General features: G+C 71.4%; 50 protein-coding genes (1 of these 50 running past the window's edge). 28 read left to right on the top strand and 22 right to left on the bottom strand.

The window, feature by feature from the left end; genetic code table 11:
* From ACIQMX_RS14745 to ACIQMX_RS14735, 3 genes are all read right to left on the bottom strand, one after another.
* Window positions 1–59, bottom strand: partial view of a 2-phosphosulfolactate phosphatase gene (locus ACIQMX_RS14745; protein WP_402477925.1) — the 5' portion only. It extends 643 nt beyond the left edge of the window; 59 of the gene's 702 nt are visible here — the first part of the coding sequence; its start codon is at window positions 57–59; its stop codon lies off the left edge, out of view.
* A gap of 95 nt (window positions 60–154) precedes the next feature.
* Window positions 155–1198: a serine hydrolase domain-containing protein gene (locus ACIQMX_RS14740; protein ID WP_402477922.1), complete on the bottom strand. Its 1044-nt coding sequence runs from the start codon at window positions 1196–1198 to the stop codon at window positions 155–157.
* Window positions 1195–2118, bottom strand: a complete 924-nt coding sequence (locus ACIQMX_RS14735) for an IclR family transcriptional regulator (RefSeq protein ID WP_402477919.1) — start codon at window positions 2116–2118, stop codon at window positions 1195–1197. The genes ACIQMX_RS14740 and ACIQMX_RS14735 overlap by 4 nt, the downstream gene beginning before the upstream one ends.
* Before the next feature lie 54 nt (window positions 2119–2172).
* On the opposite strand from ACIQMX_RS14735, the gene ACIQMX_RS14730 reads away from it, so the two are divergent.
* Genes ACIQMX_RS14730 through ACIQMX_RS14710 form a run of 5 tightly spaced genes read left to right on the top strand, consistent with a single transcriptional unit; the run spans window position 2173 to window position 7274 of the window.
* On the top strand, window positions 2173–3747 hold the full coding sequence (locus ACIQMX_RS14730) for an ABC transporter substrate-binding protein (RefSeq protein ID WP_402477916.1): 1575 nt from the start codon (window positions 2173–2175) through the stop codon (window positions 3745–3747).
* The gene (locus ACIQMX_RS14725; protein ID WP_402477913.1) at window positions 3747–4727 is read left to right on the top strand and encodes an ABC transporter permease; all 981 of its coding nucleotides are present in this window, start codon (window positions 3747–3749) and stop codon (window positions 4725–4727) included. The genes ACIQMX_RS14730 and ACIQMX_RS14725 overlap by 1 nt, the downstream gene beginning before the upstream one ends.
* Window positions 4724–5635 (top strand): ABC transporter permease, encoded by a 912-nt coding sequence (locus ACIQMX_RS14720; RefSeq protein WP_402477910.1) that lies wholly within the window; start codon window positions 4724–4726, stop codon window positions 5633–5635. The genes ACIQMX_RS14725 and ACIQMX_RS14720 overlap by 4 nt, the downstream gene beginning before the upstream one ends.
* Window positions 5632–6459 (top strand): ABC transporter ATP-binding protein, encoded by an 828-nt coding sequence (locus tag ACIQMX_RS14715; RefSeq protein WP_363065341.1) that lies wholly within the window; start codon window positions 5632–5634, stop codon window positions 6457–6459. Before ACIQMX_RS14720 ends, ACIQMX_RS14715 begins: the two co-directional genes overlap by 4 nt.
* Window positions 6456–7274 carry an ATP-binding cassette domain-containing protein gene (locus tag ACIQMX_RS14710; RefSeq protein WP_363065339.1) on the top strand — a complete coding sequence of 273 codons (819 nt, stop codon included), beginning with the start codon at window positions 6456–6458 and terminating at the stop codon, window positions 7272–7274. The genes ACIQMX_RS14715 and ACIQMX_RS14710 overlap by 4 nt, the downstream gene beginning before the upstream one ends.
* Before the next feature lie 38 nt (window positions 7275–7312).
* Here the strand turns inward: ACIQMX_RS14710 and ACIQMX_RS14705 are convergent, their stop codons facing one another.
* Window positions 7313–8275 carry an ROK family protein gene (locus tag ACIQMX_RS14705; protein ID WP_363065338.1) on the bottom strand — a complete coding sequence of 321 codons (963 nt, stop codon included), beginning with the start codon at window positions 8273–8275 and terminating at the stop codon, window positions 7313–7315.
* Between the two features lie 41 nt (window positions 8276–8316).
* Between ACIQMX_RS14705 and ACIQMX_RS14700 the strand changes: the two genes are divergently transcribed.
* The 3 genes from ACIQMX_RS14700 to ACIQMX_RS14690 are packed head-to-tail and all read left to right on the top strand — an operon-like array spanning window position 8317 to window position 10686.
* Entirely contained in the window at window positions 8317–9126 is an 810-nt protein-coding gene (locus ACIQMX_RS14700; RefSeq protein ID WP_402477906.1) for a creatininase family protein, read from the top strand.
* Window positions 9127–9157: 31 nt separating this feature from the next.
* On the top strand, window positions 9158–10285 hold the full coding sequence (locus ACIQMX_RS14695; RefSeq protein WP_402477904.1) for a mandelate racemase/muconate lactonizing enzyme family protein: 1128 nt from the start codon (window positions 9158–9160) through the stop codon (window positions 10283–10285).
* Window positions 10282–10686: a Rid family hydrolase gene (locus ACIQMX_RS14690; RefSeq protein ID WP_363065334.1), complete on the top strand. Its 405-nt coding sequence runs from the start codon at window positions 10282–10284 to the stop codon at window positions 10684–10686. Before ACIQMX_RS14695 ends, ACIQMX_RS14690 begins: the two co-directional genes overlap by 4 nt.
* 54 nt (window positions 10687–10740) lie before the next feature.
* On the opposite strand, the gene ACIQMX_RS14685 is transcribed toward ACIQMX_RS14690, so the two are convergent.
* Together ACIQMX_RS14685 and ACIQMX_RS14680 are read right to left on the bottom strand one after the other, a co-directional pair.
* Window positions 10741–11289 (bottom strand): LURP-one-related/scramblase family protein, encoded by a 549-nt coding sequence (locus ACIQMX_RS14685; protein WP_402477901.1) that lies wholly within the window; start codon window positions 11287–11289, stop codon window positions 10741–10743.
* Window positions 11290–11413: 124 nt separating this feature from the next.
* Window positions 11414–12940: an alpha/beta fold hydrolase gene (locus tag ACIQMX_RS14680; RefSeq protein WP_402477899.1), complete on the bottom strand. Its 1527-nt coding sequence runs from the start codon at window positions 12938–12940 to the stop codon at window positions 11414–11416.
* A gap of 94 nt (window positions 12941–13034) precedes the next feature.
* On the opposite strand from ACIQMX_RS14680, the gene ACIQMX_RS14675 reads away from it, so the two are divergent.
* Window positions 13035–13982: a MerR family transcriptional regulator gene (locus tag ACIQMX_RS14675; RefSeq protein WP_363065328.1), complete on the top strand. Its 948-nt coding sequence runs from the start codon at window positions 13035–13037 to the stop codon at window positions 13980–13982.
* A gap of 32 nt (window positions 13983–14014) precedes the next feature.
* On the opposite strand, the gene ACIQMX_RS14670 is transcribed toward ACIQMX_RS14675, so the two are convergent.
* From ACIQMX_RS14670 to ACIQMX_RS14630, 9 genes are all read right to left on the bottom strand, one after another.
* Window positions 14015–14563: a GNAT family protein gene (locus ACIQMX_RS14670; RefSeq protein WP_363065326.1), complete on the bottom strand. Its 549-nt coding sequence runs from the start codon at window positions 14561–14563 to the stop codon at window positions 14015–14017.
* 149 nt (window positions 14564–14712) lie between these two features.
* A complete protein-coding gene (locus ACIQMX_RS14665; RefSeq protein WP_363074772.1) occupies window positions 14713–14952 on the bottom strand; it encodes a LapA family protein in 240 nt (79 codons plus the stop codon).
* 124 nt (window positions 14953–15076) lie between these two features.
* Entirely contained in the window at window positions 15077–16843 is a 1767-nt protein-coding gene (locus ACIQMX_RS14660) for a CocE/NonD family hydrolase (protein ID WP_402478470.1), read from the bottom strand.
* A gap of 265 nt (window positions 16844–17108) precedes the next feature.
* Entirely contained in the window at window positions 17109–18068 is a 960-nt protein-coding gene (locus ACIQMX_RS14655) for an LD-carboxypeptidase (protein WP_402477895.1), read from the bottom strand.
* A complete protein-coding gene (locus tag ACIQMX_RS14650) occupies window positions 18065–20053 on the bottom strand; it encodes a prolyl oligopeptidase family serine peptidase (RefSeq protein WP_402477892.1) in 1989 nt (662 codons plus the stop codon). The genes ACIQMX_RS14655 and ACIQMX_RS14650 overlap by 4 nt, the downstream gene beginning before the upstream one ends.
* A gap of 20 nt (window positions 20054–20073) precedes the next feature.
* On the bottom strand, window positions 20074–21417 hold the full coding sequence (locus ACIQMX_RS14645) for a M20/M25/M40 family metallo-hydrolase (protein WP_402477890.1): 1344 nt from the start codon (window positions 21415–21417) through the stop codon (window positions 20074–20076).
* The gene (locus ACIQMX_RS14640) at window positions 21410–22243 is read right to left on the bottom strand and encodes a M55 family metallopeptidase (protein WP_363074780.1); all 834 of its coding nucleotides are present in this window, start codon (window positions 22241–22243) and stop codon (window positions 21410–21412) included. Before ACIQMX_RS14640 ends, ACIQMX_RS14645 begins: the two co-directional genes overlap by 8 nt.
* A 107-nt stretch (window positions 22244–22350) precedes the next feature.
* Window positions 22351–23277, bottom strand: coding sequence for a ketopantoate reductase family protein (locus ACIQMX_RS14635; RefSeq protein WP_402477886.1), 927 nt, complete (start codon window positions 23275–23277; stop codon window positions 22351–22353).
* 52 nt (window positions 23278–23329) lie between these two features.
* Window positions 23330–24307: a zinc-binding dehydrogenase gene (locus ACIQMX_RS14630; protein WP_363074784.1), complete on the bottom strand. Its 978-nt coding sequence runs from the start codon at window positions 24305–24307 to the stop codon at window positions 23330–23332.
* A 105-nt stretch (window positions 24308–24412) separates the two neighbouring features.
* Here ACIQMX_RS14630 and ACIQMX_RS14625 point away from each other — a divergent pair, with 105 nt between their 5' ends.
* Window positions 24413–24754: an ArsR/SmtB family transcription factor gene (locus ACIQMX_RS14625; protein WP_402477883.1), complete on the top strand. Its 342-nt coding sequence runs from the start codon at window positions 24413–24415 to the stop codon at window positions 24752–24754.
* A 91-nt stretch (window positions 24755–24845) separates the two neighbouring features.
* Here the strand turns inward: ACIQMX_RS14625 and ACIQMX_RS14620 are convergent, their stop codons facing one another.
* Entirely contained in the window at window positions 24846–25847 is a 1002-nt protein-coding gene (locus ACIQMX_RS14620; RefSeq protein WP_402477880.1) for an aldo/keto reductase, read from the bottom strand.
* Between the two features lie 128 nt (window positions 25848–25975).
* Here ACIQMX_RS14620 and ACIQMX_RS14615 point away from each other — a divergent pair, with 128 nt between their 5' ends.
* Window positions 25976–26866 (top strand): LysR family transcriptional regulator, encoded by an 891-nt coding sequence (locus ACIQMX_RS14615; RefSeq protein WP_363074790.1) that lies wholly within the window; start codon window positions 25976–25978, stop codon window positions 26864–26866.
* Between the two features lie 10 nt (window positions 26867–26876).
* Here the strand turns inward: ACIQMX_RS14615 and ACIQMX_RS14610 are convergent, their stop codons facing one another.
* Window positions 26877–27890 (bottom strand): chitinase, encoded by a 1014-nt coding sequence (locus ACIQMX_RS14610; protein WP_402477877.1) that lies wholly within the window; start codon window positions 27888–27890, stop codon window positions 26877–26879.
* Window positions 27891–28299: 409 nt separating this feature from the next.
* Between ACIQMX_RS14610 and ACIQMX_RS14605 the strand changes: the two genes are divergently transcribed.
* From ACIQMX_RS14605 to ACIQMX_RS14595, 3 genes are read left to right on the top strand one after another with little or no spacing between them, the layout of a single operon-like run.
* Window positions 28300–28533: a hypothetical protein gene (locus tag ACIQMX_RS14605; protein ID WP_363074794.1), complete on the top strand. Its 234-nt coding sequence runs from the start codon at window positions 28300–28302 to the stop codon at window positions 28531–28533.
* Window positions 28530–30743, top strand: coding sequence for a bifunctional polysaccharide deacetylase/glycosyltransferase family 2 protein (locus ACIQMX_RS14600; RefSeq protein WP_402477874.1), 2214 nt, complete (start codon window positions 28530–28532; stop codon window positions 30741–30743). The genes ACIQMX_RS14605 and ACIQMX_RS14600 overlap by 4 nt, the downstream gene beginning before the upstream one ends.
* Complete coding sequence (locus ACIQMX_RS14595) at window positions 30743–31822, top strand: acyltransferase (protein WP_402477872.1); 1080 nt, start codon at window positions 30743–30745, stop codon at window positions 31820–31822. Before ACIQMX_RS14600 ends, ACIQMX_RS14595 begins: the two co-directional genes overlap by 1 nt.
* A 53-nt stretch (window positions 31823–31875) precedes the next feature.
* Here the strand turns inward: ACIQMX_RS14595 and ACIQMX_RS14590 are convergent, their stop codons facing one another.
* The 3 genes from ACIQMX_RS14590 to ACIQMX_RS14580 form a co-directional block, all read right to left on the bottom strand.
* Window positions 31876–32595: a class I SAM-dependent methyltransferase gene (locus tag ACIQMX_RS14590; protein WP_363074800.1), complete on the bottom strand. Its 720-nt coding sequence runs from the start codon at window positions 32593–32595 to the stop codon at window positions 31876–31878.
* 190 nt (window positions 32596–32785) lie between these two features.
* Window positions 32786–35233: an MFS transporter gene (locus tag ACIQMX_RS14585; RefSeq protein ID WP_402477869.1), complete on the bottom strand. Its 2448-nt coding sequence runs from the start codon at window positions 35231–35233 to the stop codon at window positions 32786–32788.
* Window positions 35234–35421: 188 nt separating this feature from the next.
* Window positions 35422–35865 carry an SRPBCC family protein gene (locus ACIQMX_RS14580; protein ID WP_363074805.1) on the bottom strand — a complete coding sequence of 148 codons (444 nt, stop codon included), beginning with the start codon at window positions 35863–35865 and terminating at the stop codon, window positions 35422–35424.
* A gap of 149 nt (window positions 35866–36014) precedes the next feature.
* Here ACIQMX_RS14580 and ACIQMX_RS14575 point away from each other — a divergent pair, with 149 nt between their 5' ends.
* The 3 genes from ACIQMX_RS14575 (at window position 36015) to ACIQMX_RS14565 (ending at window position 39389) form a co-directional block, all read left to right on the top strand.
* Window positions 36015–37064, top strand: coding sequence for an Rv2578c family radical SAM protein (locus tag ACIQMX_RS14575; protein ID WP_402477866.1), 1050 nt, complete (start codon window positions 36015–36017; stop codon window positions 37062–37064).
* A 128-nt stretch (window positions 37065–37192) separates the two neighbouring features.
* Complete coding sequence (locus tag ACIQMX_RS14570; RefSeq protein ID WP_402477863.1) at window positions 37193–38779, top strand: alpha/beta hydrolase; 1587 nt, start codon at window positions 37193–37195, stop codon at window positions 38777–38779.
* Between the two features lie 46 nt (window positions 38780–38825).
* Window positions 38826–39389 (top strand): GNAT family N-acetyltransferase, encoded by a 564-nt coding sequence (locus tag ACIQMX_RS14565; protein ID WP_402477860.1) that lies wholly within the window; start codon window positions 38826–38828, stop codon window positions 39387–39389.
* On the opposite strand, the gene ACIQMX_RS14560 is transcribed toward ACIQMX_RS14565, so the two are convergent.
* On the bottom strand, window positions 39367–39939 hold the full coding sequence (locus ACIQMX_RS14560) for an adenylosuccinate lyase (RefSeq protein ID WP_402477858.1): 573 nt from the start codon (window positions 39937–39939) through the stop codon (window positions 39367–39369). The two genes, ACIQMX_RS14565 and ACIQMX_RS14560, sit on opposite strands and share 23 nt — an antisense overlap.
* Window positions 39940–40313: 374 nt before the next feature.
* Between ACIQMX_RS14560 and ACIQMX_RS14555 the strand changes: the two genes are divergently transcribed.
* From ACIQMX_RS14555 to pssA, 10 genes are all read left to right on the top strand, one after another.
* Entirely contained in the window at window positions 40314–42095 is a 1782-nt protein-coding gene (locus ACIQMX_RS14555; protein ID WP_402477855.1) for a 3-hydroxyacyl-CoA dehydrogenase family protein, read from the top strand.
* 130 nt (window positions 42096–42225) lie between these two features.
* Window positions 42226–43041: a TetR family transcriptional regulator gene (locus tag ACIQMX_RS14550; RefSeq protein WP_402477852.1), complete on the top strand. Its 816-nt coding sequence runs from the start codon at window positions 42226–42228 to the stop codon at window positions 43039–43041.
* Between the two features lie 55 nt (window positions 43042–43096).
* On the top strand, window positions 43097–43906 hold the full coding sequence (locus tag ACIQMX_RS14545) for a GNAT family N-acetyltransferase (RefSeq protein ID WP_402477850.1): 810 nt from the start codon (window positions 43097–43099) through the stop codon (window positions 43904–43906).
* Window positions 43907–44262: 356 nt separating this feature from the next.
* Complete coding sequence (gene ccrA, locus ACIQMX_RS14540) at window positions 44263–45600, top strand: crotonyl-CoA carboxylase/reductase (protein WP_363074820.1); 1338 nt, start codon at window positions 44263–44265, stop codon at window positions 45598–45600.
* Between the two features lies 1 nt (window position 45601).
* On the top strand, window positions 45602–47614 hold the full coding sequence (locus ACIQMX_RS14535) for a protein meaA (protein WP_363074822.1): 2013 nt from the start codon (window positions 45602–45604) through the stop codon (window positions 47612–47614).
* Window positions 47611–48585: a CoA ester lyase gene (locus ACIQMX_RS14530; RefSeq protein ID WP_363074824.1), complete on the top strand. Its 975-nt coding sequence runs from the start codon at window positions 47611–47613 to the stop codon at window positions 48583–48585. Before ACIQMX_RS14535 ends, ACIQMX_RS14530 begins: the two co-directional genes overlap by 4 nt.
* Window positions 48586–48587: 2 nt before the next feature.
* Window positions 48588–49121 (top strand): MaoC family dehydratase, encoded by a 534-nt coding sequence (locus tag ACIQMX_RS14525; RefSeq protein WP_363074826.1) that lies wholly within the window; start codon window positions 48588–48590, stop codon window positions 49119–49121.
* A gap of 2 nt (window positions 49122–49123) precedes the next feature.
* Window positions 49124–50329 carry an acyl-CoA dehydrogenase family protein gene (locus ACIQMX_RS14520; RefSeq protein ID WP_363074828.1) on the top strand — a complete coding sequence of 402 codons (1206 nt, stop codon included), beginning with the start codon at window positions 49124–49126 and terminating at the stop codon, window positions 50327–50329.
* A 180-nt stretch (window positions 50330–50509) separates the two neighbouring features.
* The gene (locus ACIQMX_RS14515) at window positions 50510–51157 is read left to right on the top strand and encodes a phosphatidylserine decarboxylase (protein ID WP_363074830.1); all 648 of its coding nucleotides are present in this window, start codon (window positions 50510–50512) and stop codon (window positions 51155–51157) included.
* Between the two features lie 22 nt (window positions 51158–51179).
* Window positions 51180–51998 (top strand): CDP-diacylglycerol--serine O-phosphatidyltransferase, encoded by an 819-nt coding sequence (gene pssA / locus ACIQMX_RS14510; RefSeq protein WP_187285435.1) that lies wholly within the window; start codon window positions 51180–51182, stop codon window positions 51996–51998.
* Window positions 51999–52088: 90 nt separating this feature from the next.
* Here pssA and ACIQMX_RS14505 read toward each other — a convergent pair whose 3' ends face one another.
* The gene (locus ACIQMX_RS14505) at window positions 52089–53495 is read right to left on the bottom strand and encodes a glycoside hydrolase family 5 protein (RefSeq protein ID WP_363074832.1); all 1407 of its coding nucleotides are present in this window, start codon (window positions 53493–53495) and stop codon (window positions 52089–52091) included.
* Between the two features lie 370 nt (window positions 53496–53865).
* Here ACIQMX_RS14505 and ACIQMX_RS14500 point away from each other — a divergent pair, with 370 nt between their 5' ends.
* Window positions 53866–56241 carry a discoidin domain-containing protein gene (locus ACIQMX_RS14500; RefSeq protein WP_402477844.1) on the top strand — a complete coding sequence of 792 codons (2376 nt, stop codon included), beginning with the start codon at window positions 53866–53868 and terminating at the stop codon, window positions 56239–56241.
* Window positions 56242–56395 lie beyond the last annotated feature (154 nt).

Below are 56395 nucleotides of genomic sequence, written 5' to 3'. Positions count from 1 at the left end.
ACGACTGCCACCGTGGGGACTTCGGTCAGGTCGGCGATGCCGAGGAATTGAGTCTTCATCCACGTCATGATCACGCATGCCGGATCCGCGGCCCCCGGAGAGTGCCGCGGATCACAGCAATCGTCTCGGCATGCGACATCGCGGGCCGCGCCGCTCACGCCCCGATCGTGTGGAACTCCCGCCGCAGCTGCGGGAATCCGCGTTCCTCACGGCTGGGATGCACGCGGTTCGTGAGCAGAATCGCGTAGCGGCGGGCCTCGGGGTCGATCCACAGGCTCGTGCCGGTGAATCCCGTGTGCCCGTACGACGCCGGACCGAAGCTGTCCCCCACCGGCGAGCCGGCCGGGTCCTGTCCTTGCCAGGCCAGTGCGCGGCGCAGGTTGAGGTGGTCCGTGCGCGGGGCGGTCATGACGGTCAGGGTGTCCGGCTTCAGAAGCGGCTCGCCGCCGCCGAGCAGACAGCGCGCGAGCCGTTCCAGGTCCGTGAGGGTGGCGAAGAGGCCCGCGTGCCCGGCGACACCTCCGAGCACCACCGCGTTCTCGTCGTGCACCTCTCCGACGACGGTCCGGCCGCGCCAGGGGCAGGCTTCGGTGGCCACCGCGCGGGCGCGTCCTGCGGGGCCCGGCCGGAAACCGGTGCCGGTCAGGCCGAGGGGGGCGCTGAGGAGGTCGGTCATCAGGTCGTCCAGGCCCCGGCCCGCGGCCTGTTCGGCGATGAGGCCGAGCAGGATGAAGCCCTGGGAGGAGTAGGTGACCCGGGTTCCGGGCTCGGCATTGCGCGGCAGCGGACCGAGCGCCGTGAGCAGCGATTCGCGGGTGGGGTGGTCGCGGTAGAGAGGGACGCCACCGGGCAGGCCCGCCGTGTGGTCGAGGAGTTGGGCGACGGTGCGGGCGGCGTGCGGGCTGTCGGAGTAGCGGGCGAGGTGCTGCCCGACCGTGTCGTCGAGGCTCAGGACGCCCCGGTCGACGAGGGCCATGACGACCAGACCCACGATCGGCTTGGTCACCGATGCGAGGTCCCAGAGGTCCTGGCCGTCCAGCGCCGGTCCGTCGAGCGCGCGGGTGCCGGTCCAGCCTCGGTCGTACGGGCCCGCGGCGTCGCCCAGCGACCAGGCGGCGCCCGAGTAGAGGCCCCGCGCCCGGCCGTCGTCCAGGAGTTCCCGGCGGGCAGCGGCGTGGCGTGCGTCGTCGGCACTCATCGGGTCTCCTCCGCCTCTTCGCGCCCGTTCGCGGGCGTCCTGGTGTCCTTGACGCCGCCTGCGGTTCGCGCCGGGACCAGTCCCAGCCGGGCACCGGGCTGCGCGGCCAGGCTCGTCGACACCGCGGCCGCGGCGGAGGCCACCATCGGCCCGTACAGTCGCGCGGCGGCTTCGTCGAGCGTGAAGGCGAGTCCGGTCAGCACCAGGGCGCCGACCGCGTGGCCCGCCGCGTCGCGCACCGGGGCGGCGAGCGCCCGCCGGTCGGCCCAGGCGTCGCTGCCGTCGAAGGCGTAGCCGTCCCTGGCTGCCGCGGTCAGTGCCTCGCGGGTCGTTTCATCGGCCGGCGCGCCGTCGGGACCGGCCGACAGGAGCGCGCGCTCCTCGGCGGGCAGAGCGGCCAGCAGGGCGAGGCCCGCCGCTCCCGCGGTCACGTGCTCGCGGGTGCCGGGGCTCAGATCGAGGCCGAGTCCTTGTGCGGGCGCCGCCACGTCGAGATGGATGACGGTGCGGTCGTCACGCACCGCGTAGGAGGCGAACAGGCCTGTGCGTACGCGGAGTTCGTCCAGGACCGGGCCGACGCGGCGCAGCGCCGCGTCGTCGGCGAGCGCGCCCGCCGCGAGCCCGAGGAGTCGGGGGCCCGGCCGGTAGCTGCCGCCGGCGGCCGCTTCGGCGTAGCCCGACGCGGCGAGGGCGCGCAGCAGGCGGTGCACGGTGGGTTTGGCGAGTCCCGTCCGGCGGGCGAGGTCCGCGAGGCGGTGCGGCGCGCCCGGGCCCGCGAGGGCTGCCAGCACCTCCATCGCTTTGTCGACCGGCCCGGGCGCGGGCGGAGCGGCGGCGTCCGCATCCGGGCCTTCTGACACGGCGGCTGACACGGCGGCGGGAGGCCGCTGCTGCGGACGACTGTTGACCGGTTTCCCCATGTGGCCTACCTTACCCGAACTGCATTCCATTCACCGGAACGAGCGTGTTGTCCAATGGAACGAATATGTGAAGGGGGAGGCGGCCCGCGCGTCGGGTACTCCCGCCGGTCGGCGCTGCGCCTGAGCGGTCTCGCGGTACCCGCCCTCGTCGCCCCGGCTCTGCTGACCGGATGCGGAGCGCCGTCGGCGGCCTCCGCCGGCAATGTGCTGCGGGTCTCCCAGACCGGGGACCCCAAGACGATGGATCCGCACAAACAGGGCGACATGACGTCGATGAACGCCCTGATCAACATGTTCGACACGCTCACCACGCGGGGCCGCGACAACTCCCTCCAGCCACGGATCGCCGTGTCCTGGAAGGCCGTCGGGCCGAAGGTGTGGCGGTTCGAGCTGCGTCGCGGCGTCACTTTCCACAACGGTGAGCCGTGCGACGCCGAGGCGGTCCGGTTCAGCATCGAGCGGCTGCTCGACCCGGCCACGAAGTCGCCCATCGTGGAGCTGCGTTACGTCGAGCGCGTCACCGTGGCCGACCGGTACACGGTGGACGTGCACACCTCGGTGCACGATCCGATCCTGCCCGCCAAGCTCTCGCTGTTCGGCGGCGTCGTGGTTCCCCCGCGCTACCTGGCGGAGGTCGGCGACGAGGGCTTCGCCGCACACCCGGTGGGTACCGGCCCGTTCACCTTCCGGCGCTGGCAGCGCGACCACGAACTGCGCCTCGCCGCCTACGACCACCACTGGCAGGGCCGCCCGCACGTCGACGAGCTCGTCTTCGTTCCGGCCCCCAACTCGTCGTCCGCGCTGGCCGCCCTGCAGAGCGGCGGCGTCGACATCGTGGCCGGCATGACCCCGGACGCCGCCCAGCAGCTGGCCGGATACCCGGGCGTGCGGATCGACCATCACACCGGCATCCGCACCTCGTACCTGTCGCTCGACACCCTGACCGAGGGGCCGTTGCGCGACCGGCGCGTACGGCAGGCGCTCAACCACGCCGTCGACGTACCGCTGCTCATCAAGGCGGTGCTCGGCGGCAACGCCACCGAGGTCCCGGCGATGATCCCGCGCGGAGCGTTCGGCTTCGACAAGTCCGTGAAGCCGTATACGCGTTCGCTCGCCAGGGCCCGTGCGCTGCTGGCCGCGGCCGGGCACCCCGACGGCATCAGCACGTCGATCACCGCCTCCAATCTGGACGCGAACGTCGCCGAGGCCATCTCGGGCCTGCTGGCCCGCGCCGGCATCCGCGCCAAGGTGAACCTGCTCGACCCCGGCACGTACTCCCAGCGGCTGACCTCCAGCAACCACGGCGCCCTCGGCCCCATGTACCTGGCCGCGTCCACCGTCTGGACCATGGACGGCGAGAGCATGCTCCAGTCGAACGTGCGCAGCGACCGGCGGCAGAGCCGCTGGCACGACAAGCGCGCCGACCGGCTCGTGGACCGCGAGGAGCTGTCCGTGGATCCGGCCGTGCGCCGCCGTGCCTTCTCCGAACTGCAGCAACTGATCAAGGACGAGGCGCCGTTCGTGCCCCTGTACCAGATCGACAACATCTATGTGCACAACACCCGGCCCAGCTGGACGCCCGGCGCCGCAGGGGTACTGGACATGGCGAGCGCGAAGGTGGCCGTGTGATGAGCCAGACCCTGACCGCGCCCGGCGCGCAGGTCGCCGGACCCAGCCGCGCGTGGACCTTGCTGCGGCCCGCCGCCGCCCGCCTGGGCACCGCGCTGCTGGTGCTGCTGTGCACCGCGACCGTCGCGTTCTTCCTGGTCCGCCTTTCCGGCGACCCGGTGAAGGTGATGCTGCCGCCCGACGCCACCGCCCAGCAGGAAAACGTGCTCCGGCACAGCCTCGGCCTGGACCGGCCGCTCGTCACGCAGTACCTGGATTACCTCTGGGGCCTGCCGCGCTTCGACTTCGGCAATTCCCTCTTCTACAACCAGCCGGTCCGCTCGGTCCTCGCCGACCGCATCCCGGCCACCCTGCTCCTCGCGGCAGGCGCCCTCGTGGTGACCCTGGTGATCGCCCTGCCCGCCGGCACGATCGCGGCGATGCGCCGCGGCAAGGCCGCCGACCGCGGCGTCATCACGGCCGTCCTGATCGGCCAGTCGACACCCGCGTTCTGGGTGGGCATCCTGCTCATCCTCGTGTTCGCCGTCGGCCTGCACGCGCTGCCCGCCTCCGGGTACGGCACGTTCGCGCATCTGGTCCTGCCGTCGATCACGCTGGCCGTCTACTCGGTCGCCGTCGTCGCGCGGCTGCTGCGCTCCTCGCTGATCGACGTGCTCGGCTCCGACCACATCCGTACGGCCCGCGCCCGCGGCCTCGGCCCGGTGCGCACGGTGCTGCGGCACGGGCTGCGCAACGCGTCGCTGCCCGTGGTGACGGTCGTCGGCCTGGAGGTCGGCAGCCTGCTCGGCGGCGCCATCCTCACCGAGCAGGTCTTCTCCTGGCCGGGCGTCGGTCAGCTGACCGTGCAGGCCATCGCCAACCGCGACTTCCCCCTGGTACAGGGCACCGTGCTGCTGTTCGCCGCCACGTTCGTCGTGGTGAACCTGCTGGTGGACCTGTCCTACGGCCTCCTCGACCCGAGGGTGAGGAACTCCCGATGACCACGACCACCACCGCCCCCGCGGCCACCGCCGCCGCTCCCGCCCCCGCCTCTGCCCCGCCGTCCGTGCTGCGCTCGCTGCTGCGCAACCGGCTCGCCGCCGTAGCGCTCCTCTTCCTCCTCCTGATCGTCGTGTGCGCCCTGTTCGCACCCCTGATCGCCCCCGCCGACCCGGGCGCCCAGAACCTCCTCGGCCGGCTCCGGCCCCCCGCCTGGCAGTCCGGCGGCAGCGCGGACCATCTCCTCGGCACCGACCAGCTCGGGCGCGACCTGCTCTCGCGGGTCATCTACGGCACCCGGGTCTCCCTCCTCGTGGGCGCCGGAGCGGCCCTGCTGGCCGGGGTCATCGGCACCGTCGCGGGCCTCGCCTCCGGCTACCTCGGCGGCTGGACGGACCGCGTCGTCATGCGCGTCGCCGACGTCCAGCTGGCCTTCCCCGCCATCCTGCTGGCACTCGCCGTCGTCGGCTTCGTCGGCTCGGGCCTCGGCTACGTCATCCTCGTGATCGGCATCACCGGCTGGGTGTCGTACGCCCGCGTCGTGCGCTCCGAGGTGCTGTCGCTGCGCACCCGCGACTTCGTCACCGAGGCCCGCGCGATCGGTGTCGGTGACAGGACGATCATGCGCCGGCACCTGCTGCCCAACGTCATGGCCCCGCTGGCCACGATCGGCACCCTGCACATCGCTTCGGCCATCGTCGCCGAGGCCTCGCTGAGCTACCTGGGCCTCGGCGTTCCCAAGGAGACGGTGACCTGGGGCGGGATGCTCTCGGACGGGCAGCTCTACCTCGGCACGTCCTGGTGGATCGCCGTCTTCCCCGGTGTCGCGCTCATGCTCACCTCGCTGTCCATCAACATCCTGGGCGACGCGCTGCGCGACGTCGCGGACCCGAAGGCGTACCGCCGATGACCGACTCCGCACAGACCCCGCCGTCCGCGCCCGTCCTCGAGTTCCGGGACCTGCGCGTCGACTTCGCGCTCGCCTCCTCGACCGTGCACGCGGTGCGCGGGGTGAGCTTCGCGGTGAACGCCGGTGAGACCCTCGCCGTCGTCGGCGAGTCCGGCAGCGGCAAGTCCGCCACCGCGCTGTCCGCGCTGCGCCTCAACCCCGAACCGCCCTGCGTGTACGCCGGAGGGCAGGTGCTGCTCGACGGCAAGGACGTACTCGCCCTGCGCGAGAAGGAGTTGCGCAAGGTCCGCGGGGCCCGCATCTCCATGGTCTTCCAGGACCCGATGACCAGCCTCGACCCCTTGCAGCGGGTGGGCGACCAGGTGTCCGAGGTACTGCGTCTGCACGGCGACCACACCCGCGCCGAGGCGCGCCGGGCGGCGCTGACCGCACTGGACGAGGTCGGCATCCCCGACCCGGAACGGCGCTACGGCCAGTACCCGCACGAGCTCTCCGGCGGCCTGCGCCAGCGCGTCATGATCGCCTCCGCGCTCGTGGCCCGCCCCAGCGTCCTCATCGCCGACGAGCCCACCACGGCGCTCGACGTGACCGTGCAGCGCCAGATCCTGGAGCTCCTCGTGGGCCTCCAGCGACGCCACGGCATGGCCGTCCTGCTGATCACCCACGACCTGGGCGTCGTCGCCGAGACCGCGGACCGGGTCGTCGTCATGCGGCACGGCGAGGTCGTCGAGACCGGCGGCGTGCAGCAGGTGTTCACCCGCCCCACCGCCGCGTACACCCGCGATCTCCTGGCCGCCACTCCCCGACTGGAGCCCGTCGCATGAGCACGAACCCGCTGCTGGAAATCGACGGACTGCGCAAGGAGTTCCCCGGCCGGCCGCCGAGCGTCGCCGTCGACGACGTCTCCCTCACCGTCCGGGAGGGCGAGACCTTCGCCCTGGTCGGCGAGTCCGGCTGCGGCAAGACCACACTGACCCGGCTGCTGCTGAGACTGCTCGAACCCACCGCGGGCAGCGTACGGTTCGACGGCACGGACCTGCTGGCGCTGAACGGCGCCGCGCTGCGGCCGCTGCGCCGGCAGATGCAGGTCGTGCTCCAGGACCCGTACTCCAGCATGAATCCGCGGCTGCGGATCGCCGACATCGTCGGGGAACCGCTCGTCACCCACGAGGAGTGGGCACGCGGGCGGCGCGGCCGGGCCAGGGTGCGCGACCGGGCCGGTGAGCTCCTGGACTCCGTCGGCCTGGACGCGAGCATCCTGGACCGGTACCCGCACGAGTTCTCGGGCGGTCAGCGCCAGCGCATCTCCATCGCACGGGCCCTGGCCCTGGAGCCGCGCCTGGTCGTGCTCGACGAGCCGACGAGCGCCCTGGACGTGTCCGTGCAGGCCCGCGTCCTCGACCTGCTCGCCGAGCTCCAGGACCGCCTCGGGCTGACCTACTTCTTCATCTCGCACAACCTGGCCGTCGTCCGTCAGATCGCCGACCGGGTGGCCGTGATGCGCCAGGGCCGCATCGTCGAGTCCGGGACCGCCGACCAGGTGTTCACCGCGCCCGAGGACGCCTACACCCGGCGGCTCCTGGACGCGGTACCGGTACCCGACCCCGGCCGCCGGATCCTGGGGAGCGTCCCGGCATGAGGCGCGTACCGGAGCCCGCCGGCCCGGCAGGGTCCTCCCTAGAACCGGGGCCCCGACAGGACCAGGCCCGCCGCCCCGAGCAGGGCGCCGGTGTCCGCGGCCTCGCCGAGCACCACGGTGGGGACCTCGCCCCCGCCGAGGACGTCGGCGCGCAGCCGGGACTCGACCAGGGCCCGGAACGGCTCACCGCCGTCGAGGGCCTCTCCGTGCAGGACGAAGAGTCCGCACGCGAAGAGCTGCTGGACGGTGGCCAGGCCGAGCACCAGGTTCTCCGCGTACCGCGCGACGAGACCGGCGGCGTCCGGGGTGCCGGAGGCCGTCAGGGCCGCCAGGGTGGCCGCCTCGGGAGCGAGACCGTGCTCGGCGGCGCGCTCACGCAGCCAGCGGGTCGTCGCCACGGTCTTCCAGCAGCCACGCCGTCCGCAGGTGCAGAGCTCGCCGCTCGCGGTGACCGTCATATGGGCGCCGCTGCGGCCGCCCGCCGGGGCCAGCACCTCGCCCTCGTACAGGATGCCGACACCCAGGACCTCGCCCGTCGCGACGGAGGCGAACGAGCGCCGGCCGCGCCCCGCGCCGAACCAGCGGTCGCCGAGCACCTGGACCCGCGCCCGGTGCTCGATCCGCACCGGGACTCCGGTCAGCTCCGCGAGCCGGCCCGCCACCGGGTAGCCGCGCAGCGCCGGGGCGTCGTTCACCTCGATGATCCGGCCCGCCGCCGGGTCCACCACACCGGCGGCGGCCACGCCGACGCCGAGCAGGTCCTGCCCGGCGAACACGGCGGCCGCCTCCCGCAGCGCCGCGTCGACGACGGCCGGGTCGGCGCTGCCCGCGTCGAAGCGGGCCTGCGCCCGCTCTCGGACGGCTCCGGAGCGGGTGAGCAGCGCGGCGCGCACGAGCCCGGGCAGTACTTCGGCAGCGCCCAGCACACCGACGTCCCGACCGGCCGGCTCCTCCGGCTGCGGATCGGGTACCAACCGCAAAGGAATACGTTCATGCGCCATGCGCCGACTCTGTCATGCCCCCGGACCGGGGAGACAGCGGCATGACCCACCGCAATCTGACCGAGGCCACCTGGCGCGAGACACGGGCGGCGGCGGCCGGCTCGATCGCCGTCCTGCCGATCGGTTCGCAGGAGCAGCACGCCGAGCACCTGCCGATGGGCACGGACACGATGCTCGCCGACGCCGTCGTCTCCCGGGCCCTGGCCCTGCTGGACGAGCGGGCCGCCGCGGGAGAGGACGTGCCGGATCTCGTACGCCTGCCGACGCTGCCGTACGGGCACAGCCCGCACCATCTTTTCGCGGCGGCGCTGACCCTGTCCGCACCGGTGCTCGGCCTGGTCCTGGACGAGCTCCTCGACTCGCTGGCCGCCTGCGGCTACCGCCGGGTGCTCGTCGTCAACGGACACGGCGGCAACGACGAGATCATGCGCCTGGCGGTCAAGCGTTTCGCGCTGCGCGCCGAGGTGACGGCGGCTGCCTGCTCGTACTGGACGCTGACGGACACCGGCGAGCCCGAGGCGGACGCGGACGGCCCGGACGAGGGCCACGCCGAGCTGGTGCCCGGGCACGCGGGCTGGTTCGAGACGTCGCTGATGCTGGCCGCACAGCCGTCGCTGGTACGGACCGAGCGGGCCCGGCACGCGCCGGTCGAGCCGCCGCCCCTGTTCGACAAGCCGCCCTACCCCGGGCTGACCGTGGAGCGGCACGGCGAGTGGGAACGGGTGGGCGGCGCCACCGACGACGCGGCCGGCGCCGACGCCTCGCACGGTGAGCGACTGCTCGACCGGCGCGCCCGCGGCCTGGCCCGCGCGGTGCTCGCCTTCGACGCCGCGTCGCGTCCCCTCGCCTGACCCTTTTCCCCTCACACGTAAGGAACCGTTCATGAAGATCACCGAGGTCGACGTCCACGTCGTCAATCTGCCGCTGGTCAACCCGTTCACCAGCTCGTTCGAGACGAAGACCGGGGAGACGCGCACCGTCGTGCGGATCAGGACGGACACGGGCGTGGAGGGCTGGGGCGAGACGATGTGGGGCCGCCCGGTCGCCGCGATCGTCCGCGATCTCGCCGAGGACCTGATCGGCACCAGCCCGTTCGCCCTGGAGTCGTTCCACCGCCGCCACCACATGGTGCCGTTCTTCTACGGCTACCTGGGATACGCCGCGCTGGCCGCGATCGACGTGGCCTGCTGGGATGCCATGGGCAAGGCCACCGGGCAGTCGGTGACCGATCTGCTGGGCGGGCCGGTCCGCGACGAGGTGCCGCTGACCGCGCTGATCACCCGGGCCGACGCGCCCGGCGCCGCCGCGGGCGACCTGCCGCGGGCACTGGCCGAGCACACCGAGCGGGTGGTGGCCGAGGGCGGGTTCACCGCGGTGAAGCTCAAGGGCACCAAGGACGTCCAGGGCGATGTCGCGATCCTGCGGGCGGTGCGGGCCGCGCTGCCCGAGGTGAACCTGCGCGTCGACCCGAACGCCGCCTGGTCGGTGCCCGACTCGATCCGGGCCGGCATCGCGCTGGAGGAGCTGGACCTGGAGTACCTGGAGGACCCGTGCGTCGGGATCGAGGGAATGAGCCAGGTCCGACAGAAGGTCCGTATCCCGCTGTGCACCAACATGTGTGTGGTCCGCTTCGAGGACTTCGCGCCCGCGATGCGCCTCAACGCGGTCGACGTGATCCACGGTGACGTCTACAAGTGGGGCGGCATCGCTCCGACGAAGGCGCTGGCCGCGCACTGCGAGACGTTCGGTCTCGGCATGAACCTGCACAGCGGCGGTGAGCTGGGCATCGCGACGGCCGCGCATCTCGCGGTCGTCGCCAGCACCCCGGTGCTGTCGCGCGCCATCGACTCCATGTACTACCTGCACGCGGACGACATCATCGAGCCGCTCACGCTGGAGAACGGCAGCCTGCGGGTACCGGACGGTCCGGGGCTCGGCGTCACCGTCGACGAGGAGAAGCTCCGCCACTACGCCGAGGTCAACGCACGCGAGGGAGACCTGACCAAGTGACGACCGACAGCCTCCGCACCGGCCGTCGCGCCGTCACCACCGCCGGTGCGCCCGCGCCGATCGGCGGATACAGCCAGGGCATCGCGGCGGGCCCGTACCTGTTCACCTCCGGGTTCGGCCCGCAGGACCCGGTCACGGGCGCGCTGGGCGACACCATCGAGGAACAGACCCGCCAGGTCCTCGCGAACGTGAGCGCACTCCTCGCCACGGACGGGCTGACGCTCGACGACGTGGTGAAGGCGACGGTCCATCTCCAGGACGTGCACCGTGACTTCGCGGGCTTCGACCGGGTCTACCGGGAGCATTTCGGCGACCCGCGTCCGGTCCGCACCACGGTCGGCTCGGAACTGATGGGCATCCTCGTGGAGATCGACGTGGTGGCGCTGCGCCGCACGCCCTGAACCTGGCACGCGCACGCGGGCCGGCCGTCGTCGACGGCCGGCCCGCGGCGCCCGTCAGTCCCCGGGGTGGGCCATCGCGTCGATGGCGACCGCCGCCGCCAGGACGGTGGCGGGGTCCGCGCCCGGGCCGACGTCGAGGCCGTAGGTGTCCCTGAGGCGGAACCACTTCTTCGACACCTCGGCCACTTTGTAGCCGTCCCGCTCGATCGTGTACTCGTGGTCGAGGATGTTGCCGACCACGCGCAGGTCCTCGCCGTCCTCCTGCTTGATCCGCCACCGGTCGCGCAGGGGTCCGATGACGGCCTTCTTGACGATGGCCACGCGCTGCCCGTCGGCGTCCTCGATCGCCATCGAGTCCTTGATCCGCAGCGGCCGGCTCTGCACCGTGGCGACGCGCCGGCCGTCGCGGTCCTCGATGTGGTAGGTCCGCCGCGCCCGCAGGGCCTTGCCGTTGACCTTGTACCGATGGTCGCCGGACTCGTCGTCGATCCAGTAGTCGTCGCCGATGGAGATCATCTTCTGCCGCATCCGAAAGCGGGTCACGCCCTCGCCGTGGTCGAACGCGCGATTGGCGTGACGGCGGTCCTTGCGCTCCTGGAACATCGCGTGTCCTTCCCGCCGTCGGTCGAGGGCATCGGACCGGATTCCGTGACGGCAGTCCCACCTTTCCTATCCCGCTCGCGGCGGACCCGCACCTTTTGCCAGGCGCCCCGGACGGACGGGCGCCTCAGGCGAAGAGGTGTCCCCGCACCGATCGCATCGCGTGGTGCACGGCCTCGCGCGACTCCTCCGTCCGGTCGAGGGCGTCGAAGGTGTGGCGGCCGTTCGGTACGTCGATCACCTCGGTGTCCGCACCGTGCTTCGTGGCCGCGGTCAGGAACTCCTCGACCGTGGCGGCGATCCCGGGCATCTCGCGCCCCACCCGGGTGATCACGAGGGGCAGGGTGCCCGCTCCCGCCACCGCGTCGGCCGGGCGGAACCCGGTGTCCACCGGTCCCCAGGCGGGAATCGGGACCAGGACCGGGTAGGAGGCCGCGAGGCAGCGCAGCCAGGCCGGGGGCCGGCTCAGCCAGGGCGCCGAGAGCAGGCCGCCGCCCGAGAAGAACCAGAGCGCGATCCGGTCCGCGTCCACCCGTGGATCGGCCCGGACCAGCTCCACCGCTGCAGCCACGTCCGCGGCGGCGCGTGGGTAGCCGGACATGGCGTGCAGCCGGTGGTCGAGTGTCGCACCGGCCATCCCCTCCGCCGCCGCGTACCGGGCGTACCCCTGAAGGAGCGGCCAGTCGCGCGGGGTCGGCTCGAATCCGGCGGGCACCGGCCCGCCGTGCACGAACACCACCGCGGGCCGGGGGCCCTCGGCGTCCGGCAGGTACAGATCCACGTTTCCGGTCCGCTCGCGCGGGCATTCCGGCACGTCCACCACGAACGGCCGCAGGTGGGCGGGGCGTTCCCCGGAAGCGGGCGGCACGAGATGGTGTCCCCCGCCCGCGGCGGACCGCAGCAGCACGTCGGCCAGCTCGGCCGGCATCGACAGCATCGGCCAGTGCCCGGTGGGAAGTTCGAAGAACGACACGTGCGGCCCGGCCAGCGGCAGGAGCGCCGGGTCGCCGAAGTCGACCCGCTGCTGGACCATCGCGATACTCGAACCGTTCGCGTCGCACAGCACGCCGGTGACGGGCAGTGCGCCGACCGCCCCGGTCAGCCGCAGCGGCTGGAGCAGCGTGGCCAGGGGCTGCGGCGAGGCCAGGCCGGTGAGCCGGTCCAGCGCCGCTTCGGGGATTCCGGCGGTGCTGCCCCAGCGCTGCCACGCCTCGCGGTCCGGAGGAGCCAGGTCCTCGCCGGTCCCTTCCCCGGCGGCCCGCCCTGCCAGGTCCTCGCGCAGCGCCGCGTCCGGCACGGTGGCCAGGGCCGGCACCCCGTTCTGCCCCGGCCCCGTGTCCAGGAAGACGATCCGGCCGATGCGCTCCGCGCGCCGGTCGGCGGCGCCCAGCGCCGGGTAGGTTCCGTAGCCGTGGGCCACCAGGACGATCCCGTCCTCCGGGCGGGTTGTGGCGGCGACCGCGTCGATCACCGCGAGCACGTCCGCGATGTGCGTCTCCAGGTCGATGGGCCCCGACGCGTCGCCGCGTGAGCCGCCGAGCCCGGCCAGGTTCACCGTGTGCGCACCGGCGCCCGCCGAGACCAGGTGTGCGGCGGTCTCCTGCCACACGTGCGCGCCGGTGAACATGCCGGGCACCAGGATGAATTCGGTCATGGTCCGCTCCTCGGTGATCGTCGTCGGCGGACCGGTCCCCTTCGCCCGGCCGCCCTCGCCGGTACCGTAGAAGCTCCCTCAGAGGGAGGTTCAAGTGTCCACCTCGCACGACGGCCTGTGCGGCATCGGCGAACTGGCCGAGCGCGCGGGCGTCACCGTCAAGGCCGTCCGCTTCTACTCCGACAACGGCCTGCTGCCGGAGGCCTCCCGCAGCCCGGGCGGACATCGCCGCTACGGTCCCGACGCGCTGGACCGGCTGCGCCTGCTCCGCTCCCTGCGCGCCCTCGGGCTGCCCGTGCGCGAGGTGCGGCGCGTCCTCGACGAGGAGGGCGACCGGGCGGACGGTGTACTGGAGGACGCGGTCGCCGGGCAGCTGCGCGCACTCGGCTCCCAGCTCACCGCCCTGCGCTGGCGGGAGGCGGGGATGCGGCTGGTGCTGGAGTGCCCGCCCGGGGAACGGGCCGACCGGCTGCGCCTGATCGGGGCGGTGGCCACGCCGCCGAGCACGGCGTCGCTGGTCCGGTTCTGGCGTGCCTGGCTGCCGCCGCGGATGCCGGCCCGGGCGAGGGCCGCGTTCCTGGAGGTGGCGGTGGTCCAGCCGCCCGACGACCCCGAGCCGGCCCAGGTCCTCGCCTTCGCCCGGCTGCACGCCCTCGTGACGCGTCCGTGTCCGGGCGCCGAACAGCCCCAGCCCGAGGCCCACAAGGCCGGGGGTTCCCGTGCTCCCGCCGTCCTGTACGCGGGTCTCGCGCAGGCCTACGAGCTGGCCGGCACCCAGTTGCGCCGGGGTGCGGGGCCCCGCCCCGGGCAGGAGCTCGACAGCTTCGTGGACGCCTACGCGAGCGCGTACGGCTGCCGGGACACCCCTGCCTTCCGCCGTCTGCTCACCGGTCAGCTCGCCGCCGACCCACGGATCGACCGCTACTGGGAACTGACGGCCGGCGTGATCACCGCGCCCGGCGGTCCGCCCGAGCCGACCCCGGGGACGGCGCACGACTGGCTGTTCGCCGCACTGGACGCGCAGACCGCGGCGGCGGGCTGAGGCGCGCGGCGCCCACGGCTGCCGCGCCGGCGTCAGCGCGTCTGCGCCGTGATCGCCCACCGCTCATGGTCGCGCCAGGCCCCGTCGATGAAAAGGAAGTCGGGCGAGAAGCCCTCCAGGCGGAATCCCGCCTTGCGCACCAGCGCGATCGAAGCCGTGTTGCCGGGCTGGATGTTGGCCTCCAGGCGGTGCAGGCCGAGCGGTCCGAAGGCGTGCCCGAGGACCAGGCCGAGCCCCTCGCTCATCAGGCCGCGGCCGGTCGCATGGGCGAAGCCGCCGTAGCCGAGGGCGCCGCAGCGGAATCCGCCCATGACGATGTTGTTGATGTTGATGAACCCCGCGATCGCGCCGTCGTCCGCGCTCCCGTCGCGCTCGCACACCAGGAACCCTGCCTTCGCCGGGTCCTCGATGAGCACTCCCGCGTAGGCCGCGTACGTGTCGGCAGAGGCCGGCGGGAACAGCCAGGGGTGGTGCAGTTCCCGGCTCTCCCGGGCCCGGGCGGTGAACTCGTCCGCATCGGCGTGGGTGAAGGGGCGGATCGCCGTGCGCGGCCCCTGGGCCAGGAAGGTGGTGTCGGACATCGGGCCAGCCTAATGGCTGTCCCGTACAGCGAAACCCGTCCCCGGGCGCGGGTTCCGCCGGGCCGGGCCTCCCTGGTCCGAACGGCAGAATCCGCCCCGCCCTGTGCCGCCCGGCGGGGCCGGGCGGCACAGGGCGGGGCGGGGCGGTGCTACTTGGTGCGCCTGCGGAAGACGTACGCCCCGCAGGCCATGCCGGCCAGGAACATCACGATCAGCCACACGTACAGCGGCATGGTCACCAGCGGGACGATGAGGCGGACCTCGACGTCCTCGGTGTTCTCCGCGATGAACACGATGGACAGGACCGCGATGATGATGACGAGAATGCGAGCGGGTGTGAACGCACCCGTGCTGCTCTTGCTGCCGCTCGACACATCCTTCGGGCTCATGAAGCGGCCCCTTCCCTGGGTCTGCTGCGTCACCGCCCCCGGAGCACCAGGATGACGCCGTCCGGGTGCCCGGGGGCGGTGCTGTACGGCCATTCGGGTGACGGCCGTGCCCCGTGCCCCCGCGTCATTTCCCCGTACCGCCCACCACCGGCAGCTCCAGCACTCCGGTGTCCCCGGGCGCGCTGACGACCGTGACGGGCTTGATGCCCCGGTTGCCGAAGTACGCGCTGTCGCTGGCGGCGATCGCGAACTCCAGCCGGTGCCCCGCCTCGTACCGGTGCACGATGCCGGGCAGCTGGACGGTGAAGGGGCGGGTCACGTCCGGCACCCGGACCGGTGAGACGAGCCGGTTCACCAGCGTCCTGCTGCCGTCCGGCGCGACGTCGTACACCTTGGCGAACAGGACGAGCCTGTCGGCGGCGTCACCGCTGTTCTGCACGCGCTCCGTCCTCGGCGAGACGACCTTCAGCGTGGCCTTCGGGGCTCCGACGACATCGACCGGCGAGGCGAGCGGGGCGCTGGTCCAGCCGAGGTAGGTGCCCTTGGTGTCGTACGGCTTCGGGTCGGGCAGCCCGATGAGACCGGCGAGCGAGCTCTCCGAGTGGCTGGTGGGGATCAGCCAGTTGGTGTACTGGCGGCTGCCGCGTGCGACCTCGGAGCGGTGGTCGACGAGTGCGCCGTCGCCGGACAGGTACATCGTCCGCGTCAGGCCGGGGACGGCGTCCGCGGTGCCGTAGCCGCTCTGCCAGTCGCGGTAGTAGGCGAACTCCGGTCCGGTGTCGGTCGCCGTCCCGTGGCGGAGGTAGCGGTCGAACCAGGCGAGGATCCGCCCGCCTACGTAGCTGCTCTCCAGATTGCCCCGGCCCAGGTCGAGTTCACCCTCCACCTGGCCGCCGCTGTGACCCCAGGCCTGCCAGATCATCTTGGCCGTGGTGCCCTGCTCCTTGAGCGTCCGGTACGTGGCGGTGGCCTCGTTCAGGTTGAACAGACTGTCGGCCTGTCCCTGGATCAGCAGAGTGGGCGCCTTGACGCGGTTCAGGTAGGAGACGGGTGAGACGCCGCGCGCGTAGGCGAGCATCGCCGCGGTCCTGTCGTCCGGGTAGCGGCCGGAGTTGAGCAGCCGGATCGTGTCGCAGGCCTGCGCGGCGAAGTGGAGGCAGTCCAGGCTGCCGAAGCGGGACGGGTCGAGGCTGGGCGCGAGGACCGTCTGCCCCTCCCCCATCAGGTAGAAGCCGTTGGTCCACTGCCACTTGAAGACACCCGCGGTGCCGGAGGAGACGCCCCGGGCCGCGCCGGTGTTGTTGGGGGCGAGCGCGTAGCCGAGGTCGTTCCAGGTGATGAGCGGGACGAGGGCGTCGACACGGGGGTCGACGGCCGCGGTGGCCATCTGGATGGCTCCGCCGTACGAGCCGCCGATCATGCCGACCGTGGGGTCTCCGGGGCCGTCCTGGCTGATGAAGTCGGCCTGGGTGCCGTCGTCGGCGGCGCGCGTCCCGCCGAGGAAGTCGACGAGGGCCGATGCCGCCCTGCCGTCCGTCTCCGGGTCGTCGAGCGTGATGAGGCAGCCGGACTTGCCGAAGCCCAGACCGGAGTAGACGAGCCCGGCGTAGCCGCGCGAGGCGAACGCCTTGCCGATGCCGTCGGTCGAGCCGTCCGACTTGCTGCCGCCGAAGCCGTTGGTGGCGAGGACGGCGGGCACCGGGTGCAGCGCGTCGGCTCCGGCGGGACGGTAGAGGTCGGCGTCCACGGTGCAGTAACGGCCACCGGCGGGCACGGTGAACTTCAGCGGGGTGACGGTGTACGCGGCCGTGGCCGCCTGGGCGGTGCCGGCGAGCGCGAGGGGTACGGCGAGCGCGGCTCCGGCCAGGAGCGCGAGTGGTTTGCGGGACAGCGGCTTCGACGACTTCGACCGGGACCGGAAGCGGGAACCGGAGACAGCACGCGACACGAGGACCTCCACACCGAGGACACCTTACCGACCGGTAAGTATTGGGCCGCGCTCATGCTGTGACACAGGTCATAGCCGTGTCAACGCCCAGGACAGCGTTTCTGAAGGTTGTTCAGCTTCTCCGCATCGCGTCCCGCCCACGCCCACGCAGGCCGCACACGGCGAAGGCCCCGGCATCACGCCGGGGCCTTCGCCGTGTACCGCCCGATCAGGTCAGCGCCGAGACCTCGACCGTGAGGGTGGCCCGGCCGCCGTCCGCCGGAGCGTCCAGCACGGCGGGCACGCCGAGCGGAATCGTCAGCCCGGTGGGCCCGTGCCCGAATCCGAGCTCCTCGACGACGGGCACGCCCAGGGGGCCGAGCCGGTCGGCGAGCACCGCGCGGACCCGCTCGTAGGGTCCGCAGCCCGCCCAGGAACCGCAGACCACCCCGGCCACACCGTCGAGCGCGCCGGCCCGCAGCAGCTGGGTGAGGATGCGGTCGATGCTGTACGGATCCTCGGTGGTGTCCTCGATGACGAGCAGTCCGCCACGGGCCGAGGTACGGCCGTGCGGGGTGGCGAGGTCGGCGGCGAGCAGGCTGACACAGCCGCCGTAGGTGATGCCCCGGGCCCGTCCCGGCACCAGGGCCCTCGCCTCGTCCAGCCCCAGCGTCATGACCGTCTCTGGTTCGAACAGGGTGGCGCGCAGCGAGTCCTGGGTCCGCGGGTCCTTCAGGAAGGTCTCGGTGCCCACCATCGGGCCGTGCAGCGTGGCGAGCCCGGTCCGCAGGGCGAACGCCTCGTGGAGCACGGTGATGTCGCTGTAGCCGACGAAGACCTTCGGTCCTGCGGCCCGCATCGCCGCCCAGTCCACCAGATCCACCATGCGGTGGACCCCGTACCCGCCGCGGGCGCAGATCACCGCGTCCACGGACGGATCGCACCAGGCGTTCTGGAGGTCCCGGGCCCGCGCCTCGTCCGCGCCGGCGAGGTACTCCAGCTCACGGTGCACGTCGAGCACATGCGGCATCACGAGCGGGTCGAGCCCCCAGCCCCGCAGGAGGTCGAGGCCCGCCTCCAGCCGGTCGGCGGGCACCGGCCCGCTCGGGGACACGACGGCGACCCGGGCGCCCGCGCGGAGCCGGGCGGGACGGGTCAGGGGCGCCAGGGCCGCGCCGTCGGTGGTCACTTCCTCAGCTCCAGCCGCGGCACGTCGGTACGGTCGATGCCGAACGTCTGGGCGTACAGGGAGAGTTCGGCCTCCAGCGCGCTGATCATGGTCTCCGCGCGCCGGAATCCGTGCCCCTCGCCCGGGTAGGTGAGGTAGGCGTGCGGGATGCCGCTTCCCTCGACCTCGGCCAGGAACCGCTCGCACTGCACGGGCGGGCAGATCGGGTCGTCCTCCCCCTGAAGGATCAGGAAGGGGGTGGTGAGCCTGTCGGTCCGGTTGATCGGGGACCTGTCCCGGTAGCGGTCGGGAACCTCGGCGAGCGGGCCGACCAGCGACTCCAGGTACTGCGACTCGAAGTCGTGGGTCTCGTCCGTGCCCCAGCCGGTCAGGTCCAGGATGGGGTAGATGATCGTGCCGCAGGCGTAGACGTCCGTCCCGGTCAGCGAGGCGGCGCTGGTCCAGCCCCCGGCGCTGCCTCCGCGGACGGCGAGCCTGCGCGGGTCGGCAGCGCCCTCGGCGGCCAGCGCCCCGGCGACGGCGGCGCAGTCCTCGACGTCGACGATGCCCCACTGTCCGCGCAGCCGGTTGCGGTAGGCGCGGCCGTAACCGGTGGAGCCGCCGTAGTTGACCTCGGCGACACCGATGCCGCGCGAGGTGAAGTAGGCGATCTCCAGGTCGAGCACGAGCGCGGCATGACCGGTCGGACCACCGTGGGCCCACACCACGTAGGGCGGGAGCTCGCCGTCCGGACCGGTCCGGTCGGGGCTGTGCGGCGGGTACACCTGGGCGTGGATCTCCCGGCCGCCGGGGCCGGTGAACGTACGGACGACGGGCTCCGGGTAGTACGACGGGTCGACCGCGTCCTCGTGCGGTGCGCCGATGATCCGGGTGTGCCCGGTCGCGGTGTCCAGTTCCACGATCTCGTACGCGCTGCGCGGGCTCGCCGCGATGCCGATGACGCGGCTGCCCTGCACGGCGAGCGTCTCGGCCCATTCGGTCCAGGGTCCGGCGATGTCGACGATCTCGCCCGTCTCCGGGTCGAGGATGCCGAGGGTGGTGGATCCGCTGCCGTGGAGTGCGGCGATCATCCCGTTGTCCAGCGGGCAGAACCAGTTGAGCCCGATCTTCCACAACGGGCCCGCGAACTCCTCGTCGCGGACGCAGAGTCCGCCGACGGTGCCGCGGTCCGGATCGGCGCGGTAGAGGTTCCACCATCCGCTGCGGTCACTGGCGAACAGCAGCTGTCCGTCGGGGGTCCAGCGGACCTGCGGTACGGATTCCTCCGGACCGCCCGTGAAGCTGCGCGCGTTGTGGAAGGTGCCGTCCTCGCCGATGTCGGCGAGCATCACCTCGGTGCCGTCCCACGGCATCCGCGGGTGGTCCCAGGCGATCCAGGCCGCGCGCCGCCCGTCGGGCGAGACCTCGGCGCCCGTGACGAACCGGTGCCGGTCGTCGGAGAGTTCGCGTACCGCGGACCGGTCACCGGCCGCCGATCCGTCCAGCGGCACGGCGGCGATCACCCGGCGCAGGTCGGTGGGTGCCTCGCCGGTGAACTCCTCCAGGACGCACCAGACCTCGCCGGCCGCTCCCCGGTCCGGGTGCAGCCTCGGGTCGGCCCAGCGCAGTCCGCCGCCGGTCGCGGAGACGGGCGTCAGCGGCCAGGGCTCACGGGGGCCGTCGGGGGCGTAGGCGTACAGCCGCTGGTCGTCGAAGTGGACGAAGACGATCAGCGGGCCGCCCTCGGCGCGCACGGTCCCGGCCCACGGCCGTCCGCCGTACTCGATGACGCGGCTGCGGGCGTTCCACGGCGCGGGCAGCTCCGTGGAGGTGCCGTCCGCCGAGTGGCGGACCAGGGCGCGCCGGCCGGCCTCGGCCGGGCGCGGCTCCGTCCACCACAACTCGTCGCCGACCGCTCCGACGTACTCGGGCCGGCCGTCGCGGGAGGCGGCCAGCGCGGCGTCGATCGGTGACGGCCAGCTTCCGTAGGCCTCAGTGGATTTCATGATCGGTTCCCCCGAGTGGTTCAGGCGGTGCGCAGGTAGTGGTCCAGGACCCGGACGCCGAAGTGCAGCGCGTCGACGGGGACACGTTCGTCCACGCCGTGGAAGAGGGCCTGGTAGTCGAAGCCGACGGGCAGCTTCAGCGGCGAGAAGCCGTAGCCGGTGATGCCGAGCCGGGAGAACTGCTTGGCGTCGGTGCCGCCGGACATGCAGTACGGCACGACGTGGCCGTCGGGGTCGAACCGTTCGACGGCGGCGCGGAGCTTGGCGAACGTGGGTGAGTCGACCGGTGCCTGGAGCGGCACCTCCCGGTGGTGGAACTCCCAGTCGACCGAGGGGCCGGTCAACCGGTCCAGCGTGGCGTGGAACTCGTCCTCGCCGCCGGGGACCATCCTGCCGTCGATGTAGGCGGTGGCGTGGCCCGGAATCACGTTGACCTTGTAACCGGCGTCCAGCATCGTCGGGTTGGAGCTGTTGCGGACGGTGGGCGCGACGAGATCGGCGGCGGGTCCGAGCTTGCCGAGGAGCTCGTCCACGTCGAAGCCGGGGGCGTCGAGGTCGGGGTGGATGCCGTGCAGGGCCGCGATCTCGGTGAGGGCGGCGCGGACCGTGGGGGTCAGGCGCACCGGCCACTTGTGCTCACCGATCCGCGCGACGGCCGCGGCGAGCGCGCTGACCGCGTTCGCGCGGTTGACCTTGGAGCCGTGCCCCGCCTTGCCGTGGGCGGTGAGCTTGAGCCATCCGGTGCCCCGTTCGCCCGCGGCGATGGGGTAGAGCGGCATGTCCGGTCCGGCGTGGAAGGTGAAGGCGCCCGACTCGCTGATGCCTTCCGTGCACCCTTCGAAGAGGGCGGCGTGCTGATCGGCGAGGAAGCCGGAGCCGTCATCGGCACTGGCCTCCTCGTCCGCCGTGTACGCGATCACGATGTCGCGGCGCGGGCGGATGCCGGCCCTGGCCCAGTACCGGACGACGGACAGGATCATCGCGTCCATGTTCTTCATGTCGATGGCGCCGCGCCCCCAGACGACCCCGTCGCGCACTTCGCCGGAGAAGGGGTGCACGGTCCAGTCGTCGGCCTCGGCCGGCACGACGTCCAGGTGGCCGTGGACCAGGAGCGCTTCGGCCGACGGGTCGGTGCCCGGGATCCGGGCGACGACGTTGGTGCGGCCGGGGGTGCGCTCCAGCATCGCCGGTTCGAGTCCGGCGGCGGCCAGCCGCTCGGCGACGTACTCGGCGGCCGGGCGTTCGCGGCAGTCGCCGCCGCCCCTGTTGGTGGTGTCGATCCGGATCAGTTCCGAGGTGAACGTCACCGATTCGTCGAGCGCGAGCGCGTCGACGCTGTCCTGGGGGATGTTCGCCTCAGCCATACTGTTCCTCCACGGCGGAGGACACGATGGTCGTCACCGCCTTGAACGTGCGGATACCTTCGTACATCGTCGCGCTGGTGTAGGCGACACGCCTCTCGCCGGAGGGGGCCACGCCGGGCACGACCGTGGCCGCCGCGGCCAGGTGCTCGGCGTCGAACTCCAGCTCCACGGTGAACGGACCGCCGTCCACCGGTGTGTACCGCCCGGCGAGCCCGGCCGCTTCCCTGGCCGCCGCACGGATGTCGGCGGCGGTACGGGTGGGGGTGCGGCAGACCGCGGCGTACCGCGACACGTAGTCCTTGACGGCGACCGTCTGCGCGTCGGGGGCGTAGCCCTTGGCGTCCACGCAGGTCAGGTCGTCGCCGGTGACGAGGACGACGGGGACTCCGTACTCCGCGGCCACATGGGCGTTCAGGAGGCCTTCGCTGGCCCTGACCCCGTTGACCCACACACCGGTGATGGAATTGGCCAGAAACGTGTGGGCCAGGACGCCCTCGGTACCGGCGCCCGTGTGGTAGCCGATGAAGGCCACGGCGTCGACGTCTCCGTGCTGGATGCCCTCCACCATGCTGAGCGACTTGTGCCTGCCGGTGATCATCTGAACCCGGTCGTCCAACTGCTCGAGCAGCAGGTTGCGCATGGTCCAGTGAGCCTCGTTGACGAGCACCTCGTCGGCGCCCCCGTCGTAGAAGCCGAGGGCGGCCGCGTTGACGTCGGAGGTGAACAGGGAGCGGCACCGCTCCCACTGGGGTGTACCGGGCAGCACATCGGCCGGCCAGGTCACACCGGTGGCGCCTTCCATGTCGGCGCTGACGAGGATCTTCATGCTGCCACACGGTACGCGCCACAGAACGTGCAGGCCAGAGCGGCCCTACTCTCCAGAGGTCCACACCATTGATGCCCGCGCGCCCCGGTACGCGGGCCCTGGTTCCCTCAGGCCGCGGAGCGGGTGCGGAGCTCGTGGACGCGCAGGTTCAGCGTGATGAGGTCGAGCAGCGGCGTGTCGACGGACAGCCGCCGGGCCCGGTCCACGAGGTCCCCGAAAACCTGCTCCGCCTCGGTCGGGGCGCCCAGGGTCACGTCGCGGTACAGCGAGGCGGTGAGCGGCGACCCTTCCGTGGTGAGCATCGCGGTCACGGCGTCGAGTTCCGCCTCCCGCACGGGGTGCCCCGCGGCGGCCGCGACAGCGGCGGATTCGGCCAGGAGGGTGGTGACGAATCCGGGCCCGCCGGGTACGGCCCGGACGTCGCCGACGGTGCCGCGCATCAGGCAGGTCAGCCCTGCCAGGGTGCTGATGAACACCCACTTGCCCCACATCGCCCCGACGACGTCCCTGGACCGGTGCGTATCGATGCCCGTGACGTCGAGGACCTCGGCGATCGCCTCGACCCGCTCCGACGTGCCGCCCTGCTGCTCGCCGATCGTCAGGGCGGCGACCGGGGCGAGCCGCACGATGTCGCCGTCGGCGTTCAGCGTGGTGATGACCCGGGCGACCCCGCCGAGCACCGCCTTGTCGCCGAACCGGTCGCCCAGCCGCGCCAGGTGCGCCATGCCGTTGAGCAGCGGCACGATCGCGGTGCCCGGTCCGACCGCGGGCGCGATGTCGTCGAGGGCCCGGTCCAGGGCGGTGGCCTTCACCGAGAGCAGCACCAGGTCGTAGGGGCCGGAGAGCCGGTCCGCGGTGACGAGCCGGGGCGTGAGCGTCTCCTCCTCCCCCAGCCCGGTGATGCGCAGGCCCCGCTCACGGAGGGCCGCGGCGCGACGCGGACGGACCAGGAAGGTGACGTCCCTGCCCGCCCGGGCGAGCCGGGCTCCGAAGTAGCCACCGGTGGCTCCTGCTCCTACGACCAGAATCTTCATCCGCGTGCACCTTCCGGGTCCGTGATCAGGGGCGGGTCAGGAACGGAATCGCTCAGCCGCCGATGCGCAGGACCAGCTTGCCGGTCGATGTGCGGCCCTCCATCAGCAGGTGCGCTCCGGCCGCCTCCGCCAGGCCGAACTCGGCCGTCACGGGAAGGTCGACGTGCCCGTCGGTCACGGCACGGAAGGCACGCTCCGCGACGGTCCGCAGGGTGGCGGGGTCGTTCGCGGCCAGCTCCAGGATCGAGAAGCCGGATACCGACCTGCTGCCCGGGTAGAGCTCGGCCTGCCCGGCGCTCCAGGGCTGGGCGCCGCTCGCGTTGCCGAAGGAGACCAGGCGCCCGAAGACGGCGAGCGCGTCGACGCCGCGGCGCAGCGTGTCCCCGCCGACCGGGTCGAGCACCAGGTCGACGCCCCGGCCTCCGGTGGCGCGGCGGACCTCGTCCGGGAAGGTGTCGCCGAGGAACACCTCGTCGTAGCCGTGGTCGAGGGCGTAGGCGGCCTTCGCGGCGGAGGACACCACGCCGTACACGGCTCCGGCCCCCGCGGCTGCGGCCAGTTGTCCGGCCACCGTGCCGACCCCGCCGGCCGCACCCTGCACCAGCACGCTCTCGCCGGCCCGCAGCCGCCCGACCTCGTGCAGCAGGGCGTGCGCGGTCGGCAGCACGGTGGGCAGGGTGGCCCCCGTGCGCAGGTCCACACCGGCGGGGAGCGGGAAGACGGTGGCGGCGGGCGCCGCCACCACGTCCGCGTATCCGCCGCCGTCGAGGAACGCCGCCACCTCCTGGCCGGGGCTCAGGCCCTCGACCCCGTCGCCGACCGCCCGCACCCGTCCCGAGACCTCCAGGCCCGGGACGAAGGGCAGTCCGGGAACCCGGTAGCCGTCGGACCTGGCCTTGAGATCGGCGAAGTTGACGCCCGCGTAGGCGACGTCGATGGTGACCTGGCCGGGGGCGGGCTCGGGTGCGACCGTCTCGACGAGGGTCAGCACCTCGGGGCCGCCGTACTCCTTGAACTCGATGGCACGCATGACAGAACCGCCCCCTGCGAAGATGTGTTCAACGAAAAGCGAACACTCGAAGTGTAAGATATTCATCGAACACTCGGCAAGGGTCACGGACGCAAGGAGCGGAACATGCCCAACCAGCCCGCGGGCAGCGGACATCGTGCGGCTCCGGTGCACACGGACCCCGCGGAGGTCTCCGTCCTCGAGGCCCTGTCCGCGGTGGCCGATCCGGTCCGTCTCCAACTGGTCCGGGAACTGGCCGGATCCGGGGACTGGACACGCAGTTGCGGCAGCTTCGACGTGCCGGTCGGCAAGGCCGCGCTCAGCCACCACTTCTCGGTGCTGCGCGCGGCGGGCCTGGTGGAGCAGCGCGACATGGGCGCCAAGCGGGTCAACCGCCTGCGCCGCGAGGAGTTCGAGGCCCGCTTCCCGGGCCTCCTGCACCTGCTGCTCCGGCCGGAAGACGCCTGATCCGGACGACGCCCGATCCGGCAGCACGCACCACGGCAGCACGAGGAAGGGCCGGCACCCCGCAAGCGGGGGTGCCGGCCCTTCCTTCGGTTCAGCGGCGCTTCGCGCCCTTCAACAGCTTCTGGATCCTGGCGAGTTCCTTGTCACTGAACTCCAGGTTGCGGATCGCCTCGACGCTGTTCTCCAGCTGAGCGACGCTGCTCGCGCCGACCACGGCCGAGGTGACCCGGCCACCGCGCAGCACCCAGGCCAGTGCCATCTGGGCCAGCGACTGGCCGCGCGCGGAGGCCAGTTGGTCCAGCTCGCGAAGGCGGCCGACCAGGTCGGGCGTGACCGCGTCGGCCGACAGGAACGGGCTGCTGCCCGCCGCCCGCGAGCCCTCCGGGATGCCGCGGAGGTAGCGGTCCGAGAGGATGCCCTGCTCCAGCGGCGAGTAGGCGATGGAGCCGACACCCAACTCGTCCAGGGCCGTGAGCAGGCCGTCCTCGACCCAGCGGTCCAGCATCGAGTAGCGCGGCTGGTGGATGAGCAGCGGGGTGCCGAGGTCCTTCAGGATCCGGGCGGCCTCCCGCGTCTGCTCGGCCGAGTAGTTGGAGACACCCACGTAGAGCGCCTTGCCCTGCTGCACGGCCGAGTGGAGCGCCCCCATCGTCTCCTCGAGCGGGGTCTCGGGGTCGGGCCGGTGGGAGTAGAAGATGTCGACGTAGTCGAGGCCGAGGCGGCCGAGGCTCTGGTCCAGGGAGGAGAGCAGGTTCTTGCGCGATCCCCACTCCCCGTACGGGCCGTCCCACATCAGATAGCCGGCCTTCGTGGACACGATGATCTCGTCCCGGTGCCGCGCGAAGTCCGTCGCCAGCGAGCGGCCCATCGCGGTCTCGGCGGAGCCGGGCGGCGGGCCGTAGTTGTTGGCCAGGTCGAAGTGGGTGATGCCGAGGTCGAACGCCCGGCGGAGGATCCGGCCCTGCGACTCCGGCGTCCGGTCACCGCCGAAGTTGTGCCACAGACCGAGCGAGAGGGCAGGCAGCTTCAGACCGCTGCGCCCGGTGCGCCGGTACGGCATGTCCTGGTAGCGGCCGGCGGACGGGATGTACATGCGGGGCTCCACGGGAGTTCGTTCCGGTTCACGACGGGGGTACGGCGTGCGGGGTCCAGGCTCGCTCACATCGATCCAGCAGTCCAACAGGAGATTCCGCTGGGATTCAGCACCTATATTTCTCAATCATGGAGTTGCGCCAGCTGGAACATTTCGTCGCCGTCGCCCAGGAACAGCATTTCACCCGGGCCGCCGAGCGCGTCGCCGTGTCGCAGTCCGGCCTGTCCGCCTCCGTCCGGGCCCTGGAGCAGGAGCTGCGGACGCCGCTGTTCAGCCGGACGACCCGCAGCGTGCGGCTGACCGAGGCCGGGCGGGCCCTGCTGGTGGAGGCCGAGCGCACCCTGGCGGGCGCGCGGGCGGCGAAGGACGCCGTCGACGCCGTACGGGGACTCCTGCGCGGGACCCTGTCGGTGGGCGTGGAGCAGTGCGTGGCCGGGCTGAACCTGCCGCGGCTGCTCGCCGCCTTCCACCGCGAGCACCCGCACATGGAGATCCGGCTCCGCCAGGAGGGCACGACGAACCTGGTCGACGGGGTGGCCGGCGGCCGGCTCGACATCGCCTTCGCCGCCACGGTCTCGCCCGTGGAGTGGCGTGGCGAGCTGGTCCCGCTGGCACGTGAGCCCATGGTCCTGCTGTGCGCGCCAGGTCACCGGCTGGCCTCGGCGGACCGGGCCGGGTGGGACGAGCTGGCCGGCGAGGCGTTCATCGACTTCCATCCGGACTTCGGGCCGCGTCGTGCGGCGGACGAGGCGTTCACGGCCGCGCGGGTGCGCCGCACGGTGGCGCTTGAGGTCAACGACGTACACACCCTGCTGGAGCTGGTGCGCGAAGGGCTCGGCATCGCGGTGGTTCCGCACCACTTCTCGCGCAAGCCCGAGGCCGGCAGCCTGGTGGCGGTGGCACTCGACGGGGCGGACCAGCCGTACTACGAGAGCGTCGTGGTGCTTCCGGCCGCGCAGGCGCTGAGTCCGGGGGCGCGGGCCCTGATGGCGCTCGTACGGGAGGGAACCGGGCACTGAGACACGTCGGTCAGCCGCTCAGTGCCTCGGCGAACGCCCCGTCCTGCTGTGCGACACCGCTGCAGCTGTCGCTCGCCTTCGACGAGTCCCCACCGGTGCAGGCCCGGTCACGGAACGTCGCCCAGAACGAGAGCGCGCCGACGCCCCGGCTCCGGGCGAAGGAGCCCAGGGACGCCGCGTCGGCCAGGGTGAAGGTCTCCCCGGCCACGTCGTTGACGCCGATCATCACGGTGATGTGCAGCGCCCGCCAGGCCTCGGCGTCCGACAGCCCGAGGACGCCCGCGATCCGGTCATGGGCGGCGGAGGCCGCCTGCTCCGCGTAGTCGCTCATGTCGCCGTCGTGGGAGGAGCTGTAGTTCATCGCCATGATGTTCACCGCCGAGACGTCGACGTCCTCGGCCACGGCGTTCTCCAGGACGGCCGTGCCGCTCGCCTCCAGACCGTCGGGCATGACCGGCAGGGTGTACGTGACGTCGAGGTCCCGCTCCCGCTGGAGCAGGCGCAGGGCCTCGTTGCGGCGGGTGACGGACGGCGTGTCGGTGAGCGCGTCGGCCTCGATGTCGAAGTCCGCCTTGGTGGCGCCGACCGCGTCGAGCACCTCTGCGTACGCATCGGCGAGTTCCTGCGCGCTGTCGCAGGCGAGCGCCGCCTCGGTGCCCGCGGCCCCGCCGAAGGAGACCCGGACGTCCGCGCCGGAGGCCGTGAGCGCCGCGACGCGCGCGACCACCGCGCTGTCGGTGGCCGCCGCGCTGCCGCCCCAGAGCGGGGTGCAGTCGTCGCCGTCGGCGACCACGAAGGCGAGGTTGTACGTGTCGGGAGATCCCGCGGCGTCCGTGGCGGCGGCGGTCGTGGCGCTGACGTAGGGGGTGTACGCGGTGGCTGCCGGGGCCGTTGTGCCGGTGGCCGGGCGGGGGGCCGACGCGGCACCCTGGTCCGCCGCGGTGCCGGTCGCGCAGGCGGAGCAGGCGAGGAGGAGCGCGGCAAGGCCGGCGCCGGCCGCCGCCCGGGAGGATGACACACGCATGGTGTTTGCACCTGCTTTCGGCAAAGAGTGCCCCGCGGCTGCGGCGCAGGGGGACCGGAACACTCGAAACCTCTCACATCTGCCCGGCGCCTCTCCTCACAGCCACCTCATAGCCGGACGGCACGCCTCTCCACGACCGACGCGTCAACCACCGCTGCCACCCTGGCCGTTGCCATGTGGTCCGCCCGTCCACACCGCGCCCCACCGCCCGCGGATTCTCAGCCGACCGACAGGTGACTGCCCGATCCACAGCGTCCGGCCAGCAAAGCACCAGACTTCGCACATGGCCGTTGGTCAACATACGCAAATGCCTTCCGATATCCCCGTCGATACAGATCCGGCCGTGCGTGGCCGACACCGCAAACACGGGCGCGCCTCCCTGCCCCCTGCGCAGGAAGGACCCGTCTTCGTGGACAGCTCCGGCCGGCGCGCCCGGCTGCTGCGCCGGGCCGGCGCCGTACTGGGTGTCATGTGTGCCGGGTACACCGCCGTTCTGGCCCTTTCGTTCATGGGCGGGATCTCCCTCTCCCCCTCGACACTGCTCCCGTTCGACGGCACCTCCGACGCCCGGGGCGGCCCCGGCGGCGGACCGCCCGGTGACGGCAGCGCGTACGCCCCGCCGAGCACCGGCACGGACCGATGAGCCGCGGCCGCCCGTCGGCGATACCGGGCCCCCGGGTGGTCATCGCCCTGCTGCTGCTCCTGGGCCTTGTCTCCGTGATGCTGCTGGACGGCTATCTGCGGGCCGAGGTCGGCAACGACCAGCGGGTCCGCTCCGGCGCGAGTTCGAGCGAGGTGCCCGACAGCGTCCTGAACGGCGGCCCCCTGCTCAGCTTCCCCGGCGGCACGGCCCGCACGCAGTCGGTGCCCGACAGGACGATCGTGCTGACCTTCGACGACGGTCCCGACCCGGAGTGGACCGGCAAGGTGCTCGACGTCCTGGACGACAACGACGTCCCGGGCACGTTCTTCCTCGTGGGCTCCATGATCTCGCGCTATCCGGGCATCGTGCGCGACATGGTCGACGGCGGCAACGAGGTCGGCGTCCACACCTTCACGCACGTCGACCTCTCGTACCGGAGCGCCGCCCGCGTCACGCGTGAGATCGCCCAGACGCAACTGGCCCTGGCCGGGGCCGCCGGCATCACCACGACGCTGTTCCGCGCGCCGTACTCGTCGACGAACGACGCCGTGGACAACTACAGCTGGCCCGTCTACCAGAAGCTCGGCGCCCTCGGTTACACCAGCGTGTTCATCGACACCGACAGCGAGGACTGGCAGCAGCCGGGTGTCGACGAGATCATCGACCTGGCCACTCCGAAGAGCGGCGAGGGCGCCTCCGTGCTCTTCCACGACTCGGGCGGCGACCGGGAGCAGACCCTTGAGGCGCTGCCCCGGTACATCAAGAAGATGAAGGCGCAGGGCTACACCTTCACCACGGTCAGCGGCGCCCAGCAGCAGGACGGGCAGGCGCAGTCACCGTCCGGACAGGACAGCGCGGCCCCGGCCGGACAGACAGCCACACCGCCGGCCGGGGCCTTGGCTCCCGAGCAGGCCGCGCACCGCAAGGCCGGCACCGCCACCCTCTGGGAGGGCCGGGCGCTGCTCGCCGCCGTCGCGGTCGCCGAGTGGACGATGCCCGGGCTCGCCGCTGCACTGACCGTCGTCGGAGTCGCCGTGCTGGGACGGTTCGCACTGATGCTCGTCCTTGCCCGGAGCCACTACCGACGGCGCAACAGACGCCGGTTCACCTGGGGGCCGGCGGTGACCGGCCCGGTGAGCGTGATCGTGCCCGCGTACAACGAGAAGGAGTGCATCGCCCACACGCTCGGCTCACTGGCGTCCAGCACCCATCCGATCGAGATCATCCTCGTCGACGACGGGTCGACCGACGGGACCCCGGAGATCGCCGAGTCCCTGGGACTGCCCAACCTCAGGGTCGTACGGCAGGAGAACGCCGGCAAGTCGGCCGCTCTCAACAACGGTGTGCGGCAGGCCCGTTACGACATCGTGGTGATGATGGACGGCGACACCGTCTTCGAACCCGACACCGTGCACCGGCTCGTGCAGCCCTTCGGCGACCCGGCCGTCGGCGCGGTCGCCGGCAACGCCAAGGTCGGCAACCGCAACACGCTCATCGGTGCCTGGCAGCACATCGAGTACGTGATGGGCTTCAACCTCGACCGCAGGATGTACGACCTGCTGCGCTGCATGCCCACCATCCCCGGTGCGATCGGGGCGTTCCGCCGCGGAGCGGTGCTGGCCGTCGGCGGCATGAGCGAGGACACGCTCGCCGAGGACACCGACATCACGATCGCCCTGCACCGGGCCGGCTGGCGCGTCGTCTACGCCGAGCACGCACGCGCGTGGACCGAGGCACCCGCCTCCCTGGGTCAGCTGTGGCGGCAGCGCTACCGCTGGAGCTACGGCACCATGCAGGCCCTGTGGAAGCACCGGAGGTCCTTGACGGACCGGGGCCCGTCGGGCCGCTTCGGCCGGGTCGGGATGCCGCTGGTGGTCCTCTTCCAGATCGTCACACCCCTCTTCGCCCCGTTGATCGACGTGTTCACGCTCTACGCGATGCTGTTCGTCGACTTCAAGGCGTCGCTGCTGGCCTGGCTTGCGATCCTGCTGGTGCAACTGGCGTGCGCGGCCTATGCGTTCCGCCTCGACCGGGAGAAGTACCGGTATCTGCTCATGATGCCGCTCCAGCAACTCGCCTACCGGCAGCTGATGTATCTGGTGCTCATCCACTCGTGCGTCACCGCGGCGACCGGCGGACGGCTGCGCTGGCAGAAACTCAAGCGCACCGGTGCGGTCGGCTCACCCGCGCCGGGGACGGAGAGCCGCTGATGGGCGGTGCGCACCGGCGGGCGGCGTCCGTGGCGGCCGTCCGCGCGGAACCCGGCCCCGCAGGCGGCCGTGACCGCTGGTTCGACCTGCTGCGGGCCTTCGCGCTGGTCCGCGTCGTCACCTACCACACCTTCGCATGGCCGTGGCTGGGGTTCGTGTTCCCTTCGATGGGCGTGATGTTCGCGCTCGCCGGCTCACTCATGGCGCGGTCGCTGGAGCGGCCCGCCCCGCGGGTGGTCCGGGGACGGCTGCGCAGGCTGCTGATCCCGCTGTGGGTGTTCGGTCTGCTCCTCGGCGCGGCGATGCTGCGGCACGGCTGGGCGCCGGGCGCCGACGTCCTGTTCTGGGTGCTGCCGGTCGGCGATCCGCCGGGCGACGCGTGGGGCGAGCAGGCCTGGGCGGTGCTGTGGTACCTGCGGACCTACCTCTGGTTCGTCCTGCTGTCACCGGCCTTGCTGCGGCTCTTCCGGTCGGCCCCGCTGCCGGTACCGGCCCTGTCCCTCGTCCCGGTCCTGGTGCTCACCGGACTGGGCGGGGGGCCGGGCGGGCGGCTCGGCAGCGCGCTCGGTGATGTGTCGGTCTTCCTGTTCTGCTGGCTGCTGGGATTCGCGCACCGCGACGGGGTGCTCGACCGGATGCGTCCCGGCCGGGTCGTCGCGGTGGCTACGGTCCTGCTCGCGGCCGGGGGCTGGTGGGCGCTGAACCACCGGGTGGACGGGTCGTACGACCTCGACGACATCCCGCTCGCCCAGGCCCTGTGGTCCGCGGGCTTCGTCCTGCTGCTCCTCCGGTTCCGGCCGGTCTGCGCCCGGCTCGACCGCCACCCCGTGGCGGCCCGGGTGGTGCGGGTCTTCAACGCCCGGGCCGTGACCGTCTATCTGTGGCACGAGGTCGCGCTGATGGCGAGTGTGCCGCTGATCGACCTGATGTGGAACGTTCCCGCATTCGAACGGCGTCTGCCGCTCGACAGCGCATGGTTCCAGTTCGCTGTCGCCTGGGTCCTCGTCGGCGCGGCGGTGGTGCTCCTCGGCTGGGTCGAGGACGTCGCGGCGAAACGGCAGCCCCGGCTGCTGCCGTGAACGACGCCCCGGCCCCGGACGGTCTCCTCGCCCGGGGCCTGGGCATGCCCGGATCAGCGGGCGGCCAGCACGAACCACCGCGCGGGCAGGTCGATCCGGCTTCCGTCGGGCAGGTGCTCGGTCTGCGGCAGCGCCGTGTCCCCGCTGTCCAGAGTGATCAGCCCGGCCGCCCGCAGAACCTGCGGCACCTCTTCCTCGGTGGCGCTCGCCGGTTTCAGCCCGTGGTCGAAGACCCGCCGCAGCTTCTTGGGCGGACCGTCGGGGCCCTGTGCCGCCTGCCGCAGCACGCCCTGGGAGGCCGGGGTCAGTTCGGCGACGAACGCCCGGCCCCGGTTCCCCAGCAGCGTCGCCACGGCCGCCGCGACCGCGGGCCTGGCCTCGGGTTCGCTCTGGTGGATGACCGCTCGCATGTACACGTTCGTGTCGCCGATCCGCTCGTGCAGGGCCCGCACCGCGTCACCGTCGACGAGGTCGAGCTGGAGGAACTCGGCGACGCCTTCGGGGTCCGCCCGACGGGCGTGGCCGATCGCCGCGTGCGCGAGGTCCACGCCGATCGCACGGGCGAACCGGGTGGCGAGATAACGGGTCTGGGTGCCGTTCCCGCAGCCGAGGTCGACCACGGGCAGCGCGGCATCGGCGTACGGCAGGAGCAGTTCACTGTGCGGTGCGGCGCTCAGCGAGGGGTCGGCGTCCCAGATCGCCTCGCCGGGTGCGTCCGAGGTGGCGGCCCAGAACCCTTCCCAAGATTCACGGTATCGCTGTGACACATCCATGCGCACTCCCGAGTCCGGCCGTGTCCGGCCCATTTCACTCAGCACCGGATTACCGTCCCACGCCGTCCGGGGCAAGGCGGCGCACTGGATCGCCGGCCCCGGTGAAGACGTCCTTCACCGGGCCTGCGAACGGGGCGCGCCGGGACGGCCGTGCCGCGTGCCGTGCTGCTCTCGCCCCGTTCACCGTGCTTCAGTCCTCGTGGCCCAGCTGGAGGTCCCGTTCGGTGCGGCCCCCGCCCGCGACCTGGAGCACGGTGGCGACCGGCGGATAGCCGGCGGCGATCACGGTGTACTCGCCCGTGGACAGGTCCACGAAGCGGAACGAGCCGTCCGGGCCGGTGGTCAGGGTGTCGACGACGTTGCCCGCCGCGTCCAGCAGGGTCACCCGGGCGTCCTCGACGGGCCGCCCGCCACTGGCCCTGACGATCCCGCGCAGCACGGCGCCACCGGCCAGTTCGATGTCCTGCCGGGTCTCCCGGGCCGCCTGCACACTGACCGGCAGCGCGGCGGGCCGGAAGGCGGGCGCGGAGGCGGCAAGGGTGTACTCGCCCGCGACCAGCTCCCCGATCACGTACCCGCCCTCGCGCCCACTGCGGGTGGAGGCGACGACCTCGCCGCGTACGTCGGTCAGGGTGACGGCCGCGTCGCGTACGGGGACACCGTCCGCGGTCACGACGGTCCCGGCCAGCCGTCCGGCGCCGCCGAGCACCACGTCCAGTTCCACCGGCCGTTCGCCGACCGTGACGCTGACGGCCTGGGGCTGGTGGCCGCCCGCGGCGGCGATGAGCACGTACGAACCGGCCCCGGGCACGCTCAGCGCGTACCGTCCCTCGTCCCCGCTGGCGCCCCTGCCGACCTGTTGTCCCTGGACGTCGATGAGCGTGAGGGCGGCGCGCGGGACCTTCGTGCCGTCGGAGTGCTGGACGCTGCCGCAGACGGGCACTCCGGAGAGGTAGCCGGAGGAGGGCGCGGCGGGGTCGGTGCGGGCTGAGGGGATGGTGGCGGGCTCGGCTGCGGTTTCGGGGGTGTGGTGGGACACCAGCGGTTTCTCCTTGAGGAAGAAGGCGAAGAACAGGCCGAGCACGAGGACCGGCACGAGGTAGAGGAAGATCCGGGGCATCGCGTCGGCGTACGCCTGGATGTAGGCGTCGCGCAGCGCGGGCTCCATCGCGTGGACCAGCTGCGGCGTGATCGACTCCGGGTCGGGCAGTCCGGCCCCGGAGGGCAGCCGCACGGCGAGCGCGTCGGCCAGCCGTCCGGCGAAGAGCGTGCCGAACACGGCGGCTCCCACGCTGCCGCCGATCTGCCGGAAGTAGTTGTTGGCGCTGGTGGCCGTACCGAGGTCGGCGGGGCGTACCGAGTTCTGCACGGCCAGCACCAGCACCGGCATGATCAGCCCGATCCCGAGGCCGAGCACCGCCTGCGCGATGCTGTATTCGAGGCGCGGGGTGTCGGTTTCGAGCCGGGACAGCAGCCACATGCCGACCGCCGAGACGGCACTGCCCGCGATCGGGTAGACGCGGTAGCGGCCGGTACGCGAGATCAGCTGGCCGGAGACGACGGAGGCGCCGACGATGCCTCCCATCATCGGGAGCATGAGCAGCCCGGACTCCGTGGCGGTGGCCCCGTCGACCATCTGGAGGAAGGTCGGCAGATAGCTGGCGGCGCCGAACAGCGCCACTCCGACGACCGCGCCGACCAGCGCGGTGACGTTGAAGATCGAGTCACGGAACAGCCGCAGCGGGATGATCGGTTCGGGCGCCCGGTGCTCGACGGCGAGGAACAGCAGAGTCGTTCCGGCAGCACCGGCGGCCAGCCCCAGAATGGTGCGCGACCCCCAGGCGTACTCCGTGCCGCCCCAGCTGGTGAGCAGGACGAGACAGGTGGACGCGGCGGCCAGCAGCACGGCGCCGAGGATGTCGAGCCGGGGCCGGACGGTGGGCTTGGGCAGCTTCAGCACGAGGGTGATGACGACGAACGTCACGAGGCCGAACGGCACGTTGATGTAGAAGCACCAGCGCCAGGAGGCGTGGTCGGTGAAGAAGCCGCCGAGCAACGGCCCGGCCACGGACGCGAGTCCGAAGGCGGCGCCGATCAGCCCCATGAACCGGCCGCGCTCCCGTGGCGGTACGACGTCGGCGATGATCGCCTGGACGCCGATCATCAACCCGCCGCCGCCGACGCCCTGGAGGGCACGGAAGGCGATCAGTTCGTCCATGGTGCGTGACCAGCCGGCCAGCGCGGAGCCGATGACGAAGACGACGATCGCGAACTGGAAGACGCTCTTGCGGCCGAAGAGGTCGCCGAGCTTGCCGTAGATCGGGAGACCGATGGTCGAGGCGAGCAGATAGGCGGTGACGGCCCAGGACATCTTCTCCAGGCCGTGCAGCTCACCGACGATCTTCGGGAGCGCCGTCGCCACGATCATCTGATCGAGCGCCGCGAGCAGGAGCGTGAGCATCAGCCCGATGAAGACGAGCCGGATGCGCCGGGGGTCCGTGGCCCCGTCACCGGCCGGGACCTGGGCGGCGGATTCCGTCGCGGCGGGCGGCAAAGGGGGCGGGGCGACCACGGGCAACACCTCGGTGTCGCCCGTACCGTCCGGCTCGTCCTTCACCAGCGTGATCCCACCCACCACGTGCCGCTCCCCTCGTCGCACTGCCGCCGCCCATTTCTCGCATTGCGCGATAAGTGAGGGCAAACGCGACGAGGGGGCGCTGACGGCGCACTCAGGGGGCTTATCCCCCGGTGGGAGCCACTACGGCGCACAACCAAAGCGCCGAAAAAACCACCCGAACCGGTGAGGCCGGGCGGCTCCGCCGAAGACTACTTCTCGACCTCGGCCGCGAGGTTCTGCAGCAGCTCGTCGTAGATGCGGCCAAGTCCCTTGGGGGCGAAGGTCTTCTCGAAGAATCCGCCGATCCCTCCGGCGCCGTTCCACACGGTGGAGACGACGGCCTTGGACCGGCCCTCACCGGCCGGGGTGACGGTCCAGGTCGTGACCATCGAGGAGTTGCGGTCCTTCTCCACGAGCTGCCCGTCGATGGGCTCGCTGACCTCCAGCAGGCAGTCGCGCACCCGCTTGCTGGTGGCCTGGAGCTTCCAGTGGACGAGGGTGCCCTCGCCGTCGCCGCCCTCCCGGACCTCGTACTCGCTGAACTGGCCCGGCAGCACCTTGCCGCGGACGTCCTTGTAGTCGGCCAGCGCGTCGAACACCGCTTCCGCGTCCGCCGCGATGATCCGCTCTGTCGTGGCCTCGACCTGCGCCATGGCTGTTCCTCCAGCACTCGGTTGTTCGGGGGTGTGCTGAGCCAACCACCTCGGCAGCCCCGCTCAAAATCCGGTCCGGGACGAAGGGGAGAAAACGATCAAGGGAACAAGTGTTCTATTCTCGGGGCAGTGCTACCGAGGAGGCCTCCATGCGCTGGGACCATCTGGCCGACAACCCCGCCGAAACCACCACAGCCCGTACCGGCGCGCTCTTCGCCGCGGACGCGGTGACGACCCGCACCTTCGACACCCCCGAGTTCCGGGGCATCACCTTCCACGAGATACGGGCCCGCTCGATCGTGAACCGGGTACCCGGCGCGTCCCGGATGCCGTTCGAGTGGACCGTCAATCCCTACCGGGGCTGTACGCACGCCTGCGTCTACTGCTTCGCCCGCAAGACCCACAGCTATCTGGACCTCGACACCGGCCTGGGCTTCGACTCGCAGATCGTGGTCAAGGTCAACGCCCCGGAGCTGGTGGGCCGCGAGCTGGCCTCGCCCCGCTGGCACGGCGCGCACATCGCGATGGGCACCAACGTCGACTGCTACCAGCGGGCCGAGGGGCGCTACCGGCTGATGCCCGGCATCCTCACCGCGCTGCGCGACCACGCGAACCCCTTCTCCATCCTCACCAAGGGCACGCTGATCCTGCGCGACCTGGAGCTGCTGCGGCAGGCGGCCGAAGTCACCGAGGTCGGCGTCTCGGTCTCCGTCGGCTTCACCGACCCCGAGCTGTGGCGGACCGTGGAGCCCGGCACCCCCTCCCCCGAACGGCGCCTCGACGTCGTCCGCACCCTCAGCGAGCACGGCATCGGCTGCGGGGTCCTGATGGCGCCCGTCATCCCGTACCTCGGCGACCGGCCGGACCAGCTGCGGGCGACGGTCCGCGCGATCGCCGCCGCCGGCGCGACGTCGGTGACCCCGCTCGTCCTCCATCTGCGCCCGGGCGCCCGGGAGTGGTTCATGGAGTGGCTCGGCCACCACCATCCCCATCTGGTGCGGCGCTACGAGCGGCTGTACGCGGACGGCGCGTACGCACCCACGTGGTACCAGCGCCGCATCACCCGGTCCGTGCACGAGCTGGCGACGGAGTACGGCATCGGCCCCTCGCACCCCGGGACGCCCCGCGGCCTCCGTGGGCGCGATGAGCGGCGGACAGCGCCGCCCGCCTCCGAGCCCACCCAGCTGACCCTGCTCTGACCCGGGCCGCGCCCACGGGGCAAACGGGTCATCTCTCACCGGATCAGGTCCTTCCGGCTCCGAATGCGGGGAGCATGCGGCGGGGGCTGCGCCACGCGCAGCCGTGTTCCCCCACCACGGGAGGCCATATGACGAACCGTCCAGGAATTCTGTTCGCCGTCGGGGCGACGGTCGCCGGTCTGGTGACCGCCGCGCCGTCTCCGGCGAGCGCCGACAGCGGCGCGCAGCGCGCCGCCCCGGTCAAGTGGACCGACTGCGCCACCCAGTCGTCCCCGACGCTCCAGTGCGCGACCGTGCGCTCCCCGCTCGACCATGACGAGCCGTCGGGCCGCACGGTCACCCTCGCCCTGACCCGGGTCCCGCACACGGCGAAGAGCTTCCAGGGGCCGCTGCTGGTCAATCCGGGCGGCCCGGGCGGCAGCGGTCTGTCCATGGCAGGCTTCGTCGCCGCCTCACTGCCGAAGGCGGTGGCCGCCCAGTACGACGTGATCGGGTTCGACCCGCGCGGCGTCGGCAGGAGCCGGCCGGCTCTGGACTGCGTACCGAAGTACTTCGATCCGGTACGGCCCGACCCGGTACCGCGGTCCTTCCGGGACGAGCAGGCCAACCGCAACCGCGCCCGCGGCTTCGCGGCGGCCTGCGGGAAGAAGTACCCGGACCTGCTCCCGTTCATGGACACGGTCAGCGCGGCCAAGGACCTCGACGTGATCCGGAGTGCGACCGGATCCCGGCAGCTCAACTACCTCGGGTACTCCTACGGCACCTACCTCGGGTCGGTGTACGCCAAGCTGTTCCCGGAGCGCGTCCGGCGACTGGTCCTCGACTCGAACGTCGACCCGGACGGAGTCTGGTACGACGACAACCTCAGCCAGGACTACGCGTTCGACACCCGCCACAAGGCGTTCGCCGCCTGGGTGGCGAAGCACGACGCCGCGTACGGGCTCGGCAGCGACCCGGCGGAGGTCGAGGCGGCCTGGTACCGGATGCGGGACGCGGTGAGGAAGCACCCGGCGGGCAAGAGGGTCGGCGCCGGCGAGCTGGACGACACCTACCTGCCGGGCGGCTACTACAACGGCTACTGGCCCGCCCTGGCCGAGGCCTTCGCCGCCTACGTCCACGACAAGGACGAGCAGGCCCTGGTCAAGGCGTACGAGCGCTTCGCCGCGGTCGACGCGGAGGGCGACAACGGGTACTCGGTGTACTCGGCCGTTCAGTGCCGGGACGCGCAGTGGCCGAAGGACTGGAACGTCTGGCGCAGCGACAGCCGACGGGTCAACGCCAAGGCCCCGTTCATGACCTGGGGCAACACCTGGTACAACGCCCCGTGCGCCAACTGGCCGGTGGAACCGCTGAACCCGGTGCGGGTCTCCAACCGCGCACTGCCCCCGGCACTGCTCTTCCAGGCGACGGACGACGCGGCCACCCCGTACGAGGGCGGCGTCACGCTGCACCGCAAGCTCAAGGGCTCCAGCCTGGTGGTCGAGCAGGGCGGCGGCAACCACGGCGTCACGCTGAGCGGGAACGCCTGCCTGGACCGGTATCTGGCGGACTATCTGGCCAAGGGGACCGTGCCGCGCGGAAAGGGCGGCGACGTGGACGCGGTCTGCGCGAAGACGCCCGACCCGACGCCGGTGACCGCCAAGTCCGCGCGCCCGGCCTCCCGTACGGACGCGAGCGGCGGCACGCTGCACGGGCTGCTCGGCTTCCGGGGCTGAGAAAAGGACGTTGCCGCAGTTCGAAGGCGTGCGCGAGGATGGCCCGATGACCTCTCGGCCCGTGCCCGCGCACGCCTCCCCCGCCTTGATCCGGGACATGATCTTCGACGACTGCGAAGCCGTCGCGAAGGTCCGGGTGCGTGGCTGGCAGAGCGCCTACGCCGGTCTGATGCCGCAGGCGCATCTGGACGCGATGGACGTCGCCGCGGACGCGGAGCGCCGCCGCGGCTCCTTCTCGGAGCCGGGCGCCGTCGTCAACGTGGTGGCCGAGCGGGCGGGCCTCGGTGTCGTCGGGTGGGCCGCGTACGGGCCGTACCGCGAGGACGGCAGACGGCTCGCCCGCGGTGAGGTGTACGCGATCTACGTCCTGCCGGAGCAGACCGGGACCGGTGTGGGCCGGGCCCTGATGGCGGAGGTGCTGGCGCGTGCCGCAGCGGCCGGCCACCCCGATGTCGCGCTCTGGGTGCTGAAGGAGAACGCGCCGGCCCGGCGTTTCTACGAGCGTGCGGGCTTTCGCCCCGACGGCGCCGAGGAGCCCTTCGACGTGGACGGGGTCGCGGTGCCCGAGGTCCGCTACGTCCGCCCCGTCAGCCCGTCGGCAGGCGGCTGAGCGCGTCCTCGGCCGCGTCGCCGAGACGGGGGTGGGGCAGGGCGGCCTCCAGGACCGGGCGGGCCTGTGCGTCGCCGAGCCGCCCGAGGCCCTCGACGCAGGCGAGGGCCACCCGCCAGTGCGGCTCGTCCGGCCCGAGCAGCCGGGACAGCGTGCTCACGAGGGCGGGCACGGACTCCGGGGCCCCCAGCTCGGCGAGCAGGCGGACCGGGTGCAGGGCGTAGGCGGTGCGCAGGGAGTTGGTGGCGAGGGCGGCGGCCGCGCGCGGCGTGCGGGGGTCGCCGAGGCGGGCCAGGGCGTGGGCGGCGCCGACGCAGCGCTCCGGGTCCCGGTGGTTGAGCAGCAGCACCAGGGTCTCGAAAGCCCGGCGGTCACCGCCGCAGCCCAGCCGGAACGCGGCGATCTCGCGTGCCCAGAGCGGGCGTTCGCGCTCGACGAGCACCAGGGCCAGTTCCTCGTCGTCATCGGTGGCCAGCAGTCTGCGGTAGTCCGCCGACTCCCCCGCCTCTTCCGCCAGTCGGTGCGTCAGTGACCGGTACTCCTCATCCATGACCGTCAGCGTATAGGTGGCCACGCAGCGTGCCGAAGACGGCCGAGGATGTGAGGGGGGCCACAACAGCCGGGGACTGGCGCGCTCGTTACCCGCCGGTTAACCTCATGTGAGCGGGACACTCCCCCCGCCGGCTCCGGTGGCCTGGTGACGCAGCCACCCGGAGTGTTTGTCGGTTCGGCAGCTTGTGAGACGTGACTCCGGGACAGAGTCCGTCGCCCCTTCCCGGTCCCCGGCGTGCGGTTCGCGCCCGGGACCCGAGCACCACGACAGGCAACTCCCGCACGCCTCACGCCGGTCGGGCCCTTCGGCCCTTTCTCACCGCCGCGCACCGCGTGCGTCCCTCAGTCGTCACTCATCCCTGGAGTCCCGTGATGGACACCCCGTTCAGCACCATTGCCGTCGTCGGCCTCGGCACCATGGGCACCGGCATCGCCGAGGTCCTGGCCCGCGCCGGCCGCGAGGTCATCGGTATCGACATCGACGACGCGGCCGCCCGCCAGGCCGTCGCCTCCCTGGAAGCCTCCACCGCCCGCGCCGTGCAGCGCGAGCGGATGACACAGGAGGAGCGGCGCGACGCCCTCGCCCGGTTCCGTACCTTCTCCGACCTCCAGGCCGCGGCCGAGGCGGAGCTGGTCATCGAGGTCGTGCCGGAGACGTACGAGATCAAGCAGCAGCTCTTCCGCGAGCTCGACGCGATCGTCTCCCCCACCGCCGTCCTGGCCACGGGCACCAACGCCCTGTCGGTGACCCGTCTCGCCGCGGAGTCGCAGCACCCGGAGCGGGTCCTCGGCCTGCACTTCTTCAACCCGGCGCCCGCGATGAAGCTGGTCGAGGTGGTCTCCTCGGTGCTGACCGCGCCGCCGGCCGTGGAGGCCGTCACCGCGCTCGCCAGGGAACTGGGCAAGGAGCCGGTCGCGGTCGGCGACCGGCCGGGGTTCGTCGCCGACGGCCTGCTGTTCGGCTACCTCAACCAGGCCGCCGCGATGTACGAGGCGAACTACGCCTCCCGCGAGGACATCGACGCGGCCATGAAGCTGGGCTGCGGTCTGCCGATGGGCCCGCTGGCGCTGCTGGACCTGATCGGCATCGACACCGCCCGTACCGTCCTGGAGGCGATGTACTCCGCCTCGCACGACCGGCTGCACGCCCCGGCGCCCGTGCTCGGCCAGCTCGCCGCGGCGGGGCTGACCGGCCGCAAGTCGGGCCGCGGCTTCTACACGTACGCGGAGCCGGGCAGCCAGAGCGTCGTGCCGGACGCGCTGACTCCGGCCGGGGACGCCGGGGCGGGCGCGGGCCGTGCGGTGCGTTCCGTGGGCGTCGCGGGCTCCGGGACGATGGCCTCGGGCATCGCGGAGGTCTTCGCGAAGGCCGGGTACGACGTGGTGCTCGCCGCGCGCAGCCAGGAGAAGGCGGACACCGCGAAGGCCCGGATCGCCAAGTCGCTGGAGCGGTCGGTCGCCAAGGGGCGGCTGACGGCCGGGGCGCGGGACGAGACCCTCGCCCGGATCACCGCGGCGGGGTCGCTGGACTCCTTCGCCGGGGTCGACCTGGCCGTCGAGGCCGTGGCCGAGGACCTGCTGGTCAAGCAGCAGCTGTTCGCCACGCTGGACAAGGTGTGCCGGCCGGGCGCGGTGCTCGCGACGACCACCTCCTCGCTGCCGGTGGTCGCGATCGCCCGGGCCACCTCGCGGCCCGAGGACGTCATCGGGATGCACTTCTTCAACCCGGCGCCCGCGATGAAGCTGGTCGAGGTCGTCCGTACGGTGCTCACCGCGGACGATGTGCACGCCACGGTCCGCGAGGTCTGCGGGAAGGTGCGCAAGCACCCGGTGGACTGCGGGGACCGGGCCGGCTTCATCGTGAACGCGCTGCTGTTCCCGTACCTCAACAACGCGATCAAGATGGTCGAGGAGCACTACGCGAGCCTCGACGACATCGACGCCGCGATGAAGCTGGGCGGGGGCTACCCGATGGGCCCGTTCGAGCTCCTGGACGTGGTCGGCCTGGACGTCTCGCTCGCCATCGAGAAGGTGCTGCACAGCGAGTTCCGCGACCCGGGCCTCGCGCCCGCGCCGCTGCTGGAGCATCTGGTGGCCGCGGGCTGCCTCGGCCGCAAGACGGGACGCGGCTTCCGCGAATATGCCCGCCGCTGAGAAGCCCCGGTCCGCGGGGCCCGGCGACGGGCCCCGCGGACCGGGAGCCGGGTGGGGCGGGCTGCTCGGACCGGCGGCCGGCCCGCCCCCACAGGCGCGCTCTCCTGCACCGATGCAGTACGTTCACACCATGTCCCAGCCCGCCAGGTCCCCCCGTGTGTCCGCCGCGCCCGACGTCCCGGAAAGTGCCGCAGGCACCCGCGCCGCCGCCCAACGGCTCAAAATGCGCCGTGAACTGGCCGCCGCGGCGATGGAGCTCTTCGCCACGAAGGGGTACGAGGCGACGACCGTCGACGAGATCGCGGGCGCGGCGGGCGTCGCCCGGCGGACCTTCTTCCGGCACTTCCGGTCCAAGGAAGAGGCCATCTTCCCGGACCACGACGACACGCTCGTCCGGGCCGAGGCGGTCCTGAACGCCGCCCCCGCGCACGAGCACCCGCTCGACACGGTCTGCCGCGGCATCAAGGAAGTCATGCGGATGTACGCGGCGAAGCCCGCGGTCTCCGTGGCCCGCTACAAGCTGACCCGTGAGGTCCCCACCCTGCGGCAGGCCGAGATCGCCTCGGTGGCCCGCTACGAGCGGCTGTTCACGCGCTATCTGCTGGGCCACTTCGACGAGCGCGACCACCTCGCGGGCAACGACGATCCGCTGCTGGCGGAGGTCGCCGCGTCCGCCGTGGTCACCGCGCACAACCACGTGCTGCGCCGCTGGCTGCGCGCGGACGGCCAGGGTGACGTGGAGGCGCAGCTGGACCAGGCGTTCGCCATCGTCCGCGACACGTTCGGGACGGGCATCGGCGCGGGCCGGACCGCCGGCAGCGATCCGGCCAAGCCGCCTGCCGCGTCGGTGAGCGCGGAGGGCGAGGTGCTGGTGGCCGTGGCGCGGACGGACGCGCCGCTGGACGAGGTCATGCGCACGATCCAGCAGGCCCTCAAGGAGCGCTGAGCCGGGCGCGGCGAAACCGGTTGCCGGGGCGGCGCCTCGGTGCTGTGGTGTGCGGATGAATGATCAAACCTCTGCACACCGTGAAGAACTGCTGGCCGTCTTCGACCGCGAGATGCGTGAGGGGGCCAGGCCGGACGGCCCCGGTGTCCGCGTCGAGCGCGGCGACGGCTTCGTACGTCAGGTGGGCACGGAAACCGACTGGAACGGGGTCGTCTGGTCCTCGCCCGATCTGGACGCCGCGCGGGCGGACGCGGCGATCGCCGCACAGGTGGCCCACTGCTCCGCCCGCGGGTACGGGGAGTTCGAGTGGAAGCTGTACTCCCACGACCGGCCCGCCGACCTCGGGGCGCGGCTGCTGGCGGCCGGGTTCGTGCCCGAGGAGCCGGAGACCCTCCTCGTCGCGCCGGTGGCGGGCCAGCCCACGGCCGTACGGCTCCCGGAGGGCGTCCAGCTGCGCACGGTGCGTGACGAGGCCGATGTGGACCTGATGGCCCGGGCCCACGAGCAGGCGTTCGGCACGGACGGGTCGCGGCTGCGGCGTCAGGTGCTGGCCCGGCTGGCGGAGGACCCGGACGACTTCGTGGCGGTGCTGGCCATGGCGGGCGACGAGCCGGTGAGCTCGGCCCGGATGGAGCTGTACCCGGGCACGGGCTTCGCCGGGCTGTGGGGCGGCGGCACGGTCGAGGCGTGGCGCGGCAGGGGCGTCTACCGGGCGCTCATCGCCTTCCGGGCCCGGATCGCCGCCGAGCGCGGCTACCGGTACCTCCAGGTCGACGCGACCGAGGACAGCCGCCCGATCCTCCAGCGCCTCGGCTTCACGGCCCTGGGCACGACGACGCCGTACGTCTACCGCCCTTCCTCCTGAGCACCCATCGCGGGGCACATCGCGGCAAATCGCCCACCGTGTTGCTCATGCGTGGCACCCGGATGACAATTGAGGGAAATTGCTGGCACCGAGTGCCTTGTCAGCTGTCACGGAGTGCCATACGTTGAAGTCGTCCGGGCGGCCGGCGTGCTGAGACCTCACGTACGCCGGCTGTCCCCGCAAACCACGTGTCTGCGCGCCCGGACGCCTGCGTCACAGGCGAACCCTTCTGCTCCACCGAGCAAGCTGCCCAGCATCACCCGCCGAACCGACGGCACACCTCCACGCAACACCGCTCCCCCTGCACCGCAGGCCCCTCAAGCGTTCCCTCAACGCCGCACCACCGGAGGCACACCGTGAAGGAAATCCTGGACGCGATCCAGTCGCAGGACAGCAGCACCGCGGACTTCGCGGCCCTGTCCATCCCCGAGTCGTACCGCGCGGTGACCGTGCACAAGGACGAGGCCGAGATGTTCGCCGGCGTCGCCAGCCGCGACAAGGACCCGCGCAAGTCCCTCCACGTCGAGGACGTGCCGGTGCCCGAGCTCGGCCCGGGCGAGGCCCTGGTGGCGGTCATGGCCAGCTCGGTCAACTACAACTCCGTGTGGACGTCGATCTTCGAGCCCGTCTCGACCTTCGGCTTCCTGGAGCGCTACGGCAGGCTCAGCGACCTCAGCAAGCGCCACGACCTGCCGTACCACGTCATCGGCTCCGACCTGGCGGGCGTCGTCCTGCGCACCGGCCCCGGCGTCAACGCCTGGAAGCCCGGCGACGAGGTCGTCGCGCACTGCCTCTCGGTCGAGCTGGAGTCCTCGGACGGCCACAACGACACGATGCTCGACCCCGAGCAGCGCATCTGGGGCTTCGAGACCAACTTCGGCGGCCTGGCGGAGATCGCACTCGTCAAGTCCAACCAGCTGATGCCGAAGCCGGACCACCTCAGCTGGGAGGAGGCGGCGGCGCCCGGCCTCGTCAACTCCACCGCGTACCGTCAGCTCGTCTCCCGCAACGGCGCCGGCATGAAGCAGGGCGACAACGTCCTCATCTGGGGCGCCAGCGGTGGACTCGGCTCCTACGCCACGCAGTTCGCCCTGGCCGGCGGCGCCAACCCGATCTGTGTCGTCTCCAGCGACCAGAAGGCGGAGATCTGCCGGAAGATGGGCGCCGAGGCGATCATCGACCGCAACGCCGAGGGCTACAGGTTCTGGAAGGACGAGCACAACCAGGACCCGCGCGAGTGGAAGCGCTTCGGCAAGCGCATCCGCGAACTGACCGGCGGCGAGGACGTCGACATCGTCTTCGAGCACCCGGGCCGCGAGACCTTCGGCGCGAGCGTGTACGTGACCCGCAAGGGCGGCACGATCGTCACCTGCGCCTCGACCTCGGGGTACAACCACGAGTACGACAACCGCTACCTGTGGATGTCGCTCAAGAGGATCGTGGGCTCGCACTTCGCCAACTACCGCGAGGCCTGGGAGGCCAACCGCCTGGTCGCGAAGGGAAAGATCCACCCGACGCTGTCCAAGGTCTACTCCCTGGAGGACACCGGCCAGGCCGCGTACGACGTGCACCGCAACCTCCACCAGGGCAAGGTCGGCGTCCTGGCGCTGGCGCCGGCCGAGGGCCTGGGCGTGCGTGACGGGGAACTGCGTGAGCAGCACATCGACGCCATCAACCGATTCAGGGACATCTGACATGACCGGCCGTCAGAAGGACCGCCCCTGGCTCATGCGGACGTACGCCGGCCACTCGACCGCCGAGGCGTCCAACGAGCTCTACCGGCGCAACCTCGCCAAGGGCCAGACCGGTCTGTCGGTCGCCTTCGACCTGCCGACGCAGACCGGTTACGACCCCGACCACGTCCTCGCCCGCGGCGAGGTCGGCCGGGTCGGCGTGCCCGTCTCGCACCTCGGCGACATGCGCCGGCTGTTCCAGGACATCCCCCTGGAGCAGATGAACACCTCGATGACGATCAACGCCACCGCGATGTGGCTGCTGGCGCTGTACCAGGTCGTCGCCGAGGAGCAGGGCGCCGATGCGGGGAAGCTCCAGGGCACCACGCAGAACGACATCGTCAAGGAGTACCTCTCGCGCGGGACGCACGTCTTCCCGCCGGGACCCTCGCTGCGGCTGACCACCGACATGATCACGTACACGGTCAACCGCATCCCGAAGTGGAACCCGATCAACATCTGCAGCTACCACCTGCAGGAGGCGGGGGCCACCCCGGTCCAGGAGATCGCCTACGCCATGTCGACGGCGATCGCCGTGCTCGACGCGGTCCGCGAGTCCGGACAGGTGCCCGAGGAGAAGTTCGGCGATGTGGTCGCCCGGATCTCCTTCTTCGTGAACGCGGGCGTGCGCTTCATCGAGGAGATGTGCAAGATGCGCGCCTTCGGCCGCATCTGGGACCGGGTCACCCGCGAGCGCTACGGCATCACCGACGCCAAGCAGCGCCGCTTCCGCTACGGAGTCCAGGTCAACTCGCTCGGTCTGACCGAGGCGCAGCCGGAGAACAACGTCCAGCGCATCGTGCTGGAGATGCTGGCCGTCACCCTCTCCAAGGACGCCCGCGCCCGCGCCGTGCAGCTGCCCGCCTGGAACGAGGCGCTGGGGCTTCCCCGGCCCTGGGACCAGCAGTGGTCGCTGCGCATCCAGCAGGTACTCGCCCATGAGAGCGATCTGCTGGAGTACGAGGACATCTTCGCCGGTTCGCACGTCATCGAGGCCAAGGTGGACGAGCTGGTCACCGAGTCGCTCGCCGAGATGGACCGGATCGAGCAGATGGGCGGCGCCATGGCGGCCGTCGAGTCCGGCTACCTCAAGTCGGAGCTGGTCTCCTCGCACGCCGCCCGGCGCGCCCGGATCGAGGGCGGCGAGGAGAAGATCGTCGGCGTCAACATCCACGGGACGACCGAGCCCAACCCGCTCACGGCCGACCTCGACGGGGCGATCATGACGGTCGACCCGGCCAACGAGGCCAAGGTCGTCGCCGCGCTCCACGAGTGGCGCGACAACCGCGACGAGCCGCGCGCCACGGAGGCGCTGGCCGCGCTGAAGAAGGCCGCGGCGGGCACCGGGAACATGATGGAGGCGACCGTCGAGTGCGCCCGTGCGGGCGTCACCACCGGAGAGTGGTCCTGGGCCCTGCGCGACGTCTTCGGCGAGTTCCGTGCGCCGACCGGGGTGTCGTCCGCCCCGGTCGCGGTGACGGCGGAGGCCGGCACCCCGCTGGCCCTCGTACGCGAGAAGGTGGCCCGGACCGCCGAGGACCTGGGAGCGGGCCGGCTGCGGCTGCTCGTGGGCAAGCCCGGCCTGGACGGGCATTCCAACGGCGCCGAGCAGATCGCGGTGCGCGCCCGTGACGCCGGCTTCGAGGTCGTCTACCAGGGCATCCGCCTCACGCCCGAACAGATCGTCTCGGCCGCCGTCGCCGAGGACGTGCACTGCGTCGGTCTGTCGATCCTGTCCGGCTCGCACGCCGAGCTGGTGCCGGACGTACTGAACCGGCTGCGCCGCACCGGAGCGGGCGACATCCCGGTGATCGCGGGCGGGATCATTCCCCCCGCGGACGCCGAGGCCCTGATCAAGGCCGGTGTCGCCGCCGTATTCACCCCGAAGGACTTCGGCATCACGGAGATCATCGGCCGTATCGTCGACGAGATCCGGAAAGCGAACAAGCTCGACCCTCTGGAGGTCCCCGCATGACCCAGCCCACCGCTCCCGTGAACCGGCTGCGTCCGCGCCGCTCCTGCCTGGCCGTTCCGGGCTCGAACCCGCGGTTCCTGGAGAAGGCCCAGGGCCTCCCGGCCGACCAGGTCTTCCTCGACCTGGAGGACGCCTGTGCGCCGCTCGCCAAGGAGGGCGCCAGGCACACCATCGTCGACGCGCTGAACAACGGCGACTGGACGGGCAAGACCCGGGTCGTGCGGGTCAACGACTGGACGACCCACTGGACGTACCGCGACGTCATCACGGTCGTCGAGGGCGCCGGCCCGAACCTCGACTGCATCATGCTGCCCAAGGTCCAGGACGCCCAGCAGGTCGTCGCGCTCGACCTGCTGCTCACCCAGATCGAGAAGACGATGGGCTTCGAGGTCGGGAAGATCGGCATCGAGGCGCAGATCGAGAACGCCAAGGGCCTCGTCAACATCGACGACATCGCCGGTGCCTCACCCCGCCTGGAGACCCTGATCTTCGGCCCGGCCGACTTCATGGCGTCGATCAACATGAAGACCCTCGTCGTCGGCCAGCAGCCGCCCGGCTACGGCGCGGACGCCTACCACTACATCCTGATGCGCATCCTGATGGCGGCCCGTACGCACGACCTCCAGGCGATCGACGGCCCGTTCCTCCAGATCCGCGACGTGGACGCCTACCGCGAGGTCGCCGGCCGTGCCGCCGCGCTCGGCTTCGACGGCAAGTGGGTCCTGCACCCCGGACAGGTGGACGCCGCCAACGAGGTGTTCTCGCCCTCCCAGGAGGACTACGACCACGCCGAACTGATCCTCGACGCCTACGACTGGTGCACCTCCGAGGAGGGCGGCAAGAAGGGCTCCGCGATGCTCGGCGACGAGATGATCGACGAGGCCAGCCGCAAGATGGCCCTGGTCATCGCGGGCAAGGGCCGCGCGGCCGGCATGCAGCGCACCTCCAAGTTCGAAGCGCCGGAGGCCTGATCATGCAGTTCGGACGCACGTACGAGGAATTCGAGGTCGGTGCCGTCTACAAGCACTGGCCCGGAAAGACCGTCACCGAATACGACGACCACCTCTTCTGCCTGCTGACCATGAATCACCACCCGTTGCACATGGACAGCAACTACGCCGGGAAGACGACCGACTTCGGCAAGAACGTTGTCGTCGGCAACTACATCTACTCGCTGTTGCTGGGCATGTCGGTCCCGGACGTCTCCGGAAAGGCGATCGCCAACCTGGAGGTCGAGTCGCTCAAGCACGTGGCGCCGACCTTCCACGGCGACACGGTCTACGGCGAGACCACCGTCCTCGACAAGACCCCGTCACGGTCCAAGAACGACCGCGGAATCGTTTACGTGGAGACCAAGGGCTACAAGCAGGACGGCACACTCGTCTGCGTGTTCCGCCGCAAGGTCATGGTCCCCACTCAGACGTACATCAAGGAGCGCGGCGGAGAACAGCCCGGCCGCCCCGAACTGCAGCAGCCTTCGCCTTCGCAGAAGAACGTGGAGAAGTAGCCATGACGCGACTCGCCCAGACGGCCGGTCTCAACGACGTCCAGCAGGAAATCCTCTCCACGGTCCGGGATTTCGTCGACAAGGAGATCATTCCGGTCGCGACCCGGCTGGAGCACCGCGACGAGTACCCGACCGAGATCGTCGAGGGCCTCAAGGAACTCGGCCTGTTCGGGCTGATGATTCCCGAGGAGTACGGGGGCCTGGGTGAGTCGCTTCTCACATACGCGCTGTGCGTGGAGGAAATCGCCCGCGGCTGGATGAGCGTGTCGGGAATCATCAACACGCACTTCATCGTGGCGTACATGCTCAAGCAGCACGGAACGCAGGAGCAGAAGGACACCTTCCTGCCCCGGATGGCGCTGGGCGAGGTCCGCGGCGCCTTCTCGATGTCCGAGCCGGCGCTGGGCTCGGACGTCTCGGCCATCAGCTCCAAGGGCGTCAAGGACGGCGAGGAGTACGTCCTCAACGGCCAGAAGATGTGGCTGACGAACGGCGGCACGTCCTCGCTCGTGGCGGTCCTGTGCCGGAGTGACGAAGGCCACCCCGAAGGCACCGCCCCGCACAAGTCGATGACGACCTTCCTGGTGGAGAAGGAGCCCGGATTCGGCGAGGTCCGGCCCGGTCTCACCATCCCCGGAAAGATCGACAAGATGGGCTACAAGGGCGTCGACACCACCGAACTCATCATGGACGGACTGCGCATTCCAGCCAATCGCGTCCTGGGTGGCACCACCGGCCGAGGGTTTTACCAAATGATGGACGGCGTGGAGGTGGGCCGCGTCAATGTGGCTGCGCGTGGCTGTGGCGTCGCGCAGCGTGCATTCGAACTGGGTGTTTCCTACGCGCAGCAGCGCCACACCTTCGGAAAACCGATCGCCCAGCACCAGGCGATCCAGTTCAAGCTGGCCGAAATGGCCACCAAGGTCGAGGCCGCGCATGCAATGATGGTAAATGCAGCGCGCAAAAAGGACTCCGGGGAGCGAAACGACCTGGAGGCAGGGATGGCGAAGTACCTCGCCTCCGAGTACTGCAAGGAAGTCGTCGAGGACGCCTTCCGTATCCACGGCGGTTACGGCTTCTCCAAGGAGTACGAGATCGAGCGCCTCTACCGTGAGGCCCCGATGCTGCTGATCGGTGAAGGTACCGCCGAGATCCAGAAAATGATCATCGGGCGCCGACTCCTCGAGGAGTACCGTTTCCAGGGTTGATTGTCCCATTCGCGGCGATTTAGCCGCGAAGAAGATCACACCCTGTCATCCTCATCCGGTGCCTTCCAGACGTCCGACTCGGCTGCTGGCTTGCCCAGTTGCGGTCAGCAACCGATAACATCGCCGGAAAGCCGCCGTCCCCCGTTGCCAGCGCGGCCTCATCCGCTACGAAGGTCATCCATGCCCGACAGCCCTACCTCTGCCACACGCGGCGGGGTCCGCATCGCACGCGGAGCTTCGCCGTGGCTCCTGCCGACCGTCGCCACCGCCGCACTCAGCCTGACCCGGGCCCGCAGGTCCGGGCGCTGGGCGGCCGTGGCCGTGCCCACCACCGCGCTCGCGGCGGGCATGCTCTGGTTCTTCCGCGACCCCGAGCGCGAGATCACCCAGGGGCGCGTCATCTCACCGGCCGACGGCGTGGTGCAGAGCATCATGCCGTGGAAGGACGGGCGCACCCGCGTCGCGATCTTCATGAGCCCGCTGAACGTGCACGTCAACCGCGCGCCGCTGGCCGGCACGGTGACATCGGTCGAGCACGTCCCCGGTGGGTTCGTCCCGGCGTTCAACAAGGAGAGCGAGAACAACGAGCGCGTTGTCTGGCACTTCGACACCGAGCTCGGCGACATCGAGATGGTGCAGATCGCGGGTGCGGTCGCCCGCCGCATCGTCCCCTACCTCCCGCAGGGCACGAAGGTGGAGCAGGGCGAGCGCATCGGCCTGATCCGGTTCGGCTCGCGGGTCGACATCTACCTTCCGGAAGGTATCGATGTCGCGGTCGAGGTCGGCCAGGCCACCACCGCGGGGGTGACTCGCATTGACCGTGATTGATCCGGACACACAGGCCGGCTGGGTGCCGGAGGCCGAGGCCGAGGACGACGCCGAGGACATGCCGCTCTCGATGCGGCTGTCGATAGCGGACACCCTCACTCTCGGTAACGCCACGTGTGGATTCATGGCGGTGTACTTCACCACCACGGGGATCCTCATTCCGCACCTCACGGGCAGCGACGAGAGCGGCATGGCGCGGCACTCCGCGGCCACCGCCGTGATCCTGATGCTCATGGCGGCGATCTTCGACCTGTTCGACGGGCTCGTGGCGCGCAAGCTGCGTTCCTCGCCGATGGGTGCCGAGCTGGACAACCTCTCGGACCTGGTCAGCTTCGGGCTCGCCCCGGCGTACTTCGTGCTCGTGTACGGCATGGTCGCGGACGACGCACACCAGCGGGTCTCGGCGCTCGCCGCGATCGTGGTGCTGCTGGCGGTGGTGCTCAGGCTTGCGAGATTCTCCTGCGTGACCCTGAAGGACGGCATGTTCCAGGGCATGCCGAGCCCCTTCGGGGCGCTCACGGTCATCTCGATCGTGCTCCTGGAGCTGCCCTTCGTGCCGACGCTGCTCGCGATCGTCGGAGTGGCGTGGCTGATGGTCAGCCGGGTCGAGTACCCGAAGCCGCGGGGCGTTCTCGCGGTGGCGATGCTCGGCTGGATCGTGGCCGCGATGGGACTCCTGGCCGCGTGGGCGTTCGACGCCCCCGGTGGTCAGCTGCTCCTGCAGACCGGCTGCGCGCTCCAGGTGGTCCTGGGTGCGGTCATCCCGCTCTTCGCGACCGCCCGCCGGGTGAACAGCTTCCGGGACAACCGGCGCGAGGCACGAGCGGCCCAGCTGCCGTAGCCCGCACAGCACAGCAAGGACGAGGGCCCGGATGCTCCCCAGCATCCGGGCCCTCGTGCGTGCCCTCCCGGTTCCGCGGGGCCCGGCGCCTCAGCCGGAGCCGTACAGGTCCGTGAGGCTGATGCCGGTGGTGCTGCCCTCGCCGCCGAGCGGGGTCTGGTGGTCCAGGCTCACGAAGGCGCCGTCCTCCTGCCACAGGGCCGGCTTGAGCATCGCGTACTTCGCCTCGTCCCAGGTCGCCCAGTCGTATCCGAGCAGGCCGCCGGTGTCGCCGGAATTCGGGTTGAGGCACCAGAAGGTCTGGCTGATCCGGTTCTCGACGATGACATCACGCAGCGCGGTCATCCACTTCTCGTTGGGCCCGTTGTCCAGGAAGCCGCCCCACTCGCCGATCAGCAGGGGCGCCGTGCCGTTCTTGTGGAGATAGAGCCAGTTCGGGTCCCAGACGTCCCGCTCCAGCGTCGTACGGCTCCATTCGCCCTGGAACCAGGGCTGGGCGAAGACGAGGGGTCCGTAGTCGTGCGGGGAGTACACGAGCTGGTCCTGCTGTGCCCCGAGGTCCACGGGATGCTCCGCCGCGCCGCGCAGGTTGCCGCCCCACCAGTTGTAGTCGTAGTCCGCCGCGTCGGTGGAGGACCAGTCCGTCCCGTCCCGCGGGTAGACCTCGATTCCCTCGCACAGGATCAGTACGTGCGGGTTGACGGCGAGTATCCGCTTTCCGGCCGTCTCGCACGCGTACTTGAAATTGTCCTGGTCGGTGGAGCCGTCCCATTTCGCCCGGGGGCTGTCGCCCTGCTTGCCGTGCGGCTCGTTCTTGATGTCCATCGCCACCAGCGTGTCGTCGGACTTGTAGCGGTCGGTCACCCATTCCCATGCCGTGTAGAACTGCTCGGTGGTGATCGAACCCTTCCACCAGACAGGGTGGATGTGCCCGGCATTGTCCGCCTCGGCACTGTGCACGTCGAGCATGACCTTGATGCCGTACTTCTCCGCCACATCGAGAAAGGCGTCGAATACCTGAAGGCTCGTCTTGTCCTTCAGTTCCGGATTCGCCCAGGAATTGACCGCGCTCGGTACGGTCGCCTGTCCGTTCTTCCATTCGAGGAGCAGCTGGGTGGAGATGGGCACCCGGACGATATTGATGCCCCGTTCCGCCATCTGCCGTGTGAGCGTGTCCAGATTGGCCGACCAGAGGCCGTGGAACACCCGCTCGGTGGCATTGAAGCCGAACCAGTTGACGCCGGTCAGCCATACCTGGTGACCGTTCTCGTCGACAATCCGATTGCCATCGGTGTGCAGCCAGTCCGCGCCGGTCGCGGCCTGTGTTCGGGATTCTGCCCGGGATTCCGCTTGAGCCTCCGCCCCCGTCGGTGCCGCCATCCCGGCGGCAGCCCGTACCGGCTGTGCGTCAGCCGTACCCGATAAGGCGAACAGAGTGACGGCGGCCAGCCCCGCGGCCACCAGGGTTCCCTTTCGCCCGCGCCTGAACGACTTCATTGGTTTTCGCCTTTCGACCGAAGAACAAGAAGGGATGGGAGCGCTCCCAAGCATGAAGCCAGCACACTGCCGCACTGTCAATGGGTCGCGGCCACATCCGCGGCAGCCGACTGCCGGGAGATCCTGACTTTTCCCGCCAGGGCACACCTTCTCCGCCCCGCCCGCTTCCGGCGAGGAGAACCTCGACCTCGGCCCACAGGCCCGGCCGGAGCGACCAACCCGCCCAGAACACCAGATTCTCACGGTGATCCGTCGCAAATTTGAGTACGGAAGACAGAATCTTGCGCAGCAGCGTGGACTTCCTTGCGTCATTGCTCCTAGCCTGTGGGGCGTCCGAAGAGCCCCCACGAGCCGCAAGGACGACTGAGACGTGACGACCCCACCACCCCGACGCCAGTTGCTCAGACGATCGATATCCGCCTCTCTCGCGCTGGCCGTCGCCGCGTTCGGCACCGCCGCCGCCGTGGTTCTGTCCAGCGCCCCGACCGCCACCGCGGCCGGGATCCCCGCCCCCTCCCCGCTGGCGGTTCCCGGTCGCGGTGCGACCGTTCCGTTCAAGGAGCAGGAAGCCGAGTACGCCGCCACCAACGGCACCCTGATCGGCCCGAACCGCCTGTACGGCTCGCTGCCCTCGGAGGCCTCGGGCCGGCAGGCCGTGACACTGGACGCGGTGGGTGAGTACGTGGAGTTCACGCTCACCGCACCCGCGAACGCCATGTCCTTCCGCTACTCGCTGCCGGACAACGCCGCCGGATCGGGCCGGGACGCCTCGATCGACGTGACGGTGAACGGCGCCTCGCCCAAGGCGGTCCCGGTCACGTCGAAGTACGGCTGGTACTACGGCGGCTACCCGTTCAACAACAACCCGGGCGACACCAACCCGCACCACTTCTACGACGAGGCCAGAACCATGTTCGGGTCGACCCTCGCGGCCGGCACGAAGGTCCGGCTGCAGGTCTCCTCCACAGCCGCCTCACCGTCGTTCACCATCGACCTGGCGGACTTCGAGCAGGTGGCCGCGCCCACCGCCAGGCCCTCGGGCGCCCTCGACGTCGTCGCCGACTTCGGCGCCGACCCGACCGGGTCCGCCGACTCGACCGCCAAGATCCAGGCGGCCGTCGACGCGGGCAAGGCACAGGGCAAGGAGGTGTACATCCCACAGGGCACCTTCCAGGTCCGCGACCACATCGTCGTGGACCAGGTGACGCTGCGCGGCGCCGGGCCCTGGTACTCGGTGCTGACCGGCCGTGACCCGTCGAACCGCAGCAAGGCCGTCGGCGTCTACGGCAAGTACGCCGCGCAGGGCGGCAGCCGCAACGTCACGCTCAAGGACTTCGCCATCATCGGGGACATCCGTGAGCGGGAGGACAACGACCAGGTCAACGCCATCGGCGGAGCCCTGTCGAACTCGACCGTCGACAACGTCTGGATGCAGCACACCAAGTGCGGCGCCTGGATGGACGGTCCGATGGACAACTTCACCATCAAGAACAGCCGCATCCTGGACCAGACCGCCGACGGCGTGAACTTCCACTACGGCGTAACCAACTCCACGGTCACCAACACCTTCGTCCGCAACACCGGTGACGACGGTCTGGCGATGTGGGCGGAGAACGTTCCGAACGTGAAGAACAAGTTCACGTTCAACACCGTGATCCTGCCGATCCTCGCCAACAACATCGTCACGTACGGCGGCAAGGACATCACCATCTCCGACAACGTCATGTCGGACACCATCACCAACGGCGGCGGGCTGCACATCGCCAACCGCTATCCGGGCGTCAACTCCGGTCAGGGCACCGCCGTCTCCGGTACGACCACGGCAGCGCGCAACACCCTGATCCGTACCGGGAACAACGACTACAACTGGCAGTTCGGCGTCGGCGCGATCTGGTTCAGCGGGCTCAACGAACCGATCAACGCCACGGTCAACATCTCCGACACCGAGGTGCTGGACAGCTCCTACGCCGCGATCCACCTCATCGAGGGTGCGACGAACGGGCTGCACTTCGACAACATCAGGATCGACGGCGCCGGCACCTACGCGCTGCAGATCCAGTCGCCGGGCACGGCCACCTTCAACAACGTCGTGGCCACGCACATCGCCCAGTCCAACCCGATCCACAACTGTGTCGGCAGCGGCTTCCAGATCACCCGGGGCACCGGGAACTCCGGCTGGTACGCCGACCCTCCGGCCTGCACCGGCACCTGGCCGGCCCCGGTGTGGACCAACGGCGGGGTGCCGGGCGGCGGCAGCGGTCCGACGGACCCGCCCACCGACCCGCCGACCGACCCGACCGACCCGCCCACCGATCCGCCCGCCGAGACGGGGAACCTCGCCCAGGGCCGCACGGTCACCGACTCCGGCCACGCCGACGTGTACACCGCGTCCCGGGCCGTGGACGGCGACGCCAACAGCTACTGGGAGAGCACCAACCACGCCTTCCCGCAGACCATCACCGTGGACCTCGGCGCGGCCAAGGCGGTCAAGCGGCTGGTCCTGAAGCTGCCCCCGGCAGCCGCCTGGTCCACCCGCACGCAGACGCTCGCCGTCTCGGGCAGCACCGGGAACGGTGCCTACAACACGCTGAAGGCATCGGCTGGTTACACCTTCGACCCGTCGAGCGGCAACCGTGCGACGATCACCCTCCCCGGTACCCCGACCCGCTATCTGCGGCTGACGTTCACCGGCAACACCGGCTGGCCGGCCGCACAGCTCTCGGAACTGGAGGCCTACACCAGCTGACCCCGGACACGCCCCGGGGCGGGCCGCGGGGAGCGGGCCGCCCCCGGGGCGCGGGCCGGCCCGGCGACACCCGCGGGTACGCCATGGCCCCCGCCGCCGCCCACGCGGGCCGGGAGACCGTGAGGCCGCCCGGTGCCCTGGCGTGCGGGTTCAA

Origin of the sequence: Streptomyces sp. NPDC091416 (assembly GCF_044756845.1) — a bacterium.
GTDB lineage: Bacteria > Actinomycetota > Actinomycetes > Streptomycetales > Streptomycetaceae > Streptomyces.
This window is presented reverse-complemented; position numbering and strand designations above follow the sequence as displayed.

Coding starts and splice junctions, on each gene's coding strand:
- ACIQMX_RS14740 (WP_402477922.1), bottom strand. CDS start 1,198: ATGAGTGCCGACGACGCACGCCACGCCGCTGCCCGCCGGGAACTCCTG.
- ACIQMX_RS14735 (WP_402477919.1), bottom strand. CDS start 2,118: ATGGGGAAACCGGTCAACAGTCGTCCGCAGCAGCGGCCTCCCGCCGCC.
- ACIQMX_RS14730 (WP_402477916.1), top strand. CDS start 2,173: ATGGAACGAATATGTGAAGGGGGAGGCGGCCCGCGCGTCGGGTACTCC.
- ACIQMX_RS14725 (WP_402477913.1), top strand. CDS start 3,747: ATGAGCCAGACCCTGACCGCGCCCGGCGCGCAGGTCGCCGGACCCAGC.
- ACIQMX_RS14720 (WP_402477910.1), top strand. CDS start 4,724: ATGACCACGACCACCACCGCCCCCGCGGCCACCGCCGCCGCTCCCGCC.
- ACIQMX_RS14715 (WP_363065341.1), top strand. CDS start 5,632: ATGACCGACTCCGCACAGACCCCGCCGTCCGCGCCCGTCCTCGAGTTC.
- ACIQMX_RS14710 (WP_363065339.1), top strand. CDS start 6,456: ATGAGCACGAACCCGCTGCTGGAAATCGACGGACTGCGCAAGGAGTTC.
- ACIQMX_RS14705 (WP_363065338.1), bottom strand. CDS start 8,275: ATGGCGCATGAACGTATTCCTTTGCGGTTGGTACCCGATCCGCAGCCG.
- ACIQMX_RS14700 (WP_402477906.1), top strand. CDS start 8,317: ATGACCCACCGCAATCTGACCGAGGCCACCTGGCGCGAGACACGGGCG.
- ACIQMX_RS14695 (WP_402477904.1), top strand. CDS start 9,158: ATGAAGATCACCGAGGTCGACGTCCACGTCGTCAATCTGCCGCTGGTC.
- ACIQMX_RS14685 (WP_402477901.1), bottom strand. CDS start 11,289: ATGTTCCAGGAGCGCAAGGACCGCCGTCACGCCAATCGCGCGTTCGAC.
- ACIQMX_RS14680 (WP_402477899.1), bottom strand. CDS start 12,940: ATGACCGAATTCATCCTGGTGCCCGGCATGTTCACCGGCGCGCACGTG.
- ACIQMX_RS14670 (WP_363065326.1), bottom strand. CDS start 14,563: ATGTCCGACACCACCTTCCTGGCCCAGGGGCCGCGCACGGCGATCCGC.
- ACIQMX_RS14665 (WP_363074772.1), bottom strand. CDS start 14,952: ATGAGCCCGAAGGATGTGTCGAGCGGCAGCAAGAGCAGCACGGGTGCG.
- ACIQMX_RS14650 (WP_402477892.1), bottom strand. CDS start 20,053: ATGAAATCCACTGAGGCCTACGGAAGCTGGCCGTCACCGATCGACGCC.
- ACIQMX_RS14645 (WP_402477890.1), bottom strand. CDS start 21,417: ATGGCTGAGGCGAACATCCCCCAGGACAGCGTCGACGCGCTCGCGCTC.
- ACIQMX_RS14640 (WP_363074780.1), bottom strand. CDS start 22,243: ATGAAGATCCTCGTCAGCGCCGACATGGAAGGCGCCACCGGTGTGACC.
- ACIQMX_RS14635 (WP_402477886.1), bottom strand. CDS start 23,277: ATGAAGATTCTGGTCGTAGGAGCAGGAGCCACCGGTGGCTACTTCGGA.
- ACIQMX_RS14630 (WP_363074784.1), bottom strand. CDS start 24,307: ATGCGTGCCATCGAGTTCAAGGAGTACGGCGGCCCCGAGGTGCTGACC.
- ACIQMX_RS14625 (WP_402477883.1), top strand. CDS start 24,413: ATGCCCAACCAGCCCGCGGGCAGCGGACATCGTGCGGCTCCGGTGCAC.
- ACIQMX_RS14620 (WP_402477880.1), bottom strand. CDS start 25,847: ATGTACATCCCGTCCGCCGGCCGCTACCAGGACATGCCGTACCGGCGC.
- ACIQMX_RS14615 (WP_363074790.1), top strand. CDS start 25,976: ATGGAGTTGCGCCAGCTGGAACATTTCGTCGCCGTCGCCCAGGAACAG.
- ACIQMX_RS14610 (WP_402477877.1), bottom strand. CDS start 27,890: ATGCGTGTGTCATCCTCCCGGGCGGCGGCCGGCGCCGGCCTTGCCGCG.
- ACIQMX_RS14600 (WP_402477874.1), top strand. CDS start 28,530: ATGAGCCGCGGCCGCCCGTCGGCGATACCGGGCCCCCGGGTGGTCATC.
- ACIQMX_RS14595 (WP_402477872.1), top strand. CDS start 30,743: ATGGGCGGTGCGCACCGGCGGGCGGCGTCCGTGGCGGCCGTCCGCGCG.
- ACIQMX_RS14590 (WP_363074800.1), bottom strand. CDS start 32,595: ATGGATGTGTCACAGCGATACCGTGAATCTTGGGAAGGGTTCTGGGCC.
- ACIQMX_RS14580 (WP_363074805.1), bottom strand. CDS start 35,865: ATGGCGCAGGTCGAGGCCACGACAGAGCGGATCATCGCGGCGGACGCG.
- ACIQMX_RS14575 (WP_402477866.1), top strand. CDS start 36,015: ATGCGCTGGGACCATCTGGCCGACAACCCCGCCGAAACCACCACAGCC.
- ACIQMX_RS14570 (WP_402477863.1), top strand. CDS start 37,193: ATGACGAACCGTCCAGGAATTCTGTTCGCCGTCGGGGCGACGGTCGCC.
- ACIQMX_RS14565 (WP_402477860.1), top strand. CDS start 38,826: ATGACCTCTCGGCCCGTGCCCGCGCACGCCTCCCCCGCCTTGATCCGG.
- ACIQMX_RS14560 (WP_402477858.1), bottom strand. CDS start 39,939: ATGGATGAGGAGTACCGGTCACTGACGCACCGACTGGCGGAAGAGGCG.
- ACIQMX_RS14555 (WP_402477855.1), top strand. CDS start 40,314: ATGGACACCCCGTTCAGCACCATTGCCGTCGTCGGCCTCGGCACCATG.
- ACIQMX_RS14550 (WP_402477852.1), top strand. CDS start 42,226: ATGTCCCAGCCCGCCAGGTCCCCCCGTGTGTCCGCCGCGCCCGACGTC.
- ACIQMX_RS14545 (WP_402477850.1), top strand. CDS start 43,097: ATGAATGATCAAACCTCTGCACACCGTGAAGAACTGCTGGCCGTCTTC.
- ACIQMX_RS14535 (WP_363074822.1), top strand. CDS start 45,602: ATGACCGGCCGTCAGAAGGACCGCCCCTGGCTCATGCGGACGTACGCC.
- ACIQMX_RS14530 (WP_363074824.1), top strand. CDS start 47,611: ATGACCCAGCCCACCGCTCCCGTGAACCGGCTGCGTCCGCGCCGCTCC.
- ACIQMX_RS14525 (WP_363074826.1), top strand. CDS start 48,588: ATGCAGTTCGGACGCACGTACGAGGAATTCGAGGTCGGTGCCGTCTAC.
- ACIQMX_RS14520 (WP_363074828.1), top strand. CDS start 49,124: ATGACGCGACTCGCCCAGACGGCCGGTCTCAACGACGTCCAGCAGGAA.
- ACIQMX_RS14515 (WP_363074830.1), top strand. CDS start 50,510: ATGCCCGACAGCCCTACCTCTGCCACACGCGGCGGGGTCCGCATCGCA.
- ACIQMX_RS14505 (WP_363074832.1), bottom strand. CDS start 53,495: ATGAAGTCGTTCAGGCGCGGGCGAAAGGGAACCCTGGTGGCCGCGGGG.